Below are 57,671 nucleotides of genomic sequence, written 5' to 3'. Positions count from 1 at the left end.
TTTATCGCCAGCGCACGATAAATGATCCATTGATGACCTTGCGCGAGAGCGATCCCTTTCCTTCGCAGGACTATTCCTAGACAATTCCTGGGCCTTGCGCCTGTCTCTTTCGATGGCTAGCCTGCGGTTCGTCACTCCTCATGGGTGACCGGACGTGCAAGTCCGAATCGAGTAAGGAACTTGGATTATCACCGCCAAATAACCTAATTTTATGGCGGCTGTACGTGGGAGGTCTTCGGGCCTGCCGGAAATAAGTGCCTCTCGACCGGTCTTGCACACCCGCGTACAGCTGCCACCCTCTTTGTGTGCAAGCAAATGGTGAAAGCTCTTATTTAATGAGAGGAAATAAACCATGACTCACACACACGATCACGAACAAACCCTCGAACACACCGAAGAGCTGCTGCGTTGCGCCATTGCCACGGCCTATGCGTCGGCAGATAACCTGCAAGGCCTCAACCGCGATGTGGCGCTGGCAGTGGTGCATCTGATTCATCAGGTCAAAGCGTCTGTGGATAAGTTGATGGCCCGCTAGGCACGACCTGAATGTGGATTTGCTCGCGGACAAGCCCGGGCCTGAACACAGTTCTCTGTGGGAGCGGGCTTGCTCGCGATTGGATCGATACGGTTTGCCTGAAAAGCCGCAGTGCCTGAATCGAGGGCAAGCCCTAAACCCTGGCCACCGTTTTACGGGTCAGTAAATCCGCGAACGCATTTGCCATCGGTGAGTTATTACCCTTGCGCTGCACCAGCCACACCGCCGTATTGGCATCCGGATCAAGCAGCGGCCGATAGACCACGCCCTTGATGCGCATGTGCTGGAACGACGCCGGCAACACCGACACCCCCAGCCCCGCCGATACCAGCCCGATGATGGTCATGGCTTCACCCGCTTCCTGTGAAAAGTGCGGGCTGAAACCCGCCTGGCGCGCCAGGCTCAATAACTGCGCATATAAACCGCTGCCATAACTGCGCGGGAAGAACACAAAAGGCTCATCCGCCAACGCCGCCAACTGCAAGCCATGCTCACTGCCTTCAGCCAAGGGGTGATCGGCGCGGATGACCGCCACCAGCGGCTCACGAAACAACTCCACGGCGCTTAACGACTCAGGCAACGCCAGCGGACGCATGATGCCGACTTCAATGGTCTCATCCACCAACCCCTCGGCCACCTCGCGACTGCTCATTTCCTTGAGGTTCAGGTGCACCGCCGGGAACGCTTGGCGGAACGCAAAAATGGCCTGGGGGATGCTGGAATTGAACGGTGCCGAGGAGGTAAAGCCGATCTTCAATTCGCCCAGTTCACCCAACTGCGCACGCCGGGCCACATCGGCTGCCTTGTCGACCTGGGCCAGCACCAGTCGCGCCTCTTCCAGAAACAATCGCCCGGCTTCACTGAGCTCAACCCGACGGTTGGTGCGATCAAACAAACGCGCGCCCAGTTCCTGCTCCAGTGCCTGAATTTGCTGGCTTAGGGGCGGTTGCGAGATACCCAGCAACTGCGCTGCACGGCCGAAGTGCAGCTCTTCGGCGACGGCGATGAAGTAGCGCAAATGGCGCAATTCCATACAAGCTCCATTGAGTCGTAAAACCTATCAAACAGGTCGAACAATATATTGGAAAGAATCGTTAGCGGCCTATATTCTTTTGTCATTGCCGCTCGGCTTTACCGCAACTTGAGGTCCCCGTGAAAACTGCTGTTGCACCGCTCGCCCACGAAATCCCGCCATCCGCGCTGGATGATGTTGTCTCTCAACTCAATGATGTGTTTATCGAGAAAGGCACGCCGATGTTTATGCGCACGGTGCTGGCGCTGTTCTCGGGGGGCTTTGCGACCTTTGCGCTGCTGTATTGTGTGCAACCGATGATGCCGGTGCTGTCCCATGAATACGGGATCAACGCGGCACAAAGCAGTCTGATCCTGTCGGTCGCCACGGCGATGCTGGCCATTGGTCTGCTGATCACCGGACCGATTTCCGATGCTTTTGGGCGCAAGCCCGTCATGGTGTTTGCGCTGTTTTCCGCGGCGGCCTTTACCTTGCTCAGCGCGATGATGCCGACCTGGGAAGGCGTCCTGATTACTCGCGCCCTGGTGGGCTTGTCGCTGAGCGGTCTGGCCGCAGTAGCGATGACGTACTTGAGTGAAGAAATTCATCCCCAGCACATCGGCTTGGCCATGGGTTTGTACATCGGTGGTAACGCCATTGGCGGTATGAGCGGGCGTTTGATCAGCGGCGTATTGATCGACTTTGTAAGCTGGCACACGGCAATGCTGGTGATCGGAGGCCTGGCGCTGGCCGCCGCGATGGTGTTTGTGAAAATCCTGCCCGAATCGCGCAACTTCCGCCCCCGTGCCATGAACCCCCGCAGCCTGCTGGAAGGCTTCACCCTGCACTTTCGCGATGCCGGGCTGCCGTGGCTGTTCCTCGAAGCCTTCCTGCTGATGGGCAGCTTTGTGACGCTGTTCAACTACATCGGCTATCGCCTGCTGGCTGACCCTTACAACATGAATCAGGCGCTGGTAGGTTTGTTGTCCATTGTCTATCTCTCGGGCATCTACAGCTCCGCGCAGATTGGCGCGCTGGCCGACAAGCTGGGCCGTCGCCGTGTGCTGTGGGCCGTGATTGTGCTGATGCTGGCCGGGATCGCGCTGACCATGCTCGAGCCCATAACGTTTGTGATTATCGGCATGCTGATGTTCACGTTCGGCTTCTTCGGCGCGCACTCGGTGGCCAGCAGTTGGATCGGCCGCCGGGCCATCAAGGCCAAGGGGCAGGCGTCGTCGCTATACCTGTTCAGCTACTACGCCGGGTCGAGCGTCGCAGGTACTCTGGGTGGCGTGTTCTGGCATCTGGCAGGCTGGAACGGTATCGGTTCGTTTATCGTCGGCATGCTGCTGATTGCTTTGCTGGTATCGCTGCATCTGGCCAGGTTGCCGGTGCTGCCGGGGAATGCGAAAAGCGCATAACCCCCGAAACACAGCATAAAAAAAGCCCGGGACTCAATCGAGACCCGGGCTTTTTTGTGCGCGTTACTTACTGGTGATACTGGCCCGAGAACTCGTGCACCGCGCTGATAAAAGCACCTGCGTGTTCCGGCTTCACTTCCGGGGTGATGCCGTGACCCAGGTTGAATACATGGCCCGAACCGGTGCCGTAGCTGGCCAGGATGCGCTTGACCTCGGTGCGGATCGCCTCCGGGTTGGCGTACAGCACGGTCGGGTCCATGTTGCCTTGCAGCGCAACCTTGTTGCCCACACGCTTACGGGCTTCGCCCAAGTCGCACGTCCAGTCCAGACCCAGGGCGTCAGCGCCTGCATCGGCAATGCTTTCAAGCCACAGACCGCCGTTCTTGGTGAACAGGATGACCGGCACTTTGCGGCCTTCGTGCTCGCGGATCAGGCCGCTGACGATTTTGCGCATATAGGCCAAAGAGAACTCCTGGTATGCCGCAGACGACAGGTTGCCGCCCCAGGTGTCGAAGATCTGGACCGCTTGGGCACCGGCCATGATCTGGCCATTGAGGTAGGAGGTCACCGACTGCGCCAGCTTGTCGAGCAGCAAGTGCATGGCCTGCGGGGTGTCATAGAGCATGGCCTTGGTTTTGCGGAAGTCCTTGGAGGAGCCACCTTCAACCATGTAGGTGGCCAGGGTCCACGGGCTGCCAGAGAAGCCGATCAGGGGCACGCGACCATTCAGCTCTTTGCGAATGGTGCTGACGGCGTTCATCACGTAGCCGAGATCTTTTTGCGGGTCGGGAATCGGCAGTGCTTCGATGTCGGCCAGGGTGCTGACAACTTTTTTGAAGCGCGGACCTTCGCCGGTTTCGAAGTACAGGCCTTGGCCCATGGCATCGGGGATGGTCAGGATGTCGGAGAACAAGATGGCCGCATCCAGCTGCGGGAAGCGGTCCAGAGGCTGCATGGTGACTTCACATGCGAATTCGGCGTTCTTGCACAGGCTCATGAAATCGCCGGCCTTGGCGCGGCTGGCACGGTACTCCGGCAGGTAGCGACCGGCCTGACGCATCATCCAGACAGGCGTTACGTCTACGGGTTGCTTGAGCAAAGCGCGAAGGAAACGGTCATTCTTGAGAACAGTCATGTCAGCATCCGGAAAAAAAGTGGGGGCATTTTCTCAGAGACGGACGCAAAAGGCACGGCAAGTGCCGTGCCTTTTATCTATCGGGGCGATTTGACGCGGTGTAACACCGTATTTGGCAACACGGTGAAACAACTGTGGGAGCGGGCTTGCTCGCGATGCAGACAACTCGATTGATCAGCAGACCGGGTTGATCCCATCGCGGGCAAGCCCGCTCCCACAGGGGGATTGGGCTACACGCCCAGGTAATCCATGATCCCTTCAGCCGCAGTACGGCCTTCGAAAATCGCGGTCACAACCAGGTCCGAGCCGCGCACCATGTCGCCACCGGCAAAAATCTTCGGGTGGCTGGTCTGGTGCTTGAACTTCGACTGCTCGGGAGCAATCACGCGGCCCTGGCTGTCGGTCTGGATCTCGAACTGCTCGAACCATGACGCCGGGCTCGGGCGGAAACCAAAGGCGATGATCACGGCGTCTGCCGGGATGATCTCTTCAGAACCCGGAATCGGCTCAGGGCTGCGTCGGCCACGGGCATCCGGCTCGCCGAGACGGGTCTCGACCACCTTCACGCCTTCAACCTTGCCTTCACCGACAATGGCAATCGGCTGACGGTTGTAAAGGAACTTCACGCCCTCTTCCTTGGCGTTCTTCACTTCTTTACGGGAGCCGGGCATGTTGGCTTCGTCACGACGATAGGCACAAGTCACCGATTTGGCGCCCTGGCGAATCGAAGTACGGTTGCAGTCCATGGCCGTGTCGCCGCCACCGAGCACCACAATCTTTTTGCCTTTCATGTCGACGAAGTCTTCCGGCGATTTTTCAAAGCCCAGGTTGCGGTTGACGTTGGCGATCAGAAAATCCAGTGCATCGTGCACGCCTGGCAGGTCTTCACCGGCAAAACCACCTTTCATATAGGTGTAGGTGCCCATGCCCATAAAGACGGCGTCGTACTCGGCCAGCAGCTCTTCCATGCTGATGTCTTTGCCGATTTCGGTATTGAGACGGAACTCGATACCCATGCCGGTGAACACTTCGCGACGGTGGCTCAGGACGGTTTTTTCAAGTTTGAACTCCGGGATACCGAAGGTCAGCAGACCGCCGATTTCCGGGTTCTTGTCGAAGACCACCGGTGTCACACCGCCACGCACCAGTACGTCGGCACAGCCCAGGCCCGCAGGGCCCGCGCCGATGATGGCCACACGCTTGCCGGTTGGTACAACCTTGGACATGTCCGGGCGCCAGCCCATGGCGAACGCGGTGTCGGTGATGTACTTCTCCACCGAACCGATGGTCACCGCGCCGAAACCGTCGTTAAGGGTGCAGGCACCCTCGCACAGGCGGTCTTGCGGACACACCCGGCCACAGACTTCGGGCAAGGTGTTGGTCTGGTGCGACAGTTCGGCGGCGGCGAGGATGTTGCCCTCGGCCACCAGCTTGAGCCAGTTTGGAATGAAGTTATGCACAGGGCATTTCCATTCACAGTACGGGTTACCGCAACCCAGGCAGCGGTGGGCCTGCTCGGCCGACTGCTGGGGTTTGAAGGGTTCGTAGATTTCCACGAACTCTTTTTTGCGTTGACGTAACAGTTTCTTCTTCGGATCTTTGCGCCCGACATCGATGAACTGGAAGTCGTTACTCAGACGTTCAGCCATTGTTAAAACCTCATCAAACTCTTCAGGCGCATATCACTGCGGGTTGGCACGGATGCTGGAAAGCAACGACTTCAAGCTGGCAGCCTTGGGCTTGACCATCCAGAAACGACGCAGGTAATCATCAAGGTTTTCCGAGAGGTTGCGACCCCACTCGCTATTGGTTTCCTCGACGTATTCGTCCAGCACGTGTTGCAGATGGTTGCGATATGCCTCCATCGCTTCGCCGCTGATCCGCTGGATTTCCACCAATTCGTGGTTAACCCGGTCGACGAAGGTGTTGTCCTGATCCAGCACGTAGGCGAAACCGCCTGTCATGCCCGAGCCGAAGTTGTAACCGGTTTTGCCCAGTACGCAGACGAAACCGCCCGTCATGTATTCGCAGCAGTGATCGCCTGTACCTTCAACCACGGTGTGAGCACCGGAGTTACGCACGGCGAAACGCTCGCCCGCCGTACCGGCCGCGAACAACTTGCCGCCGGTTGCCCCGTACAGGCAGGTGTTGCCGACAATGGCGCTGTCCTGAGTTTTGTAGATGCTGCCTACAGGCGGGACTATCACCAGCTTACCGCCGGTCATGCCTTTGCCCACGTAGTCGTTGGCATCGCCTTTCAGGTACATGTTCAAACCACCGGCGTTCCACACGCCAAAGCTCTGACCTGCAGTGCCTTTGAAGCGGAAGGTGATTGGTGCTTTGGCCATGCCCTGGTTGCCGTGGGCACGGGCAATTTCACCCGAGATACGCGCACCAATCGAACGGTCGCAGTTGCAGATGTCGAGGTCGAACTCGGCACCGCTCATGTCGTTGATGGCAGACGTGGCCAAGTCGACCATCTTCTCAGCCAGCAGGCCTTTGTCGAACGGCGGGTTGCGCTCTACCTGGCAGAACTGTGGTTTGTCCGCCGGGATGTGATCACTGCCCAACAGGGGCGTAAGGTCCAGGTTGTGCTGTTTGGCGGTCTCGCCCTGCAGGATGTCCAGCAGGTCGGTACGGCCGATCAGCTCTTCGAGGGTGCGCACGCCCAGTTTCGCCAGCCACTCGCGGGTTTCTTCAGCCACGTAGGTGAAGAAGTTGACGACCATGTCGACAGTGCCGATGTAGTGGTTTTTACGCAGCGATTCGTTTTGGGTCGCGACACCGGTTGCGCAGTTGTTGAGGTGGCAAATACGCAGGTATTTGCAGCCCAGAGCGATCATCGGTGCAGTACCGAAGCCAAAGCTTTCAGCGCCCAGAATCGCAGCCTTGATCACGTCGAGGCCGGTTTTCAGGCCACCGTCGGTTTGTACCCGCACTTTGCCGCGCAGGTCGTTACCGCGCAGGGTCTGGTGGGTTTCAGCCAGGCCCAGCTCCCATGGAGCGCCCGCGTACTTGATGGACGTCAGCGGTGATGCACCGGTGCCGCCGTCATAGCCGGAGATGGTGATCAGGTCGGCATAGGCCTTGGCCACGCCTGCGGCGATGGTGCCTACGCCCGCTTCAGCTACCAGCTTCACCGAGACCAGCGCTTTGGGATTGACTTGTTTCAAGTCAAAGATCAGTTGCGACAAGTCTTCGATGGAATAGATGTCATGGTGTGGCGGTGGCGAAATCAGGGTGACGCCGGGTACGGCATATCGCAGTTTGGCGATCAGGCCATTAACCTTGCCGCCCGGCAGTTGCCCGCCCTCACCCGGCTTGGCGCCTTGGGCAACCTTGATTTGCAGCACTTCGGCGTTGACCAGGTATTCCGGGGTCACACCAAAACGGCCAGTGGCCACTTGCTTGATTTTTGAACTTTTGATCGTGCCGTAACGCGCCGGGTCTTCGCCGCCTTCACCGGAGTTGGAGCGTGCGCCCAAACGGTTCATGGCTTCAGCCAGGGCTTCGTGGGCCTCTGGCGACAAGGCACCCAGCGAGATGCCGGCCGAGTCGAAACGCTTAAGGATCGAGTCCAGCGGTTCGATTTCGTCGATGGACAGTGGCGTGTCGAGGGTTTTTACCTGGAACAGGTCGCGGATCATCGACACTGGACGCTTGTCGACCAGGGCGGTGTATTCCTTGAACTTGCTGTAGTCGCCCTGTTGCACAGCGGCTTGCAGGGTGGCCACCACGTCCGGGTTATAGGCGTGGTATTCGCCGCCGTGCACGTACTTGAGCAGGCCCCCTTGCTGGATCGGCTTGCGCGCGCTCCAGGCTTCGGCCGCCAGCAGCTTTTGCTCGGTTTCAAGGTCAATGAAACGGGCGCCCTTGATGCGGCTTGGAACGCCACGGAAGCTCAGGTCGCAGATTTCTTCAGACAGGCCGATGGCCTCGAACAGCTGCGCACCACGGTACGAAGCAATGGTCGAGATGCCCATTTTCGACAAGATTTTGAGCAAGCCCTTGGTGATGCCTTTGCGGTAGTTCTTGAATACCTCATAGAGGTCGCCAAGGACTTCACCGGTACGGATCAAGTCACCCAAAACTTCGTAAGCCAGGAACGGATAGACCGCCGAGGCGCCGAAGCCGATCAGCACCGCAAAGTGATGCGGGTCACGGGCAGTAGCGGTTTCAACCAGGATGTTGCTGTCGCAGCGCAGGCCTTTTTCGGTCAAGCGGTGATGCACGGCACCCACAGCCAACGAGGCGTGAACCGGCAACTTGCCCGGTGCGATGTGACGGTCACTCAGAACGATCTGAGTACGGCCTGCACGTGCGGCTTCTTCGGCCTGATCGGCGATATTGCGTACAGCGGCTTCAAGGCCAACGCTCTCGTCGTAGTTGAGGTCGATGATCTGACGCTCAAAGCCCGGCAGGTCGAGGTTCATCAGCGAGCGCCATTTGGCAGGCGAGATCACGGGCGAACTGAGGATGACGCGCGAAGCGTGCTCCGGGGATTCCTGGAAGATGTTGCGCTCGGCACCGAGGCAGATTTCCAGGGACATGACGATGGCTTCACGCAGCGGATCGATCGGCGGGTTGGTAACCTGCGCGAACTGCTGCCGGAAGTAGTCGTATGGCGTGCGAACACGTTGGGACAGCACGGCCATTGGCGTGTCGTCACCCATCGAACCTACGGCTTCGTAGCCTTGTTCGCCCAATGGACGCAGCACCTGATCGCGCTCTTCGAACGTGACCTGATACATCTTCATGTATTGCTTGAGCTGATCAACGTCGTAAAACGCCGAACCGTGGTCATGGTCGTCGATGGTGGCCTGAATGCGCAGGGCATTCTTGCGCAGCCACTGTTTGTACGGGTGACGCGACTTCAAACGGTTGTCGATGGAGTCGGTGTCCAGTACCTGGCCGGTTTCGGTGTCCACGGCCAGGATCTGGCCAGGACCTACACGGCCTTTGGCGATCACGTCTTCAGGCTTGTAGTCCCACACGCCAATTTCAGAGGCGATGGTGATGTAGCCGTTGGTGGTGGTAACCCAGCGTGCCGGGCGCAGACCGTTACGGTCGAGCAGGCAGACCGCGTAGCGACCGTCAGTCATTACAACGCCAGCCGGGCCGTCCCACGGTTCCATGTGCATGGAGTTGTACTCATAGAACGCCCGCAGGTCGGGGTCCATGGTTTCAACGTTCTGCCACGCCGGTGGAATCAGCATGCGCACGCCACGGAACAGGTCGATGCCGCCGGTGACCATCAGTTCCAGCATGTTGTCCATGCTCGAGGAGTCAGAACCCACGCGGTTAACCAGTGGGCCGAGCTCATCGAGGTCGCCGATCAGGTCGTTGGCAAACTTGGTGCGACGGGCCTGGGCCCAGTTGCGGTTACCGGTGATGGTGTTGATCTCGCCGTTGTGGGCGAGAAAGCGGAATGGCTGAGCCAGCGGCCATTTCGGCAGGGTATTGGTGGAGAAACGCTGGTGAAACACGCAGATTGCGGTTTGCAGGCGCTCGTCGCTCAGGTCCGGATAAAAGGCGGTGAGATCCGCCGGCATCATCAGGCCTTTATAAATGATGGTCTTGTGGGAAAAGCTGCAGATGTAGTGGTCAGTGTCAGCTGCGTTGCTCACCGATGAGCGGCGACGGGCGCTGAACAGTTTGATCGCCATGTCCTGATCGCTCAGGTTGTCGCCTGCGATAAACACTTGCTCGATCTGCGGCAAACGTTCCAGTGCCAGGCGGCCCAGAACGCTGGTATCGATTGGCACCTTGCGCCAGCCCACCAATTGCAGACCCGCCGCGAGAATTTCGCGGTTCATGTTGTTGCGGGCCGCTTCGGCCTTGATCGGGTCCTGGTTGAAAAACACCATGCCGACGGCGTATTGCTTGGGCAAATCTGCGCCGAACTGTTCCTTGGCGGTTGCACGCAAGAACAGGTCAGGCTTTTGAATCAGCAGGCCACAACCGTCACCGGTCTTGCCGTCTGCGTTGATCCCACCGCGGTGGGTCATGCAGGTCAGGGCTTCAATGGCGGTTTGTAGAAGGGTATGACTAGGTTCGCCCTGCATATGGGCAATCAGGCCGAAACCACAGTTATCCTTGAATTCATCGGGGTGGTACAGACCTGCTTTCATAGACACTTTCTCACCAGGCTGCCCCAAAAAGGGGCAAATTTCTTTTAATTCAACCACTGCTCCCCGCGCTGAACGTACGCCAGCTTGGCAGGGGCAAAAGGGTGGTCATTCTACACACCGTCACAAAGACCCACAAATTTAGCGGCGATTAACCGTAAGTTCGTGTCGCATTTATGAAAGGTTTAAAGCGATTGCTCGTGCTAGTCAAAACATTTTTGATGTCGACTGCTGCGCGGCGCAGACACCACAAGGCATGCGGCTTGGAAAGCCCGCATGCACAAGCAGGAATTTGATGTGCTAGAACGGCGACCTGGGTAAGGTCGCCGGATCATCAGCGAGCTGTAGCCAGCTCTTTTTGGACGCTGGCGACAGTGCGAGGCCAAGGTTTACCAGCCTGTGTCTTCGCTGGCAAGTTCTTGATTGCCGCAGTGGCTGCGGCATGGCTTGGGAAATTGCCATAGGTGACGACGTACAGCGGCTTGCCGTTCAAGGACTTCTTGAAATAACGGGCATCGCCGCCCAGTTCTTTAGCGACATTTTGCGCAGACGCTTCAGAGCTAGTGCCGACGATCTGCACCACATAGTTGTTGGCTGGCTGGCTGGAATACCAGCTGCCGCCCGGTGCAGCCTTCGCCACAGTGACAGGCTTCTCGGCCGGCTTGACCACTGGCTTGGCTGCCGGGGCCGGAGCAGGCTTGGCGACAGGAGCTGGTGCTGGCTTGGCCGTTGCCACGGTCGGTGCCGGTGTCGCCACTGGCGCCGGGCCTGAAGGCACGCCAACCGGTGGTGCAGTGGTGGTGACGGTGGGTGGCGAGGCAACACCACCGTCGACCGCAGGAACACCTCCATCGTCACCCTCAGAGATACCCCCGGCCTCTTCAGCCAACGGGCCGCGCATGACCGGCTGCGACTGGCCCACCAGCGGCAACGGCATAGGCTGCGAAGAGCCTGCGAAATCAACCGACGGCTGGGCACCGCCATTGGGAGCGGCCTGCCCCAGTTGTGTCTGTTCGGCACCCGGCGCGACAGGCGCCTTGCCACGACCCGGTATCAATACAGCAGCAGCTACAGCTACTACCACTACTGCACCAATGGCCAATACGTGTTTCTTCGGCATCTTGAACCCCATACTTGGACGCTTGACCGCTGAACGGCTGGCAATCATGGCTTCGATCATTGCATCGCGGGCGACCTGGTTAATCGTGCCAGGCCAGCCCTCGGAGCTCTCGTGTATATCTGAGATCTGCTGAGCGCTAAAGAGTTCGATTCCTGCCCCTGCACCTTCCAGGCGTTGGGCCAGATACTCACGGGTTTCATCGAGGGTATAGGGCTGCAACTCGATGACATGAAAACGTTCTTCATCACCGCTCAACTGTTCCAGCCCGGCGATCATCGACGGCTCACCGAACAGGAACACATGCGGACGGCCTTCGGGCGCTCCCGCGGCCAGCGCCAGCAATGCTTCCATTGCCGACTCGTCCAGCTGCTCGGCGTCATCGACCAACAAGTAGACTTCTTGCCCGGTCAGTGCCAATTGCACGACTTGCCCCAGAATGGAGCCCACATCGGGGCGTGCAACATTCAGGGTCTGTGCCACCTGGTGCAAAATGCCAGCTGCATCGCCAACACCCCGCGCCGACACCACGACACTCTGCACAGACTGCTTATTGGTGCTCGCGACCAGTGCCTGACGCAGCAAGGTCTTGCCGCTGCCTTCAGGCCCGGTGACCACCAGCAACAACTGGCTGTAACGGGCAAGGTGATGCAACTGCCCCAGCACCGGCTTGCGCTGGGCAGGGAAAAACTTGAAGCCCGGTACCCGCGGCGCAAAAGGGTCGTGGTTGAGCTGGAAGTGACCGAGGAACGCCTCGTCGGCATGCAAACTAGTCATCGGGATCTTATTAACCTTTAAGCTGAGCCAGTGCGCGGTAATCCGCACCCAGCGTGGCTTGGAGAACCTCTTGTGGGTAATCGTCAGTCACTGTCGCTTCGCCCAGGCGACGCAACAGCACCAGCCGCATGCGGCCGTCGATCACTTTTTTATCAACAGCCATGTGTTGCATGAAGTCGGCCGGTGTCATTTCGCTGGGCGGTACTACTGGCAAACCGGCACGCTGGAAAATTCGAATACCGCGGTCACGTTCTGCATCGCTGATCCAGCCCAAGCGGGCGGACATTTCCAGCGCCATCACGGTGCCTGCTGCTACCGCCTCGCCATGCAACCATACGCCGTAACCCATATGGGTTTCGATAGCATGACCAAAGGTATGACCGAGGTTAAGGGTGGCGCGTACGCCTGTTTCGCGCTCATCGGCCCCCACCACTTCAGCCTTGGCGGCGCACGAACGCTGAATTGCGGCGGTCAGGGCGACCTGATCCAGTGCACGCAAAGCGTCCATGTTGTCTTCGAGCCAGGTCAGGAACGGCTCATCGCAAATCAGTCCGTACTTGATGACTTCAGCCAGCCCCGCAGACAATTCACGGGCCGGGAGCGTATTGAGGGTCTGGGTATCGATCAGCACCAGGTTGGGCTGATAAAAAGCACCGATCATGTTCTTGCCCAGCGGGTGGTTGATACCGGTTTTGCCGCCCACCGACGAATCGACCTGAGACAGCAAGGTGGTCGGCACCTGGATGAAATCAACACCGCGCTGGTAGCAGGCTGCCGCAAAGCCTGCCATGTCACCCACCACGCCGCCGCCCAAAGCGATCACCGTGGTACGCCGATCGTGGCGAGCAGTGAGCAGGCCGCTGAAGATCAGTTGCAGGGTTTCCCAGTTTTTGAACGACTCGCCGTCGGGCAGGATAATCGGCACGACCGAGAACTGCGCAAGGCTGCGTGTCAGGCGCTCAAGATAGAGTGGCGCGACCGTTGCATTGGTCACAATGGCCACTTGGCGGCCGGCGATATGGGGGGCCAGCAACTGCGGCTGATCCAACAAACCTTCGCCAATATGAATCGGGTAGCTACGCTCGCCTAGATCAACCTTCAGTGTCTGCATGAATCCCCGCGTTGAAACAGGTCACCGACGACCTGCTTCGCAATTATCAAGTGATGGCCGCCCCTGTTCTGACGCGACCCAATAGCCTTTGCTGGCGCCGAGGATAGCGCATTTCGTACCGCACTTTAATGGTCTGGCACAGCGGCCCTACCGAGGAGCAAGCTGCGCCAGTCGCTCGAGAATATCCAGAACCACCATGCGAGGTGGCCGCTCATCGGTTTCGACCACCAGATCAGCAATTTCTCGATAAAGCGGATCGCGGATGGCCAGCAAGTCGCGCAGGATTTTTTCCGGGTTTGCATTGCGCAACAGAGGTCGATTGCGGTCACGTGAAGTACGAGCAACCTGCTGTTCGATAGAGGCATGCAAGTACACCACTCGCCCGCCATTGCGCAACGCCAGCCGGTTTTCGGGGCGCATGACGGCACCCCCACCGGTCGCCAGCACAATGCCATTTTCATGGCACAGCTCAACAATCATGGCTGTTTCACGATCGCGGAAGCCTGGTTCACCTTCTTTGTCGAAGATCCACGGGATATTGGCACCCGAGCGCACTTCAATTTCCTTATCGGAATCCTTGAACGGCAGGTGCAACTCTTTGGCCAGCAAACGTCCGATGGTGCTTTTTCCAGCCCCCATTGGCCCAACAAGAATCAAATTTCTCACAGAATCAATGACTCACAGCAATCGCCTGGTTGTTCATGATACGCGGAGTCAGGAACACCAGCAGTTCGGATTTTTTTTCCAGGACAACGTCTCTACGGAAAAGTCGGCCAACATACGGCAGATCTCCTAAAAATGGCACTTTATCTACTACTTTGCTTTGAGTATTTGAGAACACTCCCCCAATCACGATGGTTTCACCGTCCCTGACCAGCACCTTGGCCCTGACCTCATTCTTCTTGATGGGTGGCACATCCTGAACCCTGTTCATGTAGTCGGGCTCATCCTTGGTAACGACGACCTCCATAATGACGCTGTTGTCCGGGGTTATTTGCGGCGTCACTTCCAGGGACAACGAGGCCTCCTTGAACGATACCGATGTGGCCCCGCTTGAACTGGACTCTTGATAGGGAATTTCAGTGCCTTTGAGGATTTTGGCGGTTTCCTTGTCGGAGGTAACTACTTTGGGCTGAGAAATGATTTCGCCATTGCCGGTTTTTTCCATGGCCGTCAGTTCCAGGTCCAACAACACATTGTTGGTGATAAAGGCGATACCCAGCCCGGAGGTATTGCCTGAAACGCCGAGGTCCACAAAGGGCGCACCCAGATTTCCGGGCGCGACCTCTGACCCGCCCGAGCGGGTAATGCCGCCCGCACTCCAGCGGCCTTCGTTGCGCAGTGTTCCACCCCAACGAACCCCCAGGCTTTTCTCGAAGTCCACGCCCGCCTCAACAATCCGGGCCTCGATCATGACCTGACGTACCGGAACATCCAGTTGAGCCACGAGGCGTCGCAACTCATCCAGCCGCTCTCCAGACTCAAAGGCGATGATGTTATTGGTGCGTTCGTCCACCGTGACAGTGCCCTGCCCGTCATTACCAGGTTGAGCGCCGGTCACCGACTGGAACAATTTGGCAATATCTGCTGCCTTGGCGTAATTGACCTGCACCAATTCTCTGCGCAAAGGCGCAAGTCGGGCCAGTTGATTGCGGGCCTCAAGCTCTTGCCGCTCACCCGCTGCGATGTCGTCAGAGGGGGCGATCATCAGCACATTGCCCTCAAGGCGCTTGCCCAGACCCTTGCTCTTTAGCACCAGATCCAGCGCCTGATCCCAGGGTACGTCCTGCAGGTTGAGGGTAATGCTGCCTTGAACAGCGTCGCTGACCACCAGATTGAACCCCGTAAAATCTGCCAGTAGCTGAAGCACTGTGCGCACTTCAACCTCCTGAAAGTTAAGGGACATTGTGTCGCCGACATACGAGGGGTGGGTGTCTGCAGGCGTAGCAATCGCCAGCGTTGCCTGCGAATTCAGCGCACTCCATAGCGCCAGTACGCAGACCGGTGAAATCCTTTTCATGGTGTTTATCCGTTAAGACTGTTGCTTTAGAGGGATCGTCAGGGACCTTTCCAGCCAACCGCCCCGACCATCGGAAATCACTTCAAACACTTCAACCTGAGCCGTGCCTACAGAGACAATCTGGCCATTGTTGCGCCCCAGGTAATCACCTACTTTCAAGCGGTGAATGACGCCATTGGCCCGGAGCAAGACGTTGGTTTCCAGATCATTGGACAGCGTCCCGACCATCTCGAATTGCTCAAGGTCGAAGCCTTCCAGGAACTGCCGCACCCGGTCACCGTCAAGTTCATCACCGACAAGGCTGGCCTGCCAACCACCAGCCCCGCGCCCGGATACGGCTTGAAAAGGATTGCGCAACGTCAACGCGTCATACGTAAACACATGTGCAGCACTCATCTCGGGAAGCGGCTCAATGGCAGTGCCCGGGTGCGCCTGCGTGGCCTGCAAATACCGTTGCAGCTCCCCGGTGCTCTGCGGGTTATCGCACCCCGCCAGGCTCGCCAGCAATCCAGCACCAAACAGTCGATAACAAACACTCATGGGATCAGTCCTTGATCATGGGTGCGGTAGGTTCTGGCCAGCAGCGTCATGCGCAACTGACCGTCGCCTGTGCCGTTGAGCGGCGCAAGTGCGAAATCATGAAGAGTGACGATGCGTGGCAGGCTCGCCATGGCGCTGACGAAGAGCCCCAACTCGTGGTACCCACCCGCAAGGGTCATCTGCAAGGGCAATTCGGCATAGAACGGCTGGAGGACTTCGGGTAACCAGTGAATCTGCTCGATCGCCAGGCCATTGAGGTGGCCCAGTCGCGAAATTTCATCGAGCAAACCAGGCACTTGCGCCTGAGCAGGGAGTTGTTTGAGCAACACACTAAAGGCAGCTTCCAGCCCTTGCATTTGCTTCAAGTAGGCATCCAGGTTCGCAACCTGGGCAACCCGAGCTTCAAACTCGGTTTTTAGTTTGGTTTGAGCTTCATGCTGCTGTTGCAACCGGACAACCGAGGGCTGCAGCAGCAGCGGATACCCCAGTACAAACATCACCCCCAGCCACGCCAAAGCCACGGAGGTTTTGCGTTTTGGCGACCAGGTTCCCGGACTTCCGAAGTCCAGCTCCCGCAGGTCAAAGCTGCGCAGGCTCTGCAGCCATAGCGCAGCATTCATAACTGCCCCCCGGCAGGTGCATGCCGAGCTTCGCGCACCGTCATCTGAAATTGACGCTCTTGCCCCCCGGCATGGGCGGGATCTGCCTTGACGTCATTAAGTTCAGGCGTTTCCAGCCAGTGTGAAGCATCCAGATTTCGCATCAGCTGCGCGACGAGGTTATTGGACTGGGCAACCCCCGTGATGACGATGGTGCCCTCGGTCATTTTCACGTCGGTGAAATGTACGCCTTCGGGCAAACTGCGCGCCAACTGCTCCAAAATAATCCCGCTGCTCGATCGGCTGCTCTGCAGTGCCCCGATTGTTTGCATGCGCTCGAGCAATTGCTCGCGGCGCACTTTCAACTGATCGATTTGCTCCGCGCGACCGTCCAGCTGGAACGTGGCACTGCGGATCAAGTCATTGCGCTCCAGCTGCTGCTCGACCAGGTTGTCGATAAATTGGTCAGCAGCAAACAAACCCGCCGCCGTCCCCACCGACAGTACAGCCAGCACCATCAAAAACCGTTTGCCCCGCTTTTCACGCAATAACGCGCGCCAGGGCAAAAAATTGATTTTCGCCATCAATCAAACCCCCTCAAGGCCAGACCGCAGGCAGTCAATAATACTGGAGCATCGCAGAGCAAGGCTTCAGGTGCGAGCGCGGGCTCAAGGCTCATGGTCGAAAAGGGATTGGCGGTACGTGTCGGCGTACCGAGCCGGGTCTCAATACACTGCCTCAACCCAGGGGTCGTTGCCGCCTCGCCAGCCAGTATGATCATGGCGATAGTCTCTTCAATGCCGGACTGGGCAAACAGCTCTAACTCGCGCTCCAAATGCCCGGATATCGTATTTTCGAACCCATGTTGCTCTGCAGCTTCCGGCTCAAGGCGCAACTCGCGGGAATAAATCACCTGCCCATGGCACACCACGCTCAAAAAAATTGCACGGGGTGCAAGGTCAAGCACCGCTACTGCATCTTGCAACGCAACGTTTGGGGCCATGGCCTCAACGCCACGTGCTAGGGCATGGGCCTGGACTGTGACCACTCGTGGAGTCAAACCGGCACTGGTCAAAACGCAACGATGCCACTCAAGTGCTTCTTGGCGACACGCCGCCACCTGTACGTTGATCCGTCCCGGATGGCTCGATGAAAAACCTTGAACTTCGAAATCCAGCGCCACGTCTTCAAGCGCATAAGGAATATGTTGCTCCGCCTCCAGCCGTACATGAAGTTCAAGCTCGATTTCATTCAAGCCCGCCTCGACCTCAAGGGTTTTGCAGATAACTTGCCCGTCGGGGATTCCGACAATGGCATTACTGGTCACAACGGCAGCTTTTTCCAGCGCTCTCTGGAGTGCTTGAACGACACTTTTGGACTCAGCGCCGGTCTGATGCCCCGTAAGCCCGGCTGGCAACGGTTCTATGGCATAGCCTTGAAGCATGAACTTGCCCCGGGAACGGCTCAGTTCGACGACTTTGATCGCTTGCTGGCTGATATCGACACCGATGAAACGATGGCGTGTTGTAGGAAGAAATCCGGGCACTTTTGTTTTCCCTAATGCAATCCGTCACTTACGGAGGGTAAAAAATGAGATCCGTTCAAAACCTGTTCTGACATGCGGCTCATGACGCCCATGAGCGAAAAATGCTTATAATGCCGGGCGTTTTTTTCCGTATCGTCGACCCGGCGCAGCTGCGCACTACCCTGACGTGCAAACCCATTTCTTAATCTGGAAATCCAAAAGCCTTGATTCGTCTGCTGAAGTTTTTCGGGTGGTCTTTCGTTGCTGTGTTCTGCGGGCTGTTGCTCGTGTTGAGCGGCGCGTTTCTCTATCTTAGTCCTGGCTTGCCGTCCGTAGAGTCGTTGAGAAGCATCCAGTTGCAGATTCCTTTACGGGTCTATACCAGCGACGGAAAGTTGATCGCAGAGTTTGGCGAAATGCGCCGCTCACCGATCAAGTTCGCCGACATTCCGCCCAATTTCATCAATGCCCTGCTTTCTGCAGAAGATGACAACTTCGCCAATCATTACGGGGTCGATCCCAGTAGCCTGATGCGTGCCGCTACCCAGCTGGTAAAAAGCGGACACATACAATCAGGTGGTAGCACCATCACGATGCAGGTGGCGAAGAACTATTTCCTGTCCAGCGAGCGGAGCTTTTCACGCAAAACCAACGAAATTCTGTTGGCGCTGGAAATCGAACGCGAGCTGACCAAGGATGAAATCCTTGAGCTGTATGTGAACAAGATTTACCTGGGCAACCGTGCTTACGGCATTGAAGCCGCTGCGCAGGTCTACTACGGCAAGTCGATCCGCGACCTGAGCCTGGCGCAGATGGCTATGATTGCAGGCCTGCCCAAAGCCCCTTCGCGCTTTAACCCGCTGGCCAACTCGGTACGCAGCAAAGAACGCCGCGACTGGATCCTGGGCCGCATGTACAAGCTGGGCAAGATTGATCAGGCCAGCTACGAAGCCGCCATCGCAGAGCCCGTCAACGCCAGCTACCACGTGCCAACCCCGGAAGTCAGCGCGCCTTACATCGCTGAAATGGCTCGGGCCGAAATGGTCGGGCGCTACGGCAGCGAGGCTTACACTGAAGGTTTTCGCGTAACAACAACGGTACCCAGCGACCTTCAGGAGCTCGCCAATACTGCGGTTCACGAAGGCCTGATCGCTTATGACCAGCGCCACGGCTATCGCGGCCCCGAGTCGCGCCTTCCGGGCAAGACCCTGGCCGTCTGGACTCAGGAACTGGCCAAGCAACGGGCGATTAGCGGCCTGGAACCTGCGATCGTGACTCAGGTCGACAAGGACGGCCTGCAAGTGCTGACCCGCACCGGCGAAGTTCACGTTTCGTGGAACACCATGAAATGGGCGCGCAAGTTCCTTAATACCAACAGCATGGGCCCAATGCCCAAGCAGCCCTCGGATGTCGCACAGGTCGGCGACCTCATTCGCGTACAGCCGCAAACTGATGGCAGCTACAAGTTCAGCCAGGTCCCTACCGTGCAAGGTGCACTGGTATCCCTAGACCCGAACAACGGCGCTATCCGCTCACTGGTGGGAGGCTTTGCCTTCGAGCAGAGCAACTACAACCGTGCGATGCAAGCCAAACGCCAGCCCGGTTCGAGCTTCAAGCCTTTCATTTACAGTGCCGCGCTGGATAACGGCTACACCGCCGCCACTCTGGTGAACGACGCACCGATCGTGTTTGTCGATGAATACCTGGACAAGGTCTGGCGTCCGAAGAACGACACCAACACCTTCCTCGGCCCGATTCGCGTGCGAGAGGCGCTGTACAAATCTCGCAACCTGGTCTCGATTCGCCTGCTGCAAAGCCTGGGTGTCGACCGCACCATCGACTACATCAGCAAGTTTGGTTTCAACAAGCAGGACCTGCCGCGCAACCTGTCGCTGGCCTTGGGCACTGCAACCTTGACACCCATGGAGATCGCCACGGGCTGGAGCACGTTCGCCAACGGCGGTTACAAAATCACGCCCTATCTGATCGACAAGATCGAAAGCCGCAACGCCGAGACCCTGTTCGTGGCCAACCCGCCCAGCGTGCCCAAAGCCGCCGGCAAAGACGTACCGCCAGAAGCTGAAGCGCTGACCATCGACACCATCAACGCCGCACCCGGCCTGCCGACTGTCGAGACGCAAGCCGTGGCCGAACGTATTGTCGACGGCCGCACCACCTACATTCTCACCAGCATGTTGCAGGACGTGATCAAGCTCGGTACCGGCCGCCGCGCCCTGGCGCTGGGTCGCACCGATCTTTCGGGTAAAACCGGTACAACCAACGAGTCCAAGGATGCATGGTTCTCAGGCTACAACGCCGACTACGTGACCACGGTATGGACCGGCTTTGACCAACCCGAAAGCCTCGGTCGTCGCGAATATGGCGGCACCGTAGCCCTGCCGATCTGGATGACTTATATGGGTGGCGCGCTCAAAGGCAAGCCTGCTCATACGCAGCCTGAACCGGAAGGCATCCTCAGCTTGCGAATTGACCCTTTAAGTGGCCGTATTGCCTCTCCAGGAACGCCTGGCGCCTACTTCGAGCTGTTCAAGAGCGAAGACACACCGCCGACCAACAGCGAGCTGGGCAACGGCGTAGCGCCGGGCAGTCCGCTGCCGGCTGATGACGGGGCTCCAATCGATCTCTTCTGACGAAGTCAGCAGCAAGCAGCAAGTAGGCACTTGCCGCTTGCTGCTGCCTCACGGCACTCAGGCGAGCATGTACTGCAAGGGCTCAGTCCCGTCGAACATTTCTTCAACCGGCGCCATGGCCAACTGATCGATACGGGTGCTCTCGCCGTGAGCCTCCCAGCGCGCCAGGCTTTCAGACAGGACATCGCAGTGCTGCGCAAGCCCGCCATACACCTCCCCCCGGCTGGGCACCTTGAACCTCAACTGGTATAGCCGCTCACGGGTTTTGTGGACATTGTCCATCTCGCGCATCAACAGATTCATGACCCGTACCTGCTCTTCAAATACGCTGTCCACACGGGTCATTTCCTCGCGGTATTTAACTCGCAGCTGTTGTGCGATGTGTTCAAACGCCTGATCCACAAACAGCACTTCTCGCTCCGTTACCAGCGAACAACGGGCTTTCAATGCTTGCTGGTTTCGGCGCAAAACGGCCCAGCAACTCGGGATGTAACTGTCCACCATGAACTGCTGGCCAACGTCGACCAGTTGCTTGAGCAACCCGTCTGATACTGGCACGGCACTTTTTTGCTCAAGCACCGCTTGGCTCACAGCATGCTGGCTGACGGTATCGCTCAATGGTTCCCACATCAGATGCGACACTTGTCCCTGCCCAAACTCTACCGGCATGAAGTGACGCAAGGTTCCATGATGCTGGTAAGGCTCACCAAGCAATTGGTTCAGGCCCGCCACAAACACCCCAAAACCTGCAGGAACATTCGTGAAGCTGAGCACAGATCCCGCGCGATATGCTGACAACGGGCTGTTCATCCAGCTGCCAGGTACACTGGGAATCGGGTCTTGATGATTGACCATGCGCTGATGCACCAGCCCCTTGGCCGCATTGACGAAGGCCGCATCCGCTGCGCGAGGGGCACCATACGTGTAGAGCTGCACCTCGCATGCCCTTCGCAAACGCAGCATTTGCGAAAGAATCAAACCAATTGCCCCACCCTGGCTGTGACCGCAGACCAATACTTTTTGCCCTGCGTAGAACTTGTCCAGGTAAGCATCAGCAAGCTCAAAAACCTGCCTGGCAGCCTCGTAAAAACCGCCATGCACTTTGCCCTCACCGTCCTCAAACGGCACTTGAAGCACATCAGCATCCTGCAAGAGGTCAGCCCACGAACTGGTACCTCGAACAGCAATCAAGATGACTTTTTCGTTATGAGTCACATACGCTTGTGCGTTTGTACCTTTTGCACCAAAACGAATGTCGCCGCGAAAATGAACATCGGCAGGGGTCTGCTGATCTGCCCCGCAAACAGGGTCATTGACCGGGTACAGCACAGGATCGAATGGCACCGTTTCCAATCGCCTGGAGTACGCAACGTCCTCATACAAGGGGTAATAGGACTTGGATTGCTCCGGGCTGACCTCCCAGTCCCCCATGTTCAACTCCGCACAGGGCGTGGTCACTCGGGACTTGCCTGCGGGGTGTTCAAAAGGACAATTGCTCAACGTGGCCATCAATGCCAATTGGTAGAGATTAAGCGCGCAAAACTGTGGATCGGTAGACAGCAGCGGGCACAGGGCGCGCAAGGGGCGAACTTCCAGCAAGGTATGACGACCGTCAGCCAGGGATACGCCGAGCGTGCCGCCCTGATGGGGATAGTGGCAATCAACCACGGGTGGCAAGTGCGAAACATGCTCGACAAGATGTCGAACTTCGACCTGTAAGTAATCGGTACAGGTGTCGATACAGAGCGGTTTTTGCTGAGTGCGAGCGCCGTTTTCATTGAGAAATCGGGTGTGCTCGGCCCTGACCTGAAGCTCGGTGATTTTGAGGGGGTAATGTGTGCGATCCATTAGCCGCACATACATTTCACTGCGACCGCTATATAACTGCCTGAACATGACGGTAACAGGCCCTACAAGATGATTACCAACTTCACCGGCTCCAGCGGCATCCAGATGGCCGCCGTACTTCCTTCCTTCCTGATCTACAACTTCATAGGCCAACCCTGCATAGGGTTCGCCTGCACCTCGCTCGTCAATTAATTGAAAACGGGTCCTGCTTTTACTTTTCTGGCGCGAGGGAGTGAGCATCCGTGGTTCCTATAGACACAGAAGGCACACTTCAGAACAAAGCACCCTTCAGAACAAAGGAGTGACGCTAACGGATGGCAGCAGGGTTTTATGTAAGATAATTCCTATTTAGTGTACGGATTTATCCCGTTTTCCTACGCTCTCATTGCAAGATCTTGCGCTGCAGAAACCAAAAAGCCCCGGTGCTTTACAGCGCCGGGGCTTAAGTTGTGACGCTAAACGGGCTTAGCCGTTGAAGACGTCATCTACGCTTTTGAGCGGGTAGTTCTTCGGGTATGGCAGAGTTGCTACACCGGTCTCGATGGCAGCTTTAGCCACAGCATCGGAGATCAGGGTGATCAGGCGAACGTCCATTGGTTTCGGAATGATGTACTCACGACCGAATTCCAGCTTGATACCGCCGTAGGCGTCACACACTTCTTGTGGCACTGGCAGTTTGGCCAGTTCACGAAGAGCATTGGCCGCTGCGATTTTCATTTCTTCGTTGATGCGCTTGGCGCGAACGTCCAGGGCACCACGGAAGATGAACGGGAAGCCCAGTACGTTGTTGACCTGGTTCGGATAGTCCGAACGGCCAGTCGCCATGATCACGTCGTCACGGGTGGCGTGAGCCAGTTCCGGCGAGATTTCCGGATCAGGGTTCGAGCATGCGAACACGATCGGGTTAGGCGCCATGCGCAGCAGGTCTTCAGCGCTCAGCAAGTTGGGGCCCGACAAGCCAACGAACACGTCTGCGCCGTTCATGGCGTCAGCCAGAGTGCGCTTCTCGGTTGCGTGGGCGAAGACTGCCTTGTACTGGTTCAGATCGTCACGACCGGAGTGGATCACGCCGGTGCGGTCGATCATGTAGATGTTTTCGATGGTTGCACCCATGCTCACCAGCAACTTCATGCAGGAGATGGCTGCTGCACCGGCGCCCAGGCAAACGATCTTGGCGTCAGACAGGGTCTTGCCCGCGATTTCCAGGGCGTTGATCATGCCGGCCGCGGTCACGATAGCGGTGCCGTGCTGGTCATCGTGGAATACAGGAATATCGCACTGCTCGATCAGAGCACGTTCGATCTCAAAGCACTCAGGTGCCTTGATGTCTTCGAGGTTGATGCCGCCGAAGGTGATGGAGATGCGTTTTACGGTGTCGATGAAAGCCTGTGGGCTTTCGGAGTCAACTTCGATGTCGAATACATCGATACCGGCAAAGCGCTTGAACAACACGCCCTTGCCTTCCATAACAGGCTTGGAGGCCAATGGGCCGAGGTTACCCAAGCCCAGAATAGCGGTGCCATCGGAAATCACGGCTACCAGGTTGCCTTTGCCAGTGTATTTGTAGGCAAGTTCAGGGTCGCGGGCGATTTCGCGGACTGGTTCGGCAACACCCGGGCTGTAAGCCAGCGCTAGATCGCGGGCTGTAGCGGTAGGTTTGGTGAGCTCGACACTCAGTTTCCCTGGACGGGGCTGGGCATGGTATTCGAGAGCGGCGGTTTTCAAATCAGACATGTGGGCATTCCGCTTTTTTTGCTGTTGGACAGACGAATCGCCGAGCATACGCGTGTCGCAAAGTCCCGACAAGACTGACCAGTCAGCAGTGTCAAGGGCTTTGCCTTACGACTTTGGCCCAAGAGCCGCGCCCCACAAGGGCTAGAGTGTTCACAATCCGCATTAAAAATTGTCTACAATTTTTAATGCGCCGCTACTTTCAACATCCCCGGATGAGTCAACGACAACATCCAGCGTGCCTGGCCTGATTTAAGCCCTCCCCGCCGTGAGCGATCCAGCACCCAGCCCCGGGCCTCAACCTGCGCACCTTGCAGGCTGGCAAGGCTGTCCTGGTCGAAATTGGCCAGTTGATTGGGTGCAATGTGCACTACCAAACCGCCTTGCAGATCGATCCAAAGGCCACCGCGATTTCGCTGCACCTGACTGACCTTGCCGCCCACCAGGGCAAAACCCGAACGGGTGATTTGCTGCGGCGCCAGCACCGGCGATTGTCGCCAGAGGCCCAGACCTGCTGCCCGCGCACTGCTTTCGGCCTCTTGCTGACAATCAAGCAGCGCGACATTGGGCGCTATCGCGACCTGATACCCCAAGCCATCTGCAAGCAATTGGGCTTCAAGATTACTGCCATCGGCACCAAACACATGGGCCAGAGTGCGCCCATAACGGTCTTGAGCCTGCTTGCCTGTCAGTAGCCCGACGCGACCATCACTCTTCGCCACCAGCGTTTGCAGCCGCTTGCGTGCAGCGTCAGAAAAGGGTTCGGCGGACTGGCCTTTTTTACCCGTCTCAGGCGCATTGAGACCGATCATACGCACGCTGCGTCCGTCCTCGAGGCGCAGCGTATCGCCATCGGACACACGATCCACCAACGCGTACGAAACCGCACCCGGTGCCGGGCAAAGCGGCGCGGCCGAAGCGCTTGCCAACCAAATCGCAGGCACAAAAAAGGCGCCCGCAAGGGACGCCTTTTTCAATAACCTGACCAGACCAAAAAGGCTGCTCAAGGTCATCAGCCTTACTCGGCTGCTTTTTCTGCTTCTGCTGCTGGAGCTGCTGCTTTAGCGCCGAAAGCACCAAAACGAGTCTTGAAGCGATCAACACGACCGCCAATGTCCAGAGTCTTCTGCTTACCGGTGTAGAACGGGTGGCACTCGTTGCATACGTCAGTGCCCAGTGGCTTGCACAGGTTCGAACGAGTTTCGAACTTGTTGCCGCAGCTGCAAGTTACCAGGATTGTTTCGTACGCTGGATGGATATCGGCTTTCATGGGGTATTCCTCGGGCTAGCGTGCCGCCACTCAACACCATTGTTGAATACCGCACGTAAATTTAGGGCGCCGATAATACCAGACCTTTGCATTGACGCAAGCGGCCAAGCATGCTCCACCAAAAATCATTCATCTTTCAGTGCCCCGCGTTTTAGTCCCGCAGGGCTTTGTCTGCTAGGCTCCGGGCCATCTTTGCCGTTCATCACTTGAGAGCCCCGCGTGCCCAACGCCATTTTGCGCCTTGCCCTGCCTTCCCCCTTGCGCCGCCTGTTTGATTACCGGGCGCCTGCTGGCGTGCTGCGCAGTCAATTACAACCGGGCATGCGCTTGCGGGTACCGTTTGGGCGACGCGAGATGATCGGCATTCTGGTCGAAGTGGTCGATCACAGCGAAGTACCGGCCGACAAGCTTAAACCGGCCATTGCCCTGCTCGACGCTGTGCCACCGCTTCCGGCTTCCTTATTCAAGCTGTGCGTGTGGACCTCTCAGTATTATCAACACAGCCTGGGCGACACCTTGAGTTGGGCACTGCCGGTACTGCTGCGCCAGGGCGAACTGGCTGAAACCCGCCAGGAGCGGTTCTGGCAGATCGCCCCCGGGGCCAAAATGGACGACCCGCGCATCGCTCGCGCACCGCGCCAGCGTGAAGCCCTGGCCACCCTCGCCCAGCACCCTCACGGCGTGGCACATCAGCTGTTAAGCAAATTAATGCTGAGCAAGGACAGTCTCGACCTGCTGCTGGCAAAAGAGCTGGTCACCGTTGAAACTCGACGTCACGCGCCCAGCGAGCGCCACGAACATTGGCTGGCCCAACCCGAACTGCCGCTCAACAACGAACAACGTGCTGCCTACGAAGCCATTCGTGCAGGTTTCGATCACTTTCACGCCTTTTTGCTGGCCGGGGTGACCGGTAGCGGCAAGACCGAAGTGTATTTGCAATTGATCCGCGAAACCCTGCAGGCGGGCAAGCAGGCGCTGGTGTTGATCCCTGAAATCAACCTTGGTCCGCAAACCCTGGCCCGTTTCGAGCAGCGCTTCAATGCGCGCATCGCCCTGGTGCATTCGGCGGTCAACGACCGTGAGCGACTCGAAAGCTGGCTGGCCGCACGGGATGGCGAGGCCGACATTATTATTGGTACCCGCTCTGCACTGTTCACACCGATGAAAAACCCAGGGTTGATCATCATCGATGAAGAACACGACGGCTCTTATAAACAGCAAGAAGGTTTGCGCTATCACGCCCGAGACTTGGCACTGGTCCGAGCCCGACAGGAAAACATCCCGATCGTACTGGGCTCCGCGACACCTTCCCTCGAAAGCCTGCATAACGCCTACACCGGCCGTTACGGCCTGCTGCGCCTGAACGAGCGCGCTGGCGGAGCCAAACAACCGCGCTTCCTGCGCCTGGATGTTAAAAGCCGACCATTGGACAGCGGGATATCCGGCCCGATGCAACAAGCTATCGGTCAGACCCTCGCTGCTGGCCAACAAGTGTTGGTGTTTCTGAACCGTCGCGGCTTTGCCCCCACGCTGTTGTGCCACGACTGCGGCTGGATGTCTGAGTGCCAACGTTGCGATGCGCGCATGACCGTTCATCAGCGTTCTGGTGAGCTGCGCTGCCATCACTGCGGCTATGTCGAGCGCGTGCCACGCAACTGCCCGCAATGCAGCAAGGTTGATTTACGCCCGGTAGGCGCTGGGACTGAACGTGCCGAAGAGCGGTTGGGGATCTTGTTTCCCGACTACCCCGTGTTGCGGGTCGACCGCGACAGCACCTCGCGCAAAGACGCGATGAACCAACTATTTGCCACGATTCAAAAGGGCCAGCCGTGCATTCTGATCGGCACGCAAATGCTTGCCAAAGGCCACCATTTCCCCCGGGTGACGCTGGTCTCGATTCTGGATGCCGATGGCGGCCTGTTCTCCGGTGATTTCCGCGCCAGCGAGCGCATGGCTCAGTTGATCGTTCAGGTTGCAGGCCGTGCCGGCCGCGCCGAAGAACCCGGCAAGGTGATTATCCAGACCCATCTGGCCGACCATCCCCTGCTGATCCAATTGACCGAGCAGGGTTACTTCGCCTTCGCCGAACAGGCCTTGAGCGAGCGCCGGGCTGCGGGGTTGCCACCTTTCGCACATTTGGCGCTACTGCGTGCCGAAGCCCATAAGCCCGGGCAAGCGGAAGGTTTTCTGGATGAGGCCTGCACCGAGGCTGAGCGCCTGCTGGCCGAGTTGAACCTGAGCGGCATCGAACTGCTTGGCCCGGTGCCCGCACCGATGGAGCGCCGCGCCGGACGCTACCGCGCCCAGTTGCTACTGCAAGCCAACGCCCGGGGACCGCTGCATCGACTGCTCAGCCAATGGCTGCTGGCCCTTGAACAAATGCCCAGCGGTCGCCAGGTTCGCTGGTCGCTCGACGTTGACCCGGTAGACCTTTACTAAGGCACCCAATATCCCCTGTGGGAGCTGGCTTGCTCGCGATGCAGACGACGCGCTGTCTCTGGAAGACCGCGATGATGCTATCGCGAGCAAGCCCGCTCCCACAGATTTGGAGAATATTAGGGAATAACCGTACACCACATATCCATAACCCGGCTGCCAAGGTTGGCAAGGGCGGTCTGGCAACGGATAATACCCAGTTTTTCCACCTGCGCACTGAAGCGCTACCGCGCTTGCGGTCGAAAGAGAAGACCATGAAAGACACCATTCGCCAGCTGATTCAACAAGCCCTAGCTCAACTCGTCACAGAAGGTGTGTTGCCTGAAGGCCTGACGCCAGCGATTCAGGTGGAAAACGCCCGTGACAAAACCCACGGCGACTTCGCCAGTAACATCGCCATGATGCTGGCCAAGCCTGCGGGCATGAAGCCCCGCGACCTGGCTGAGAAAATCATCGCGGCATTGCCGGCCGATGAGCAAATCAGCAAGACCGAGATCGCAGGCCCCGGTTTCCTGAACTTCTTCCAGAACACCCAGGCCCTGGCTTCGCGCCTGGACGCCGCCCTGGCCGACCCGAAAATCGGCGTGCGCAAAGCGACCCCGGCCATGCGTACCGTGGTCGACATGTCGGCACCCAACCTGGCCAAAGAGATGCACGTGGGCCACTTGCGCTCCACCATCATTGGCGACGGCGTGGCCCGAGTGCTGGAGTTCCTGGGCGATGACGTGATTCGTCAAAACCACGTGGGCGACTGGGGCACCCAGTTCGGCATGCTGATGGCCTACCTGGAAGAGAACCCGATCACCAGCGAAGAGCTGTCTGACCTCGAGAACTTCTACCGCGCCGCCAAACAGCGTTTCGACGAGTCCCCGGAGTTTGCCGATCGCGCCCGCGGCCTGGTGGTCAAGCTGCAAGCTGGCGACCCGGACTGCCTGGCGCTGTGGACCAAGTTCAAGGACATCTCGCTGTCGCACTGCCAGAAAATCTACGAGCAGTTGAACGTGAAATTGACCATGGCCGACGTGATGGGCGAAAGCGCCTACAACGACGACCTGATCAACGTGGTCAACGACCTCAAGGCCAAAGGCATGCTGGTTGAGAGCAATGGCGCCCAGTGCGTATTCCTCGACGAGTTCAAAAATGCCGACGGCGAGCCGCTGCCAGTCATCATCGTTAAGGCAGACGGTGGTTATCTCTACGCGACGACCGACCTGGCAGCCATCCGCTACCGCAGCGGCGTATTGAAAGCTGATCGCGCCCTGTACTTCGTCGACCAGCGTCAGGCCCTGCACTTCCAGCAAGTGTTTGCCGTTGCCCGCAAGGCCGGTTTCATCACCCACCCGATGGAAATGGAACACATGGGCTTCGGCACCATGAACGGCGCCGATGGCCGCCCCTTCAAGACCCGTGATGGCGGCACGGTAAAACTGGTCGACCTGCTCAACGAAGCCAAAGAGCGTGCCTACACGCTGGTCAAAGAGAAAAACCCGGAGCTGGCGGAAGACGAACTGCGTGCCATCGCCAAAGTCGTCGGCATTGGCGCGGTGAAATACGCAGACCTGTCCAAGCACCGCACCAGCGACTACAGCTTCAACTTCGACCTGATGTTGAACTTTGAAGGCAATACCGCACCTTACCTGCTGTATGCCTACACCCGTGTCGCGGGTGTGTTCCGCAAACTGGGCAAACGCTTCGAAGAAGTGCAGGGCCAGATCGTGCTTGAGGCGGCGCAAGAGCATGAGTTGGCGGCCAAGCTGGCACAGTTCGGTGAAGTGCTGAACAACGTTGCTGAAAAAGGCACCCCGCACACCCTTTGCACCTACCTGTACGAAGTGGCCGGCCTGTTCTCCAGCTTCTACGAGAACTGCCCGATCCTGAGCGCTGAAAACGAAGCTCAAAAACAAAGCCGCTTGCGCCTGGCTGCTCTGGCGGGCCGTACCCTAAAGCAAGGCCTGGAACTGCTGGGCCTGGAAACTCTGGAGCGCATGTAAGTTGGCCGCCAAGAAAAAACCTGCACCCAAGCGCGGCGCCAGTCGATATCAGGCACCCGCTAAAAAGCCGATTCCGGGCTGGCTATGGATGGCCATCGGCCTGACCGTGGGCGCATTTATCGTGTTTTTGATGAAGCTTGAGCCTGGCCAGGGCGACGACGTCAAACGGGTCAAGCAAGAGCAGCTAAAAGCCACGAAAGCCGCTGAAGCCAACAAAACAGCGCCCAGCCCGACTCAGCCGGCCAAGCCCAAGTACGACTTCTATACCTTGCTGCCCGAATCTGAAGTGATCGTGCCGCCAGAAGCCGTACCCGAGAAAACCCTGCCAACGCCGCAAACCGCGCCGCTGGCACCGGTCACGCCTGCTGAAGCTGCAAAAATCGACACCGCACGTGCCCAGGCAGCCCTGAGCGGTATCACACCGCCTCCTGCGCCGCCTGTCGCCAAGGCGGCGCCGGTCACCAAGTTCTTCCTGCAAGCGGGCTCGTTCCGCAAACAGGCCGATGCTGAAAAGGTGCGGGCGCAAATCATCCTGCTGGGCCAGACCGCTACGGTTGAAGCCGGCACGGTAAAAGACGAAACCTGGTACCGGGTGCTGGTCGGCCCGTTCAGCAACCGCGACCAGTTGACGGTGGCCCAAAAACAATTGGCCAGTGGCGGATTCAACAACCTGCTGCTGCAACAGCGACGCTGATTCGAGATCGCTCCCACAGGTTTTTGAACCCTGTGGGAGCGAGCCTGCTCGCGATGCCGACACTGCGGTTTTCCTGCTGAATCGCGCTGGTGTCATCGCGAGCAGGCTCGCTCCCACAATACCTTCGTCAAATCCTGCCCCCCATTCATCCCCATTCCCTCCCCGCTGTTGAAAAATCCGCTACAACCCCCATATGTATTTCCATCAGGCATTTTCGCCCCGCTGCGTGGAGACTCTCCCTTGACCACCATCGTTTCAGTACGCCGCCACGGCAAAGTCGTTATGGCTGGCGACGGCCAGGTTTCTCTTGGCAATACCGTGATGAAAGGCAACGCGAAAAAAGTCCGCCGCCTCTATCACGGCCAGGTAATCGCCGGTTTCGCCGGAGCTACCGCTGATGCATTTACTCTGTTCGAACGTTTTGAAGGCCAACTTGAAAAACATCAAGGCCATCTGGTTCGCGCCGCTGTCGAGTTGGCCAAAGAATGGCGTACCGACCGCTCGCTGAGCCGACTGGAAGCCATGCTGGCAGTTGCCAACAAAGACGCTTCGTTGATCATCACCGGCAACGGTGACGTGGTTGAGCCCGAAGATGGCTTGATCGCAATGGGTTCGGGCGGTGCATTTGCCCAGGCCGCGGCCCGTGCCCTGCTGATGAAAACCGATCTGTCAGCCCGCGAAATCGCGGAAACAGCGCTCGGTATAGCTGGCGACATCTGCGTGTTCACCAACCACAACATCACTATTGAGGAGCAGGACCTCGCTGAATAAGACGTCTGCCGGGCTGGTATCCCAGCCCGTTTGTGAACCTTACTTTAGCTAGAGGAACGCCAACTACCATGTCCATGACTCCCCGCGAAATTGTCCACGAACTCAATCGCCACATCATCGGCCAGGACGACGCCAAACGCGCCGTCGCCATTGCGCTGCGTAACCGCTGGCGCCGGATGCAACTGCCCGAAGAGCTGCGCGTTGAAGTGACGCCAAAAAACATTTTGATGATCGGCCCGACAGGTGTCGGTAAAACCGAGATCGCCCGTCGCCTGGCCAAACTGGCCAACGCACCGTTCATCAAGGTTGAAGCCACCAAGTTCACCGAAGTCGGCTATGTAGGCCGTGACGTCGAGTCGATCATCCGTGATCTGGCTGACGCTGCGATCAAGCTGCTGCGCGAACAGGAAATCGTAAAGGTTCGCCACCGCGCTGAAGATGCCGCCGAAGAACGCATCCTCGACGCTCTGTTGCCGCCTGCCCGTACGTTCGGCGAAGAAGCCGCCGTACCGCAGGACTCCAACACCCGCCAGCTGTTCCGCAAGCGTCTGCGTGAAGGTCAGCTGGACGACAAAGAGATCGAAATCGAAGTTGCCGACATTGCCGGCGTCGATATTTCCGCGCCGCCAGGCATGGAAGAAATGACCAACCAGCTGCAAAGCCTGTTTGCCAACATGGGCAAAGGCAAGCGCAAGAATCGCAAGCTGAAAGTCAAAGAAGCACTGAAAATGGTGCGTGACGAAGAAGCCGGCCGTCTGGTCAATGACGAAGAACTCAAGGCCAAGGCGCTCGAAGCTGTCGAGCAGCACGGCATTGTGTTTATCGACGAGATCGACAAGGTTGCCAAACGCGGCAATGTCGGCGGCGCCGATGTATCCCGCGAAGGTGTTCAGCGAGACCTGCTGCCACTGATCGAAGGTTGCACCGTCAATACCAAGCTGGGCATGGTCAAAACCGACCACATCCTGTTTATCGCTTCTGGTGCATTCCACCTGAGCAAGCCAAGCGATCTGGTACCTGAGTTACAAGGCCGCCTGCCGATTCGTGTCGAGCTCAAGGCCCTGACCCCTGGCGACTTCGAGCGCATTCTCAGCGAGCCACACGCTTCGTTGACCGAGCAGTACCGCGAGTTGCTGAAAACCGAAGGCCTGAACATCGAGTTCTTGCCGGAAGGCATCAAGCGCCTGGCGGAAATTGCCTGGCAAGTGAACGAAAAAACCGAAAATATCGGTGCTCGTCGTCTGCACACGCTGCTTGAGCGCTTGCTCGAAGAGGTGTCTTTCAGTGCCGGTGATATCGCCAGCGCGCAGAAAGACGAGCCTATTCGCATCGACGCTGAATACGTGAACAGCCATCTGGGCGAACTGGCCGAGAACGAAGACCTCTCGCGCTACATCTTGTAAGTCGAACACCTGTAGCCGCTGCTGCAGGCTGCGATAAGGCGAAAGCCCTCAACGATCTCCGGATCTTGCGCCAACTCTAATGGCGATCGCCGCCTGCAGCAGCGGCTACTGCGTGTGTGCAATGACAGAAGGTTATGACCATGCTCCCCAGTGCCATCAACCTGCACAAAGCCTCCAAAACCCTCACGCTCAAATACCCGTCCGGCGAAGAGCACCACCTGCCTGCCGAATTTTTGCGCGTGCACTCCCCGTCCGCCGAGGTACAGGGTCACGGCAATCCGATTCTGCAGTTTGGCAAAATCAATGTTGGCTTGACCAAAATCGAGCCCGCAGGCCAATACGCGCTAAAACTGACCTTCGATGACGGACACGACAGCGGGCTCTTTACCTGGGAATACCTCTATCAGCTCGGTGTACGTCAGCAAGACCTATGGGCGGATTACCTGCAAGAACTGGAAAAAGCCGGCAAGTCCCGCGATCCGGCGGTATCGGTGGTCAAACTGATGCTGTAAACGCTGCAGTGGATGCCCTGTTACCAGCCCCCGTGGGAGCGAGCCTGCTGGCGAATGATCTTCGCGAGCAGGCTCGCTCCCACGGTTGAAGTTTCGCGCGGCTCGTCAGCGGCTACAGAATCAAGCAGACGTTGTGGGTGTAGTTGCCGCCGTCTCAACCGCAGGGGTTTTAGCAGCCGCTGCGGGCTTTTTGGCAGCAGGCTTTTTGGCGACGGGCTTGGCCGCTGCCGGCTTGGCGGTTGCAGCTTTGGCAGGTGCCGGTTTGCTAGCCGCCGCAGGTGCCTTGGCAGCAGGCTTGGCGACAGCTTTTGCAGCGGGCTTGGCGGTTGGCTTGGCAGCCACTTTTACAGCAGGTTTTGCCGCAGGTTTTGCCGTTGATTTCGCAACCGCTGGTTTTACCGCAGCCTTTACCACAGGTTTTGCCGGAGCAGGTTTGCTCGCAGCCGCAGCCTTGGTGGCCGTGACTTTGACCGCTGCCGCAGTCAGCTTCTCAATATGTTTGGTCAGGGTCTCAACCTTGGCATGCAGGGCTTTGACCTCTTCACGGCTGGGCACACCCAAACGGGTGATGGCACTATTAAGACGCTTATCAAAAGCCTCTTCAAACTCGCTCCATTTCTCCAAAGCCAAGTCCTTAACATCTTCAACCCGGGAGCGGGCGGATGACGTCGACGCCTTTACACCCTCGGCGACTTTGTGGCCGGCGTCCTTGGCCAGCTTTTCAGCTTTTTCGCCATCCTTGACCAGGGTGTCAAACAACTTGCTGCCATCGGTATCTATCTTCGAATACACACCCAAACCTGCCAGCCAGATTTTGCGTGAGTACTCTTCAACCTTGCCTACCCATGAGTGGTTTTCTTTGGTCGTCGGTTTTTTAGCAGCCATCGTGTTCCCCTTAATGTTTAGTCGCGACGTCAGTGAGCAGGATCGTCGAATCATCAAGATGAACAAAGGTGCTCACCTGCATCAGGTTTAGACGTTAAACCGGCTTGTTTCAAGGTGAGCACCACCGTTTAGCGCCCTACTAACCGAGTTTAATTGCACCCGGTAGCCCTTCGAATAAATCGAATTTAAGCAGGGCTTCATCGATATCAGGAAACTCTATGTCTTTCACTGCTCTAAAGGGCTTTAACAGCGTTCCCGGAATCTGCTCCGAGTCGTTGAACTCCCCGTTCATCAACGCTGCCATTTCAGCCTCTACGGCATGGGCTTCAGCGAGCACTTCTTGCGCACCAAACACATACACAAAGAACTGAACCAAGCCTGGGCTGACGGTCACAAACCCCGTTCGTTGCGAACACGCCGTTTGCAGTACATAGCGTTCACCCTCAGAGCCGGCGACAACTTCATAGCCTCGCGAAGATGCAAAAGACTGTGCAACACGCTTGACCCTTTCCGCCATTACGGCATCCGGTAGCGTTGTTTTATAAGAGATGGAACACACGTGATACGTCATGCTGGAATACCTTATTGTTTATGTTAATAAAAACAACAATAGGTAAAAGCCTGTATAAATCCAAAACAGCAAAAGCAACTCAGCACATAAAAAAATCTTCTATATCAACCACAAAAAAAATTCGCTTAAACTTCGCAAACTAATACCGGGCAGCATTTAGAACATTCTTACACTAAAAATTCTTGTGCCTGCGGACTCCAGCACCCACCCGCCGGAGCACATCACGACGGGGAGGCGGTGACGATCACGACAGGGCTTTGTCCAGCGACCGTTCGATTTCTGACTGGATCATGCCGCTCATCGCCGACATCAGCAGCCCCAACTCCACATCAACCTTGACGTTGCTTTCACTGATTTGCAGGGTACCGTTCACTCCAGAGCGCTTGAGCTTTACGGTGTCTCCCACCCATGTCGGTGTCAGGCCGTACTGACTGGCCAGCTTCTCGACCAGTGGCTGAGCTTTTTCACGTGCGGCCTCAAGGCCCAGGCTATGGGTACGTTCAACGCTGATACGCGCCATGGCGTCGCTCCTGATAAATAAAGCCGCCACTATACATTCACCCTCGCCAAGACAAAGCCGGCCACCGGGATTAGAATGGCCAGCATTCTCTTTTGGTGACAGCGATATGACTGATCAGCGCAAAGGCAGCGATGCCGAACCCACCACTCACTTCGGCTTCAAAAACGTACCGGAAAGCCAAAAGGCCGAGAAAGTCGCCGAGGTTTTCCACTCTGTAGCCGGCAAATATGACCTGATGAACGACGTTCTGTCGGGCGGCATGCACCGTCTGTGGAAGCGCTTCACTATCGAGTTGTCCGGCGTTCGCCCTGGTAACAAGGTTTTGGACATTGCCGGCGGTACCGGTGACCTGGCTCGCAAGTTTTCCCACCTGGTAGGTCCGACCGGCCAAGTGGTGCTGGCCGACATCAACGCTTCCATGCTCAAGGTTGGCCGTGACCGCCTGCTGGACAAGGGCGTGGCCGGCAATATTGAGTTCGTTCAGGCCGACGCTGAAAAGCTGCCGTTCCCGGACAACTACTTCGATTGCGTGACCATCGCCTTCGGCCTGCGCAACGTGACCCATAAAGAAGACGCCCTGCGCTCCATGCTGCGCGTGCTTAAGCCAGGCGGCCGCCTGTTGGTGCTGGAGTTCTCCAAGCCGACCAACGCGCTGATGTCCAAGGTCTACGACGCTTACTCGTTTGCCTTCATGCCGATGGTAGGCAAGTTGATCCTCAACGACCCGGAAAGCTATCGCTACCTGGCAGAGTCGATCCGCATGCACCCTAACCAGGAGACGCTGAAGTCGATGATGGTCGAGGCCGGTTTTGACCGCGTGACCTATCACAACATGACCTCCGGCATCGTCGCACTGCACCGCGGCATCAAGCCCTGATGTTGCTGCGCGGCCTTCTCGCAGGCGTCGAAAGCGGCATTAACCGCGTTTTGCGGCTGGACAGCACGGCCATGGCGCGTTTGCGGCCCTTGACCGGCAAATTGATTGCCGTCGATTGCCCAAACCCATCGCTGCGGCTGTTTATTCTGCCCAGCGATGAAGGCCTGCTGCTGGCTACCCAATGGGCGGCCGAACCCGACTGCACCTTGCGAGCACCAGCCACAAGCTTGCTGCGCCTTGCCTTGAGCAAGGACAAAAGCACCATCTTGCACAGCCCTGAAGTCGAGCTTGAAGGCGACAGCGCGGTGCTCATGGAGCTGGCGGCAGTGCTGCAAGACCTGGAACTCGATTGGGAGTACGAACTCTCGAACTGGATAGGGCCGGTTGCCACAGCGTTGATCAGTGGTCACCTGCGCAGCCGCGCCAACTGGTATCAGCAAGGATTCGCCAGCCTGAATCAGAATCTGGCCGAATACCTGAGCGAAGAAGCCCGTACCTTGGTCGGCGAACGTGAAGCGCAAGCCCGCTTTGACGAACTCGACCAAATCAAACTCGACCTGGATCGGCTGGAGGCACGTTGTGAGCGCCTTTCCCGATCCCTCAATTCCAGCGATAACGCATGAAGCTGCTAGCCATACGCCGTTTGTTTCGTATCCAGCGCGTCGTCATTCGCTACCGGCTGGATGACCTGCTGTTCGCCCTGCCCTTGCCGTGGTGGATGCTGTCCCTGCGCTACGCGCTGCCGTGGCGCTGGTTCCCGCGCAAAAAACTGGAGCTCAGCCGTGGTGCGGCCCTGCGCCTGGCGCTGCAGGATTTGGGACCGATTTTCATCAAGTTCGGCCAGATCCTTTCTACCCGTCGCGACCTGCTGCCCGCCGACATCGCCGATGAGCTGATGCTGCTGCAAGACCGCGTACCGCCATTTGACCCGCAACTGGCAGTCAAACTGATCGAAGAACAGCTGGGCGCCAAGATCAGCGAAGTGTTCAGCCGTTTCGACATCCAGCCGCTGGCTTCGGCCTCAGTGGCCCAGGTTCACTCGGCCAAGCTCAAGACCGGCGAAGAAGTGGTGGTCAAGGTCGTGCGTCCAGGCCTCAAGCCGATCATCGGCTCTGACCTGGCCTGGCTGTTTATTCTGGCCCGCACCGCCGAGCGCCTGAGCGCTGATGCCCGGCTGCTGCACCCGGTGGACGTGGTTACGGACTACGAAAAAACTATTTACGACGAACTCGACCTGTTACGCGAGGCGGCGAACGCCAGTCAGCTCAAGCGCAACTTCGAAGGCTCGCCCCTGATGTACGTCCCGCAAATCTACTGGGACTGGTGCCGCCCCAAAGTGCTGGTGATGGAGCGTATCTACGGGATTCAAGTCACCGACTTGCAAGCGCTTGCAGATCAACGCACCGACATGAAGATGCTGGCCGAGCGCGGGGTCGAAATTTTCTTCACCCAGGTGTTCCGTGACAGTTTCTTCCACGCGGACATGCACCCCGGCAACATCTTCGTCAGCACCGTCAACCCGTGGGCCCCGCAATACATCGCCATCGACTGCGGGATCGTCGGTAGCCTGACCCCCGAGGACCAGGACTACCTGGCGCGCAACCTGTTTGCTTTTTTCAAGCGTGATTACCGTCGCGTGGCGCAGTTGCACATCGATTCTGGCTGGGTGCCGGCCCACACCAAACTCAACGAGTTTGAAGCGGCCATTCGTACCGTGTGCGAGCCGATCTTCGAAAAACCGCTCAAGGAAATATCTTTTGGACAGGTACTGATGCGCCTGTTCCAGACGGCTCGACGCTTCAATATGGAAGTTCAGCCGCAGTTAGTGTTGCTGCAAAAAACCCTGCTCAATATCGAAGGCCTGGGGCGTCAACTGTACCCCGACCTCGATCTGTGGAGCACCGCCCAGCCGTTCCTTGAGCGCTGGATGCGTGAGCGCGTGAGCCCCAAGACCCTGCTGCGTAACCTGCACAGTCAGGTCGAGCAGATCCCGCATCTGGCCGGCATGACCCGCGACCTGCTGGAGCGCATGTCGCAACCCCACGCCAACAACCAGCCATTGATCGTTCGCGAATCCCGCGACGGCTGGTTCCTGCGCCTGATTGGCGCCGGACATTTGGCCGCAGGCGCCTTGCTCGCCAGTATCGGACCGCTGCACACTGCGGGCTATTGGCCAGCCGGAATCATGATCGCCGTGGGCTTGTATCTGATCGTGCGCCGATAGCCAGCTCTCGGTGAGGCTGGCAAACTGTGAAATCACCAGGCCTCAGCCACAGGGTTGAGGCAGGTTGTCGGAGTCGAACATGAAAGACTGGCTGGACGAGATCAAATGGGACAGCGACGGCCTGGTGCCGGCGATTGCCCAAGACCACAAAACCGGGCGCGTATTGATGATGGCCTGGATGAACCGCGAGGCCCTGAGCCTGACGGCGCAAGAGAACCGTGCCATTTACTGGTCACGTTCCCGTGGCAAGCTGTGGCGCAAGGGCGAAGAGTCCGGCCACGTGCAAAAACTGCATGAGATGCGCCTGGACTGTGATGCCGATGTGATCATCCTGATGGTTGAGCAAATCGGTGGCATCGCCTGCCATACCGGCCGCCAGAGCTGCTTCTACCGCGTATACGAAAATGCCGAGTGGAAGACCGTCGACCCGGTGCTCAAAGATCCCCACGCCATTTACCACGCAGGGCACTCCCATGACTGACACCTTGAGCCGCGTAGCCCAAGTGCTCGAAGCGCGCAAAGGCGCAACCCCCGACAGCTCCTATGTCGCCAGCCTGTACCACAAGGGTCTGAACAAGATCCTGGAAAAAGTCGGCGAAGAGTCGATCGAAACCATCATCGCCGCCAAAGACGCCGCCATCAGCGGTGATTGCAGCGATGTGATCTACGAAACAGCCGATCTCTGGTTCCACAGCATGATCATGCTGGCCCAGTTAGGGCAGCACCCTCAGGCCGTACTGGATGAACTGGAGCGTCGTATCGGAACCTCTGGCCACGTGGAAAAAGCCTCACGGCCGTCCGCCTAAATCACTTTGTTAAGGATCACATCATGGGCATTTTTGACTGGAAACACTGGATCGTCATTCTGGTAGTCGTAGTCCTCGTCTTCGGCACCAAAAAACTGAAAAACCTGGGCACCGATGTCGGCGAATCGATCAAGGGCTTTCGCAAAGCCATGAACGACGACGAAAAACCAGCCGAGCCTGTGGTTCCGCCTGCGCAACCAACCGCCGCGCCGCAGCCACACACCACTTCGACCCTGAACGAGCCGCACACCATCGACGTGCAGGCGCAGAAAGTCGAAGAGCCGACCCGCAAAGACGTGTGAGCCAAAACTAATGTTCGGTATCAGCTTCAGTGAACTGCTGCTCGTTGGCCTGGTGGCCCTGCTGGTGCTCGGCCCCGAGCGCTTGCCGGGTGCCGCGCGAACGGCGGGCCTGTGGGTCGGGCGCTTGAAACGTAGTTTTAACGCGATCAAACAGGAAGTTGAACGTGAAATCGGCGCTGACGAAATTCGTCGGCAGCTTCACAACGAACATATCCTGTCGATGGAAGAGCAAGCCAAGAAGATTCTGGCTCCGCTGCAGGACGCCGTTAAGCCGTCAACGCCGACCGCACCGCCTGCCACCACAGCGACCGTCGAGCCGGCGACCCCCGCGCCCGTGAGCCTGAGCAAAACCGCGTCCGACCCTGCGCCTCAACCGGCAGCGCCACACGACCCCACTCTGCCACCGCGAGCCCCTTAAGCGCATGAGCGATAAGCCTGAACACGACCAGCCAATGCCGCTGGTTTCGCATCTCACCGAGCTGCGCACCCGCCTGTTGCGCTGCATCGCGGCGATTTTCATCATCTTTGCCGGGTTGTTCGCCTTTACCCAGCAGATCTACACCCTGGTCTCCACGCCGCTGCGTGAATACCTGCCGGCAGGCGCGACGATGATCGCCACCGACGTGGCCTCACCGTTCCTCACCCCGCTCAAGCTGACCATGATGGTGTCGCTGTTTATTGCGATTCCGGTGATCCTGCACCAGATCTGGGGCTTTATCGCACCCGGTCTGTACAAGCACGAAAAGCGCATTGCCGTGCCATTGCTGGTCTCCAGCATCTTTCTGTTTTACGCCGGCATGGCCTTCGCCTACTTTCTGGTGTTCCCGCTGGTGTTCAAGTTCTTCGCTGCAGCCACTCCGCAAGGCGTCGCGATGATGACCGATATCAGCAGCTACCTTGATTTCGTCATGACCCTGTTTTTTGCCTTTGGCGTAGCCTTTGAAATCCCGGTGGCCGTGGTGCTGCTGGTGTGGATCGGCATCGTCGACGTGCAATATCTGCGCAAAATCCGCCCGTACGTGATCATCGGCTGCTTCGTGGTCGGCATGATCCTGACCCCGCCCGACATCTTCTCGCAAACCCTGCTGGCGATCCCGATGTGGATGCTGTTTGAAATCGGCATTCTGTTTGGCAGCCTGGTCAGCAAGAACAAGCGCGGCGAAGACCCGGACGAGCCATCGGCTGACAGCGACGCCCAACCGCCAGCGCCGCAAGCGTGAACCTGCTGCTCCTCGAAGAGGCTGATTTCATTGCCGCCGACCGCGTGATCCTGCGCGATCGACGCCTGACTCATATGCAGGAAGTTCACCGTGCCACTGTCGGCGACAGCCTGCGAGTCGGCCGTATCGGCGGGCTGATGGGCAACGCCGAACTGGTTCGCCTGGAGGCCAAAGAAGCCGAACTGGTGATCCACAGCCTTGACCAGCCGCCCCCGGCCAAACTGCCCCTGACTCTGTTGCTGGCCCTGCCGCGCCCGAAAATGCTGCGCCGGGTGCTGCAAACCGTGGCCTCGATGGGTGTGCCCAAGGTCATTCTGATCAACAGTTACCGGGTAGAAAAAAGCTTCTGGCAGACACCGTTTCTGGAGCCGGAGGCGATTCGTGAGCAGTTGATCCTGGGGCTGGAACAATCACGGGACAGCGTCTTGCCCGAAGTCATTATCGAAAAACGCTTCAAGCCGTTTGTTGAAGACCGCTTGCCGTCATTGGTCGAAGGCACGCTGGGCCTGGTTGGTCATCCGGGGGATTACCCGGCCTGCCCGCGCGGGCTGGATGAAGCGGTCACCCTGGGCATCGGCCCGGAAGGTGGATGGATCCCTTACGAAATCGACTTGCTGGCCAAGGCAGGCCTGCAACCGGTGCAACTGGGTGCGCGCATCCTGCGGGTCGAAACCGCCGTCACCGCCCTGCTCGCCCGGTTGTTCTAACGGCCAAACTTGTGGGAGCGGGCTTGCTCGCGATGGCATCAACGGGGTAGCTCAGACATACCGCGTCGTTTGCATCGCGAGCAAGCCCGCTCCCACAGGGGTAGCACCTGCGACGTTCGTCACACATTCAACCTCTGCCCTTCAGTTCTCCCCCGGCGCGCCGATGCCCTGATAACCCATAACGACCAGTACACAACTCGGTCAGCAAAGGAGTATCACCATGTACCGTTGGCTGGCCCAATTGCTCGGCAATATAAGCGTCAAACGCAAACTCAGCCTGGGCTTCGGGCTGGTACTGGTGCTGACCTTGCTGATTGCCGCAACGGGCTGGAATGGCCTGGTCTCGGTGATAGACCGGGGTGACAAGCTGGCCAATATCTCGAAGATCATCGGGCTGACCAAGGACCTGCGTATTGCTCGTCTTGAATACGAGCGTCACCCCGAGGAAAAAACCCTGGCCGAGGTCACCCGACAACTGACCGAACTGGATAACGCTCTGGAGTTGTCGCACCAACAGTTGGTATCCCCCGAAGACCTGACCCTGGTCGAGCAGCAACTCAACGCCGTGGCCGAGTACAAACGTGCCTTCGCCGACCTGATTCAAGGCTCCCAGGGTGCAGATCAAGCGGTAGAGCGCATGCACCAGCAGGGGGATGCTCTGATCGAGCAGAGCCAAAAGCTCTCGGGTCTGCAAACGGTCAAGCGCAACAACGAAAGCCGCCAGGCCACCACCCTGCTGATCAGTTGCGCACTGCTGGCACTGGTGCTGGGAATGATCGCCGCCTGGGTTATTACCCGCCAGATCGTGATCCCGCTGCAACGCACGCTCAAGACCGTTGAGCGGATCGCGGCAGGCGACCTGACCCACGACCACCCAACCGAGCGCCGCGACGAACTGGGCCAGCTACAGCAAGCCATACAGCGAATGACTGCGGGCCTGCGCGAGTTGATTGGCGGGATCAGCGATGGCGTGACACAAATAGCCAGCGCTGCCGAAGAACTCTCGGCGGTCACCGAGCAAACCAGCGCAGGGGTTAACAGCCAGAAAGTCGAAACCGATCAGGTCGCCACCGCCATGCACGAAATGGCCGCGACCGTCCAAGAGGTGGCGCGCAATGCTGAAGAAGCCTCTGAAGCCGCAGTCGCTGCTGACCAGCAGGCCCGCGAGGGCGACAACGTGGTCGCGCAAGCCATCGCCCAGATCGAGAAGCTGGCCATTGAAGTCGGTCACTCCACCGATGCGATGGGCCATCTGAAGCGCGAAAGCGACAAGATTGGCAGCGTGCTGGACGTGATCAAGTCCGTCGCGCAGCAGACCAACCTGCTGGCCCTCAACGCCGCCATCGAAGCGGCACGAGCCGGTGAGGCAGGTCGTGGTTTTGCGGTCGTGGCTGACGAGGTGCGAAGCCTGGCGCAGCGCACACAAAAATCCACAGAAGAAATCGAAGAGTTGATTGCCGGTCTGCAAAGCGGCACCCAGCAAGTGTCCAGCAGCATGGACAATAGCCGTGCCCTGACGGACAACAGTGTTGAGCTGACCCGCCGTGCAGGCGAGTCACTGGGCAACATCACCCGCACGGTGTCTACGATTCAGGGCATGAACCAGCAAATTGCGGCCGCGGCCGAGCAGCAAAGCGCGGTGGCCGATGAGATTAACCGCAGCGTATTGAATGTGCGTGACGTGTCAGAGCAGACCGCTGCCGCGAGCGAAGAGACAGCAGCGTCCAGCGTTGAACTGGCGCGGCTGGGCACACATCTACAGGCATTGGTTGGGCGGTTCAAGGTTTAACAGCCTCGCAACCCTGTGTGGGAGCGGGCTTGTTGTGGGAGCGGGCTTGCTCGCGATTGAGTCGCTGCCATCGCGAACAAGCCCGCTCCCACACTTTCGGAACTACAGCACCTGACGCAAAAACGCCTGGGCGCGCAGGTCTTTAGGCGAGTTGAAGAAGTCTTCCGGGGCGGAGTCTTCCAGCAGCTTGCCATGGTCGAAGAACAACACGCGGTTCGCCACTTCTCGGGCAAAGCCCATTTCGTGGGTCACGCAGACCATGGTCATGCCTTCGCGGGCCAGGGTCTTCATCACGTCCAGCACTTCGCCGACCATTTCCGGGTCAAGCGCCGAGGTGGGTTCGTCAAACAACATCACCTTGGGCTCCATCGCCAACGCACGGGCAATCGCCACCCGCTGTTGCTGGCCGCCCGAGAGGCGCGACGGGTACTCGTTGGCCTTCTGCCCGATACCCACCTTGTCCAGCAGTGCACGGGCCTTGGCTTCACGCTCGGCCTTGCCACGCTTGCGTACAACCTTTTGCGCCAGGCACAGGTTTTCCAGCACGGTCATGTGCGGGAACAGGTTGAAATGCTGGAACACCATGCCGACTTCACGCCGATAGGCATTCACATCGGTTTTAGGGTTGGCCAGGTCCAGACCGTCAATGCTGACGGAGCCGGAGTCAAAATCTTCCAGGCCGTTGAGGCAACGCAGAAAGGTCGACTTGCCAGAGCCCGACGGGCCGATCACCACCAGGACTTCGCCCTGGGCAACAGTGGTGCTGACGTTGTCCACAGCGCGAACGATGTGGCCGCGGGTGTCGAAGACTTTTACCAGTTCATGAACTTCAATCACTTTGCGCGAGCCTCCGCTCAAGCCGGCTGGCGAAATGCGACAGCGGCAGGTTGATCAACAGGTACAGACCCGCTACGCAGAACAGGATTTCGAACGGCGAAAACGAGGTGGTGATGACCTCACGGCCACTTTTGAGCAACTCGGTAATGGCAATCACCGACACCAGCGAGGTGTCCTTGACCAGGCTGATAAATTGCCCGGCCAACGGCGGCAACACCCGCTTGAACGCTTGCGGCAACACTACATAGCGCATCGACTGGCTGCCGTTAAGGCCCAGCGAGCGGGCCGCTTCGTTTTGCCCCCGGGCGATGGACTGCACGCCCGAGCGAATGATTTCGGCCACGTACGCACCGGTGAACAACGACAGCGCGGCAATACCGGCAAATTCGCGGGACAGGTTAAGTACAGTGCCAATAAAGAAGTAGAAGATGAAAATCTGTACCAGCAGCGGTGTGCCCCGTACCAGTTCGACGTACAACGTCGAAAGGTCGCGCAGGGTCGGGTTATTCGACAGTCGGCACAGGCCTGTGGCCAGCCCGATGATCAAACCCAATACGCCAGACACCAGCGACAGCCAAACGGTGGTCCACAAGCCCCACAGCAGCGGTCCTGCGGCCCAATGACGGTTAACGCCAATGACATCGCCTTCATCGACCTCGTCGCCTTCGACCCATTGCAGGCTGTTGTCAGCAACGCTGACCCGTTGTTCTTTGCCATCCTCGCCCCGCAGCACGACTTCGGCAGTGTCGCCTTTGCGCACCAGCTCGATGATGGTCGAGTGCTCAGCCGCCCGCTGGGCTTCTTCCGCTTGATAGGCGAAGTACTGCGGCACGCGGTTCCAGCGCCATTCGTAGGACATCAGAGAGGTGGCGTAATACAACGCGCCCGCCAGACCGATGAGCACCAGCACGGTCAATACGTGCCAGGGCCACTGGACTTTTTTTTGTTTGATCACTTTCAGGTTCCGTCAGGAGAAAAGCCAGGCCCGTAGCAGTTGCCGAAGGCTACGTCCGGGCGCGAAGCGCTCGTAAATCGAACGCCTCCGTTTTTCATCTGAACCGCATTCAGCTTCTTTACGGCTGCTGTGCAACCGGACGCAGCCTTCGGCAGCTGCTACAAAAGTAGCGGAATGCGATCAGCGCTTATTCCATGTCTTTGAGCCAGGCGGTGTCTTTGAACCACTTGTCATGGATGCGATCGTAAGTGCCGTCTTCGTGGATCTGGTGCAGGAAGTTGTTGATGAAGTTAATGCTGTCGTAGTCGCCTTTCTTCAGACCAAAGGCCAGCGGCTCGTAGGTGAACGGCTTATCGAGGAACACCAGCTTGCCGTTACCGAACTTGTTAACCGCCACAACGTTGTAAGGGGCGTCGTAGATAAAGGCATCAGCCTTGCCGTTAACAACGTCCAGAACACCCTCAGGCTCGTTGTCGTAGCCGTGGTACTGGGCTTTTGACATCAGTTTGCGGGCAACGATTTCACCCGTGGTGCCAATCTTGGAGGTCAGGCGATATTGCGGGTCGTTGAGGTCTTTGTACGATTTGACCTTGTCTTCCAGCTCTTTACGAATGAGCACGGTCTGGCCCACAACGATAAAGGGTTCGCTGAAGTTCAGGCGCAGATTGCGCTCCTGGGTCAGGGTCATGCCGCTGCCGATCATGTCGAACTTGTTGGTCATCAACGCCGGGATGATGCCGTCATAACCGGTGGAAACCAGTTCAAGCTTCACACCCATGGCCTTGGCCATCGCTTTGAGCAGGTCAACTTCGAAGCCGATGATCTGGCCGCGCTTGTTGGTCATTTCAAATGGCATGTAGGTTGGGTCCATGCCCACCTTCAACGTGCCACGCTTGACCGCATCGTCAATTGCGCCTGCATGGGCTGCGCTGACCGCCAGTAGTGCAGTGATACCGAACAGCAGTTTCGACACAAACTTCTTCATCATCAACTCCCCCTCACCTACTCAATTAAGGTGTTGGCCAACGGCAGGCTCGATTCAAAAAGCCAATACAGCCGGGCACTCACCCATTCGAAAACGGATGCTAACTCACTGGGGGTTGTGACACGAGTTTTGCGAGAGAAAAGCAGGATGGGTGTGAGCGATGGATCCGCTACCGAGAAACCTCAACTGTGGGAGCGAGCCTCCCATAAAGCACAAACCCCACCGAAGTGGGGTTTGTTTTGACATCAAGCCGCGGGCTGTAACGGCAACAACGGCGCGTGAGGGTCAGCGGCAACCGACTCTCGCCAGGCGTTCAGCCAGCCTTCGTGACCTTCGTTCCACACCAGCGCGTGCAAGCGTGCCAGAGCAACAGGGTCGCTCAAGAGCTCCATGCGCTCTTTGTCGCTGACACCCTGAGGCCCCACCTTGAGTGCGTGACGCACACGCTCGGTACGCAGCCATTCGATCGGCTCGGCCTCACGGTGACGCGACGTCGCAAGGGCGCAAGCCAGTGCGTTCTGCTGCGGATCAACCACGGCCCGCACAAAACCGTCATGCAGTGCGTGGTAGCGATTTTCGTGGGTATATTCGGCAGTGGCCGACAATTCACGGGGCGGAGCATATTCCTCAGGAATCAGGAACAGGCTTTCATCGCGCGTCTTGAGGCCCAGCTTGACCCGGCTGGAGATCACCGATACCGGGATCGACAACATCAGCGAACCGACAATTGGCACCAGCCACCACAAAAAGCTCGGGTTCAACCACAGCACCAACGCTGCCCAAGCCGCACCCAACAGGGTTTGCGGACCATGACGGCGTACTGCTTCACTCCACGGCGTGGAGTCGTCGTCACGCTGTGGCGAGTTCCAGGTCGCAGCCCAGCCCAGGAACGCAGCCAGAACAAAGCGGGTATGGAAGATCATGCGCACAGGTGCCAACAGCATCGAGAACAGCATCTCCAGCAGCATCGACAGCGTGACTTTGAACTTGCCACCGAACTCTTTCGCGCCCTTGGCCCAGATCAGGATGATGCTCAGCAGTTTAGGCAGGAACAACAGCACTATAGTGGTCGAGAACAGCGCAACGGCTTTATCCGGATGCCATTGTGGCCACAGCGGGTACAACTGACGCGGCTCCATGAAGTACTGCGGCTCCATCAACGTGTTGACTGCCAGCAGGGCGGTCGACAGCAACAGAAAGAAGAACCACAACGGCGCTGACAGGTAAGACATCACGCCCGTGAGGAACACCGCACGGTGTACCGGGTGCATGCCTTTGACCAGGAACAGGCGGAAGTTCATCAGGTTGCCGTGGCACCAACGACGGTCACGCTTGAGTTCGTCCAGCAGGTTGGGCGGCAATTCTTCGTAGCTGCCCGGTAAGTCGTAGGCAATCCACACGCCCCAACCGGCACGGCGCATCAACGCGGCTTCAACAAAGTCGTGTGACAGAATCGCGCCCGCAAAAGCACCTTTACCCGGCAACGGCGCCAAGGCGCAGTGCTCGATAAACGGCTTCATGCGGATGATTGCGTTATGGCCCCAGTAGTGGGATTCACCCAACTGCCAGAAGTGCAAACCGGCAGTGAAGAGTGGTCCGTATACCCGCGTCGCAAATTGCTGCATGCGCGCATACAAGGTGTCCATGCCCGATGCTCGCGGCGCGGTCTGGATGATGCCGGCGTCTGGCGTGGCTTCCATCAAGCGCACCAGACTGGTCAGGCACTCACCGCTCATCACGCTGTCGGCGTCGAGTACCACCATGTACTTGTAATCGCCGCCCCAGCGACGGCAGAAGTCATCGAGGTTGCCGCTCTTGCGCTTCACACGACGACGGCGACGACGATAGAAAATTCGCCCAAAGCCTTCTGTTTCGCGGCACACATCCAGCCAGGCCTGTTGTTCTGCGACACAGATATCAGGGTCGTTACTGTCGCTGAGGATAAAGAAGTCGAAGCGATCCAGATCGCCCGTGGCCGCCACCGATTCGTAGGTCGCCCGCAAGCCCGCAAATACACGGGTTACGTCTTCGTTACAGATCGGCATTACCAGCGCAGTACGTGCTTGCTCAGGGATTGCCTCATTCCCGGCGCTTTTGCCGGAAATACGGTATTTGTCGTGGCCGGTCAGCAGCTCCAGAAAGCCCATCAAGGCAGTCCAGAAACCCGCCGACACCCAGCAAAACAGAATCCCGAACAGAATCAGGATGCTGGTCTGCAAGGCATACGGCAGCACTTGTTGCGCCGTTTGCGTCAACGGCTGGTGCAACACTTCTTCAAGGTCGACAAACGACCAGCCCTGGTACGGCATGATGCCTTTCATGTACCAGCCAGCAACAATGGTCTGGCCCAGCATCAAGACCAGCAGGATGTAACGGCGGATCGAACCCACCGTACGCCAGCGGGCCTTGGGCAATACGCGCTCGTCAATTTTCGGCGCAGGCGGATTGCTGCGCCCGGTCAGGCGCCGCCATCCACGAACCAGGATGTTGGTACGCCACGGCTCCGGCACCACCTTGGTGCGACGAATCGGCGGCGTGGCCTTGAGCATCACCCGGCCGCTGGCGTCGAGGGCGAGCATTTCTGCTTCCTCAAGCTCATCGGCCGAATTCAGGTTCAGACGCGTGCCCACCGAGGCCTGAGCGGCCTCAGCAGCATCGACATCAGTTTTCGCCGACAGGCGCGCATGCAACTCGGCGAACGAGGTGCAGCTCGCCAGTTCCGCGCGCTGCTCATCGCTCAGTGGCAAATGCGCCAGGTACTCGCTGAGCGAGGCCGGTTGGGGCTGAGCATTACTCATCGGCTGGCAACTGGTAGCTCCAGGTCTCGGTCAACACTTTTTCAGTCTTCACCGGTTCTGGAGTGGCTACAGGAGCGTCAGCCGCCGGGGCCTTGGCGTCCTTGGCCGCGTGGTCTTTCTTCTCTTGTGCCTTGGCCGCCGCTTTTTCAGCTTTAGTCACAGGCGCTGCAGGCTTGGCCGCAGGCGCTGCAGGCTTGGCCGCAGGTGCTTGCTCGATGTCCTGAACCAGCGCTGCACGCATCTCCGTAGACTTGCTCGGATCCTTGATTTTCATCCGCAGGGTCAAGCGCCAGCCCTTGGTTTCAGGGTTGTAACGCACGTTGTTCTCAACCAGTTCCGCGTTGTCACCCACACTCACCTGGCTGCGTACTGCGGCATTTTCTGGCAGGGCCTTGAGCGACGGGCCTTCGAAGTCCACCAGATACGCGACGCTGCCGTCTGGCTGGCGGATCAGGTTCGATTGCTTAACGTCGCCGGTCGAACGCAGGGTTTGCTTAACCCAGGCGCTATCCGTTGGATGCAGGGCAGCTTCGTCCAGGGTCCAGTGCATGCGGTAAGCGAAATCAAACGGCTTGAGTGGCTCTGGCAGTGTTTCCGGGCTCCAGAACGCAACGATGTTGTCGTTGGTTTCGTCAGCGGTCGGAATTTCTACCAGGTCAACGGAGCCTTTGCCCCAATCACCCTGCGGTTCGATCCAGGCGCTTGGGCGCTTGTCGTAGTTGTCGTCCAGATCTTCGTAGTGGCTGAAGTCACGGCCACGTTGCAGCAAGCCGAAGCCGCGCGGGTTTTCGACCGAGAAGTTGCTGACCGACAAGTGTTTCGGGTTGTTCAGCGGACGCCAGATCCACTCGCCGTTGCCGGCATGAATGGCCAGACCAGACGAGTCATGCAACTCGCGGCGGTAGTTGAGGACTTTGGACGGCTGGTTGGCGCCGAACAGGAACATGCTGGTCAGCGGAGCGATGCCCAGCTTGCCAACCTTGTCACGCAGGAACATTTGCGCTTTGACATCCACTACCGTGTCTACGCCGGGGCGCAGGGTAAAGCGGTAAGCGCCGGTCGCCCGTGGCGAGTCCAGCAAAGCGAAGATCACCAGATGTTTATCGTTGGGCTTGGGTTTTTCGATCCAGAACTCAGTAAAGCGCGGGAACTCTTCACCCGACGGCAATGCGGTGTCGATCGCCATACCACGGGCCGACAGGCCATAGATTTGATCCTTGCCCACAACGCGGAAGTAACTCGCGCCGAGCATGGTCATGATTTCGTCCTGCTTATCCGCCTTATTGATCGGATACAGCACGCGGAAACCCGCCCAACCGAGGTTCTCGGTAGCTTTTGGATCAAACTTGACGTCACCGAAATCGAAACGACTGGAGTCGTACTTGATCTCTTCGACCTTGGTGGCTGTCACTTCGTTGATTTTCACCGGCGTGTCGAAATGCATGCCCTGGTGATAGAAGGACAGTTTGAACGGGGTTTTATCACCCGCCCACTGGGCCTTGTCGCGGTTGAATTGAATCTTCTGGTAGTCCGCGAACTTCATGTCGCGGAACTCTTTTGGCAAATTGCTGCGTGGCGCTTGGTATTTCTGTTCGGCGAGGGTTTTAGCCTCAGCCGCCACGTCATCCAGACTGAATGCCCACAGTTGACCCGCACCGAACAAGCAAAAGAGCGCAGAGCCCGTCACCAGTGCGTTGCGTAACCGCTTGGCAGACATTTTTGGTGCATTAAATAATGGACTAACAATCACGAGCAAACCTCGCCGAAAACAGATGATGAAACCAACGGCCAGCGATCTAAATGCCAGGTTGGCGAGCACTGTTCCGACCATCAAAGGAATGAATGATTCCCCAGATGCGTCGGATTAGTCTCTGTGTAGCGCAGGATTATCTAGTAGCCCGCGTTACAACGCATCCACTGTCAGCAAGTATTTCTCGCTAAAACCCCCTGTTTTCAGACGAAAACACGGTTTTTAAGGGTTTTAGATTTGTAACAGAAATGTCACAGGGCCATCATTGACCAAATGCACCTGCATATCTGCCCCAAAACGGCCAGATTCGACTCTCGGATGAAGGCGCTTGGCCTCCCCCAGCAGGTGATTGAATAAGGCCTCGGCCAATGCAGGAGGTGCCGCCGTTGAGAAACCGGGGCGCAGGCCGCTTTTGGTGTCAGCCGCCAGGGTAAATTGCGATACCAGCAGCAACCCCCCGCCAATATCGGCCAGGGAAAGGTTCATTTTGCCTTCGGCATCGCTGAACACACGGTAGTTGAGCAGCTTGTGCAACAACTTGGCGGCGCTCGCCTCGGTATCACCGGGTTCGACGGCGACCAGCACCAGCAAACCCTGGTCGATTGATCCGATAATCTCCCCCGCGACCTCAACCCGCGCCCCACTGACACGCTGCAACAACCCCCTCATGCTTCGTCCGGTTGCAAGTTGAGCAGGCTGCGGGCCATTTGCTCAGTGGCGCGCACCAATGCATCGGTGATCCCGGGTTCGGAAGCTACGTGCCCGGCTTCGCGGATTATCTGCAGTTCGCTGCCCGGCCAGGCCTGATGCAGCTCCCAGGCGTTATCCAGCGGGCAAATCATGTCGTAGCGACCATGCACGATGACCGCCGGCAGATGGGCAATCTTGTACATGTCACGCAGCAGCTGATTGGGCTCCAGGAACGCATTGTTCATAAAGTAGTGGCATTCGATGCGGGCAATGGACAATGCCCGGTGAGGGTCACAGAAACGCTCGACCACTTGCGGGTTGGGCCGCAGGGTGGCCGCACGGCCCTCCCAGGTCGACCAGGCCTTGGCCACGTGCATCTGGGCAATCTGGTCATTGCCTGTCAGGCGCTTGTGAAAGGCACTCATCAGGTCGTGACGCTCTTCCGGCGGGATGGGCGCTATATAGTCCTGCCAGTAGTCCGGGAAGATCCGGCTGGCGCCTGCCTGATAGAACCATTCGATTTCTTGAGGGCGAGCCAGAAAGATCCCGCGCAGGATCAGTCCATGCACCTTGTCCGGATGGCTTTGCGCGTACGCCAGTGACAGGGTCGAGCCCCACGAGCCACCAAACAGCACCCACTTGTCGATGCCCAGGAACAGGCGGATCCGTTCCATGTCGGCAACCAGGTCCCACGTCGTGTTGCTATCCAGACTGGCGTGGGGGGTTGAACGCCCGCAACCGCGCTGATCAAAAGTAATGATGCGGTACAGGCCCGGATCGAAGTAGCAGCGGCTGTTGGCATCGCAACCCGAACCCGGCCCGCCATGCACAAACACCACAGGCAGGCCGTCTGGCGAACCGCTCTCGTCTACGTAAAGAACATGCGGCCCATCAACCGCCAGTTCATGACGGGCGTAAGGTTTGATCTGCGGGAACAAGGTCTGCATTACGCACTCCGGGAGGTCGGGATAATGTTGCCTCTGGCATCATAAACCCGATTGGGCGCAATGAGCATGCCCTTAAAAACACTGTGGTTGAATAACTGGCTGTTGCTTAAACCCTGTAGGAGCGGGCTTGCTCGCGATGGCATCAATGCAACCTCACTGACAGACCGCGGCGCTGGCATCGCGAGCAAGCCCGCTCCCACACCACCCGACTCAGCCCTTGGAGTATCGCTGCTGACCCCACTCAATAATCCGCGCCAGCAACTGCTTGAGCACCACCTGGGTCGGTGCCGCAAGGTCTTCGCGATAGTTGAACGGCTCAAACTCCTCCATATAAGTGCACTGGGCCAGTTCCAGCTGCACGGCATGGATGTTGTCCGCCGGACTGCCGTAGTGGCGAGTGATATGACCGCCCTTGAAGCGTCCATTCAGGATGTGGCTGTAGGCCGGATGCTCGGCACAAATGGCTTCAAGGTCGCGGGCCAGGGTCGGATCGCAACTGGCGCCATTGAAGGTCCCCAGGTTGAAGTCCGGCAACCGCCCCTCAAACAGGTGCGGCACGCAAGAACGAATGGAGTGCGCATCAAACAGCAGCGCATAGCCAAATTCATCCTTGAGGCGCTTCAGTTCCTGCTCCAGGGTCTGGTGGTAAGGTTGCCAGATCTGCTCAAGATACGTTGCACGCTCTGCGGCAGAAGGCACCTGCCCTTCACGAAACAGTGGCACACCATCAAACAGCGTGGCCGGGAACAGCCCGGTGGTCGCTCCTACATACATCGGCGCATCGTCCTGCGGGCGATTGAGGTCGATCACAAAGCGCGAATACTCCGCTGCCAGGGTGCTGGCACCCAGCTCGGTGGCAAAATCATAAAGCTGTGGGATATGCCAGTCGGTGTCCGGCAGGCTTTGCGCTTCGGGGATCAGCCCGGCCTTGACCGCAGGTGTCAGCTTCAAGCCTGCGTGGGGCATGCTGATCAGCAATGGCACACGGCCTTGTTTGAATGTCAGAACCTTATCCACAACCTTTTCTCCTAAAGCGTTACGTCAACGCCGCTGCGCACGACGCGTTTGTCCAGATCACCGCCCAGCCAATAGGCCAGGTCTGCCGGGCGATCAATGTTCCAGGCCACAAAGTCGGCCACTTTGCCGGGCTCAAGCGAACCATGGGTCTCGCCCATACCCAATGCCGTCGCCGCATGTTGGGTGACGCCGGCCAGGGCTTCTTCGGGGGTCATGCGGAACAGGGTGCAAGCCATGTTCAGCATCAGGCGCAACGACAAGCCAGGGGACGTACCGGGGTTGAGGTCGCTGGCGATGGCGATTTTCACCCCGTGCTTGCGCAGGGCGTCCATCGGCGGCAACTGGGTTTCACGCAAGAAGTAAAACGCACCGGGCAAGAGCACGGCCACGGTGCCGGAGGCGGCCATGGCAATGGCGTCTTCTTCGGTCATGAATTCCAGATGGTCCGCCGACAACGCCTGATAACGTGCCGCCAGGCTTGAGCCGTGTAACGAGGACAGTTGCTCGGCGTGCAATTTGACCGGCAGGCCCAATTGCTGCGCCACCTTGAATACCCGCTCAACTTGAGTGGGCGAAAACGCCAGGTATTCGCAGAACGCATCCACGGCGTCAACCAGCCCTTCGGCCGCCAGCGCGGGGAGCATCTCGTTGCAAATATGCTCGATATAGTCGTCGGCCCGGTCCTTGTACTCCGGCGGCAAGGCATGGGCCGCCAGACAGGTGCTACGCACTGTGACCGGCAACTCGGTGCCCAGGCGACGGATCACACGCAGAATTTTGCGTTCGCTCTCAAGGCTCAGGCCATAACCCGACTTGATCTCGACGCTGGTAACGCCATCGCGCAGCAAACACAGCAAACGCTGACGGGCACTGGCAAATAATTCCTCTTCGCTGGCAGCACGAGTCGCACGCACGGTGCTGGCAATACCGCCACCGGCAGCGGCGATTTCTGCATAGCTCACGCCTTGCAAACGCTGCTCGAATTCGCCGCTGCGATTGCCGCCAAACACCGTGTGCGTATGGCAATCGATCAGCCCCGGCGTCACCCATGCCCCTTCCAGGCCATGGGTTTGTCCATACTCGCCCGTCGGCAACTGCTGACGCGGACCAATCCACTCAATGTAGCCATCACGGGTGACAATGGCGGCATCCTCGATGATCGAGTACGTGCCATTGGCCATGGTTGCGACATTGCAGTGTTGCCAAAGGGTTTTCATTGCGTCACTCCGTCAATGATCAAAAACTCAGGAAAGCTCGGGCGCCACTTCAACTGCCCGACCCGCTGCCGGCTTTACCCACAATAGATAGGCCACAACCAGGAAGACAATCCAGACCGCGCCTACCATCAGTGCCGCCTGCGTCTCAGGGAAGTAACCCAGTACCCCGAAAATAAACACCATGAATGCAATAGCAGCCATTGGCGCATACGGCCAGAACGGCACAGGGAACTTGAGTTCGGCCACTTGCTCACGGGTCATGGAGCGGCGCATGGCCACTTGGGTCACCAGGATCATCAACCACACCCACACCGTGGCGAAGGTGGCAATCGAGGCGATCACCAGAAAGATGTTTTCCGGAATCAGGTAGTTGAGCACCACACCGCCCAACAACGTAGCGCCCATCACCAGTACGGTCATCCACGGCACGCCATGGCGGGAGATTTTGGCAAAGCCTTTAGGCGCCTGCCCTTGCTGTGCCAGGCCGTACATCATGCGGCCTGCACCAAAGATGTCACTGTTGATGGCCGACACCGCCGCCGAGATCACCACGATATTAAGAATGGTGGCCGCCGAGCTGATGCCCAGGCTGTCAAAGATCTGCACGAACGGGCTGCCCTGGCTACCGATCTGGTTCCAAGGGTAAATAGCCATCAACACAAACAGGGTCAGCACATAGAACAACAGGATGCGCAGCGGTACCGCGTTGATCGCCTTAGGGATCACACGCTGCGGGTCTTTGGCTTCGCCGGCAGTGATGCCGATGATTTCAATGCCGCCAAAGGCAAACATCACCACGGCAAACGAAGCGATCAAACCGCCCACGCCATTAGGCATGAAGCCGCCGAAGGACCACAGGTTGCTGATGCCTGTGGCCACAGCATCCGAGCTGCCAGAGGTACCGATCCCGAACAGCATGATGCCGAAGCCGGCCAGGATCATGGCTACGATGGCGGCAACTTTAAGCAGCGACAGCCAGAATTCCATTTCGCCAAAGACTTTGACGCTGCACAGGTTCAAGCCGCCGATCAGCAGCACGATGCCCAGCACCCAGATCCAGCGCGCGACTTCCGGGAACCAGAAGCCCATATAAATGCCGAAGGCGGTGACATCGGCCAGACACACGATGATCATCTCGAAGGCATAGGTCCAGCCCAGGATAAAGCCGGACATGGGGCCCAGGTAGGTGCTTGCATACTGGCCAAACGAGCCGGACACCGGGTTATGCACGGCCATTTCGCCCAGTGCTCGCATCACCATGAACACGGCGGCGCCACCAATCAGGTACGCCAGCAGCACAGCAGGTCCAGCCATTTGGATGGCAGCGGCTGAACCATAAAAAAGACCCGTTCCGATCGCTGAACCCAGCGCCATAAAACGGATGTGGCGAGCGGATAGCCCGCGTTTCAAACCTTGAGTCTGGTTTTGCATTTCGCGTCCTTGATTATTTTTGTCGGCGAAAACAGAGACGCAGAGGGTCCATAAGACCCTCTGCGTTTTTTTGGGGTTACAGGCTTGGCAGAACGTGAGCAGGCAGCAGATCGTTCAGGCAACGAGTAGCCAGCAGTTTCATGGCGACTTCGATATCCGGCGCGAAGAAACGGTCTTTCTCATAGTGAGCGACCTTGCTGCGCAGGGTCGTGCGAGCGACTTCAAGCTTGGCCGAGGTTTTCAGGCCATCACGCAGATCCAGACCCTGGCACGCGGCCAGCCACTCGATGGCCAGCACGCCACGGACGTTTTCAGCCATTTCCCACAGACGCTTGCCAGCAGAAGGAGCCATCGATACGTGGTCTTCCTGGTTGGCCGAGGTCGGAATGCTGTCGACACTGTGCGGGTGGGACAACGCCTTGTTCTCGCTGGCCAAGGCCGCAGCCGTAACCTGAGCGATCATGAAGCCGGAGTTCACGCCACCATTGGCCACCAGGAACGGCGGCAATTGCGACATGTGCTTGTCCATCATCAACGAGATGCGACGCTCACTCAGCGAACCGATTTCAGCAATCGCCAACGCCATGTTGTCTGCCGCCATCGCAACCGGTTCGGCGTGGAAGTTGCCACCGGAAATCACGTCGCCCTGCTCGGCGAATACCAGCGGGTTATCCGACACCGCGTTGGCTTCAATGCCCAGCACTTCGGCGGCCTGACGGAACTGGGTCAGGCAGGCGCCCATTACTTGTGGCTGGCAACGCAGGGAGTACGGGTCTTGTACCTTGTCGCAGTTCTTGTGCGACTCGGACACTTCGCTGCTCGTGCCCAGCAGGTCGCGGTAAATCGCAGCGGCGTCGATTTGCCCGCGTTGACCGCGTGCAGCATGAATGCGTGGATCGAACGGCGAACGCGAACCCAGTACCGCTTCAACTGTCAGGCCGCCGCACGCCATCGCGGCAGCAAACAGGTCTTCGCCTTCAAACAGACCGCGCAGGGCGTAGGCCGTCGACACTTGAGTGCCGTTGAGCAAGGCCAGGCCTTCTTTTGCCGCCAGGGTCAGAGGCTCAAGACCGGCTTGCTTCAAGGCAGTCACTGCATCCAGCCACTCGCCTTTGTAACGGGCCTTGCCTTCGCCCAGCAGTACCAGCGACATATGCGCCAATGGCGCCAGGTCGCCCGATGCACCTACCGAACCTTTGAGCGGGATATGCGGATAAACCTCGGCATTGATCAGAGCGATCAAGGCATCAATTACCACGCGGCGAATTCCGGAGAAACCACGGCTCAGGCTGTTGACCTTGAGCACCATGATCAGGCGTACCAGATCATCGCTGATCGGCTCGCCGATACCGGCTGCATGGGACAGCACCAGAGAACGCTGGAGGTTTTCCAGGTCTTCGCTGGCGATTTTGGTCGACGCCAACAAACCGAAACCGGTGTTGATGCCGTAGGTGGTGCGGTTCTCGGCAAGGATCTGCTCAACGCACGCCACGCTGGCATCGATCTGCACCGACGCACTTTCGTCCAGGCTCAGGGTGACCGGCTGCTGATAGATGTCACGCAGTTGGGCAAGGCTCAGTTGGCCGGGGATCAGGTTTAACTCAAGCACGTTAATACTCCTTCACGCGTGTAACCAAAATTATAGAAATCTTTAGCAACCTTGTGGGAGCGAGCCTGCTCGCGAAGGTCGTTCGCGAGCAGGCTCGCTCCCACAGAAGACCAATGTCAGCCGTTAATCATCGGCAGGTTCAGGCCCTGCTCGTTCGCACAGTCGATGGCGATGTCATAACCCGCATCCGCGTGGCGCATCACGCCGGTTGCCGGATCGTTGTGCAGGACACGGGCGATGCGCTCAGCCGCTTCGTCGGTACCGTCACACACGATCACCATCCCCGAATGCTGCGAGAAGCCCATGC

General features: G+C 58.2%; 48 protein-coding genes and 2 pseudogenes. 19 read left to right on the top strand and 31 right to left on the bottom strand.

All coding sequences use genetic code 11. The annotated features are described in order from the left end of the window. The first annotated feature begins 352 nt into the window (after window positions 1-352). Window positions 353-535, top strand: a complete 183-nt coding sequence (locus TU76_RS19595) for a DUF6124 family protein (protein WP_019825294.1) — start codon at window positions 353-355, stop codon at window positions 533-535. Between the two features lie 133 nt (window positions 536-668). Here the strand turns inward: TU76_RS19595 and TU76_RS19590 are convergent, their stop codons facing one another. Next, window positions 669-1,568 carry a LysR family transcriptional regulator gene (locus TU76_RS19590; RefSeq protein ID WP_048352355.1) on the bottom strand — a complete coding sequence of 300 codons (900 nt, stop codon included), beginning with the start codon at window positions 1,566-1,568 and terminating at the stop codon, window positions 669-671. Between the two features lie 152 nt (window positions 1,569-1,720). On the opposite strand from TU76_RS19590, the gene TU76_RS19585 reads away from it, so the two are divergent. Continuing rightward, complete coding sequence (locus TU76_RS19585) at window positions 1,721-2,968, top strand: MFS transporter (RefSeq protein ID WP_413697929.1); 1,248 nt, start codon at window positions 1,721-1,723, stop codon at window positions 2,966-2,968. 67 nt (window positions 2,969-3,035) lie between these two features. Here the strand turns inward: TU76_RS19585 and hemE are convergent, their stop codons facing one another. The 11 genes from hemE to pilM all read right to left on the bottom strand — a co-directional run bounded on the left by hemE (window position 3,036) and on the right by pilM (window position 17,941). Next, entirely contained in the window at window positions 3,036-4,103 is a 1,068-nt protein-coding gene (hemE, locus tag TU76_RS19580) for a uroporphyrinogen decarboxylase (RefSeq protein ID WP_019825290.1), read from the bottom strand. 230 nt (window positions 4,104-4,333) lie between these two features. Beyond that, the gene (locus TU76_RS19575) at window positions 4,334-5,752 is read right to left on the bottom strand and encodes an FAD-dependent oxidoreductase (RefSeq protein ID WP_019825289.1); all 1,419 of its coding nucleotides are present in this window, start codon (window positions 5,750-5,752) and stop codon (window positions 4,334-4,336) included. 33 nt (window positions 5,753-5,785) lie between these two features. Continuing rightward, complete coding sequence (gltB, locus tag TU76_RS19570; protein WP_048352354.1) at window positions 5,786-10,234, bottom strand: glutamate synthase large subunit; 4,449 nt, start codon at window positions 10,232-10,234, stop codon at window positions 5,786-5,788. 331 nt (window positions 10,235-10,565) lie between these two features. Continuing rightward, window positions 10,566-12,125 (bottom strand): AAA family ATPase, encoded by a 1,560-nt coding sequence (locus TU76_RS19565; protein ID WP_019825286.1) that lies wholly within the window; start codon window positions 12,123-12,125, stop codon window positions 10,566-10,568. Between the two features lie 10 nt (window positions 12,126-12,135). Then, window positions 12,136-13,236 carry a 3-dehydroquinate synthase gene (gene aroB, locus TU76_RS19560; RefSeq protein ID WP_046809123.1) on the bottom strand — a complete coding sequence of 367 codons (1,101 nt, stop codon included), beginning with the start codon at window positions 13,234-13,236 and terminating at the stop codon, window positions 12,136-12,138. A gap of 147 nt (window positions 13,237-13,383) precedes the next feature. Next, the gene (gene aroK / locus TU76_RS19555; protein WP_037032209.1) at window positions 13,384-13,902 is read right to left on the bottom strand and encodes a shikimate kinase AroK; all 519 of its coding nucleotides are present in this window, start codon (window positions 13,900-13,902) and stop codon (window positions 13,384-13,386) included. A gap of 4 nt (window positions 13,903-13,906) precedes the next feature. Continuing rightward, on the bottom strand, window positions 13,907-15,256 hold the full coding sequence (locus TU76_RS19550; RefSeq protein WP_046809122.1) for a type IV pilus secretin PilQ: 1,350 nt from the start codon (window positions 15,254-15,256) through the stop codon (window positions 13,907-13,909). Between the two features lie 12 nt (window positions 15,257-15,268). After that, on the bottom strand, window positions 15,269-15,796 hold the full coding sequence (locus TU76_RS19545) for a pilus assembly protein PilP (RefSeq protein WP_019825279.1): 528 nt from the start codon (window positions 15,794-15,796) through the stop codon (window positions 15,269-15,271). After that, complete coding sequence (locus tag TU76_RS19540) at window positions 15,793-16,416, bottom strand: type IV pilus inner membrane component PilO (protein ID WP_048352353.1); 624 nt, start codon at window positions 16,414-16,416, stop codon at window positions 15,793-15,795. Before TU76_RS19540 ends, TU76_RS19545 begins: the two co-directional genes overlap by 4 nt. Continuing rightward, a complete protein-coding gene (locus tag TU76_RS19535) occupies window positions 16,413-16,979 on the bottom strand; it encodes a PilN domain-containing protein (RefSeq protein WP_019825276.1) in 567 nt (188 codons plus the stop codon). Before TU76_RS19535 ends, TU76_RS19540 begins: the two co-directional genes overlap by 4 nt. Further along, a complete protein-coding gene (gene pilM, locus TU76_RS19530; protein WP_048352352.1) occupies window positions 16,979-17,941 on the bottom strand; it encodes a type IV pilus biogenesis protein PilM in 963 nt (320 codons plus the stop codon). The genes TU76_RS19535 and pilM overlap by 1 nt, the downstream gene beginning before the upstream one ends. A 206-nt stretch (window positions 17,942-18,147) precedes the next feature. Here pilM and TU76_RS19525 point away from each other — a divergent pair, with 206 nt between their 5' ends. After that, window positions 18,148-20,571 (top strand): penicillin-binding protein 1A, encoded by a 2,424-nt coding sequence (locus TU76_RS19525; RefSeq protein WP_401015705.1) that lies wholly within the window; start codon window positions 18,148-18,150, stop codon window positions 20,569-20,571. Window positions 20,572-20,628: 57 nt separating this feature from the next. On the opposite strand, the gene TU76_RS19520 is transcribed toward TU76_RS19525, so the two are convergent. The 4 genes from TU76_RS19520 to rpmE form a co-directional block, all read right to left on the bottom strand. Then, window positions 20,629-22,659 (bottom strand): lipase family protein, encoded by a 2,031-nt coding sequence (locus TU76_RS19520; protein ID WP_048352351.1) that lies wholly within the window; start codon window positions 22,657-22,659, stop codon window positions 20,629-20,631. A gap of 225 nt (window positions 22,660-22,884) precedes the next feature. After that, entirely contained in the window at window positions 22,885-24,153 is a 1,269-nt protein-coding gene (locus TU76_RS19515; protein WP_019825268.1) for a malic enzyme-like NAD(P)-binding protein, read from the bottom strand. Between the two features lie 182 nt (window positions 24,154-24,335). Next, the gene (locus tag TU76_RS19510) at window positions 24,336-25,163 is read right to left on the bottom strand and encodes a thermonuclease family protein (protein ID WP_046809118.1); all 828 of its coding nucleotides are present in this window, start codon (window positions 25,161-25,163) and stop codon (window positions 24,336-24,338) included. Between the two features lie 5 nt (window positions 25,164-25,168). Beyond that, entirely contained in the window at window positions 25,169-25,420 is a 252-nt protein-coding gene (gene rpmE, locus TU76_RS19505) for a 50S ribosomal protein L31 (protein ID WP_019825265.1), read from the bottom strand. A 219-nt stretch (window positions 25,421-25,639) separates the two neighbouring features. Between rpmE and TU76_RS19500 the strand changes: the two genes are divergently transcribed. The 6 genes from TU76_RS19500 to TU76_RS19475 all read left to right on the top strand — a co-directional run bounded on the left by TU76_RS19500 (window position 25,640) and on the right by TU76_RS19475 (window position 33,227). After that, entirely contained in the window at window positions 25,640-27,859 is a 2,220-nt protein-coding gene (locus tag TU76_RS19500) for a primosomal protein N' (RefSeq protein ID WP_048352350.1), read from the top strand. A 251-nt stretch (window positions 27,860-28,110) separates the two neighbouring features. Further along, window positions 28,111-29,847: an arginine--tRNA ligase gene (argS, locus tag TU76_RS19495; protein WP_048352349.1), complete on the top strand. Its 1,737-nt coding sequence runs from the start codon at window positions 28,111-28,113 to the stop codon at window positions 29,845-29,847. 1 nt (window position 29,848) lies between these two features. Continuing rightward, complete coding sequence (locus tag TU76_RS19490) at window positions 29,849-30,541, top strand: SPOR domain-containing protein (RefSeq protein ID WP_019825261.1); 693 nt, start codon at window positions 29,849-29,851, stop codon at window positions 30,539-30,541. A gap of 240 nt (window positions 30,542-30,781) precedes the next feature. Continuing rightward, a complete protein-coding gene (gene hslV / locus TU76_RS19485; protein WP_003438754.1) occupies window positions 30,782-31,312 on the top strand; it encodes an ATP-dependent protease subunit HslV in 531 nt (176 codons plus the stop codon). Window positions 31,313-31,380: 68 nt separating this feature from the next. Continuing rightward, a complete protein-coding gene (gene hslU / locus TU76_RS19480; protein ID WP_019825257.1) occupies window positions 31,381-32,715 on the top strand; it encodes an ATP-dependent protease ATPase subunit HslU in 1,335 nt (444 codons plus the stop codon). Window positions 32,716-32,849: 134 nt separating this feature from the next. After that, window positions 32,850-33,227, top strand: coding sequence for a gamma-butyrobetaine hydroxylase family protein (locus TU76_RS19475; RefSeq protein ID WP_019825255.1), 378 nt, complete (start codon window positions 32,850-32,852; stop codon window positions 33,225-33,227). Between the two features lie 120 nt (window positions 33,228-33,347). Here the strand turns inward: TU76_RS19475 and TU76_RS19470 are convergent, their stop codons facing one another. The 3 genes from TU76_RS19470 to TU76_RS19460 all read right to left on the bottom strand — a co-directional run bounded on the left by TU76_RS19470 (window position 33,348) and on the right by TU76_RS19460 (window position 35,203). Then, entirely contained in the window at window positions 33,348-34,112 is a 765-nt protein-coding gene (locus tag TU76_RS19470; protein WP_048352348.1) for a phasin family protein, read from the bottom strand. Between the two features lie 139 nt (window positions 34,113-34,251). Next, complete coding sequence (locus TU76_RS19465) at window positions 34,252-34,683, bottom strand: hypothetical protein (protein ID WP_019825253.1); 432 nt, start codon at window positions 34,681-34,683, stop codon at window positions 34,252-34,254. A gap of 244 nt (window positions 34,684-34,927) precedes the next feature. Continuing rightward, window positions 34,928-35,203, bottom strand: coding sequence for a polyhydroxyalkanoic acid system family protein (locus TU76_RS19460; RefSeq protein WP_019825251.1), 276 nt, complete (start codon window positions 35,201-35,203; stop codon window positions 34,928-34,930). A gap of 106 nt (window positions 35,204-35,309) precedes the next feature. Here TU76_RS19460 and ubiE point away from each other — a divergent pair, with 106 nt between their 5' ends. From ubiE to TU76_RS19410, 10 genes and pseudogenes are all read left to right on the top strand, one after another. Then, the gene (gene ubiE / locus TU76_RS19455; RefSeq protein WP_019825250.1) at window positions 35,310-36,080 is read left to right on the top strand and encodes a bifunctional demethylmenaquinone methyltransferase/2-methoxy-6-polyprenyl-1,4-benzoquinol methylase UbiE; all 771 of its coding nucleotides are present in this window, start codon (window positions 35,310-35,312) and stop codon (window positions 36,078-36,080) included. After that, window positions 36,080-36,703: a ubiquinone biosynthesis accessory factor UbiJ gene (locus TU76_RS19450; RefSeq protein ID WP_019825249.1), complete on the top strand. Its 624-nt coding sequence runs from the start codon at window positions 36,080-36,082 to the stop codon at window positions 36,701-36,703. The genes ubiE and TU76_RS19450 overlap by 1 nt, the downstream gene beginning before the upstream one ends. Next, window positions 36,700-38,304: a ubiquinone biosynthesis regulatory protein kinase UbiB gene (gene ubiB, locus TU76_RS19445; RefSeq protein ID WP_019825248.1), complete on the top strand. Its 1,605-nt coding sequence runs from the start codon at window positions 36,700-36,702 to the stop codon at window positions 38,302-38,304. Before TU76_RS19450 ends, ubiB begins: the two co-directional genes overlap by 4 nt. Window positions 38,305-38,383: 79 nt before the next feature. After that, entirely contained in the window at window positions 38,384-38,785 is a 402-nt protein-coding gene (hisI, locus tag TU76_RS19440; protein ID WP_019825247.1) for a phosphoribosyl-AMP cyclohydrolase, read from the top strand. Beyond that, a complete protein-coding gene (locus TU76_RS19435; RefSeq protein WP_016783168.1) occupies window positions 38,778-39,110 on the top strand; it encodes a phosphoribosyl-ATP diphosphatase in 333 nt (110 codons plus the stop codon). The genes hisI and TU76_RS19435 overlap by 8 nt, the downstream gene beginning before the upstream one ends. Before the next feature lie 23 nt (window positions 39,111-39,133). After that, window positions 39,134-39,412: a twin-arginine translocase TatA/TatE family subunit gene (locus TU76_RS19430; protein WP_019825245.1), complete on the top strand. Its 279-nt coding sequence runs from the start codon at window positions 39,134-39,136 to the stop codon at window positions 39,410-39,412. A gap of 10 nt (window positions 39,413-39,422) precedes the next feature. Beyond that, entirely contained in the window at window positions 39,423-39,830 is a 408-nt protein-coding gene (tatB, locus tag TU76_RS19425) for a Sec-independent protein translocase protein TatB (RefSeq protein WP_019825243.1), read from the top strand. A gap of 4 nt (window positions 39,831-39,834) precedes the next feature. Beyond that, window positions 39,835-40,632 (top strand): twin-arginine translocase subunit TatC, encoded by a 798-nt coding sequence (gene tatC / locus TU76_RS19420; RefSeq protein ID WP_019825241.1) that lies wholly within the window; start codon window positions 39,835-39,837, stop codon window positions 40,630-40,632. Next, complete coding sequence (locus TU76_RS19415; protein ID WP_048352347.1) at window positions 40,629-41,339, top strand: 16S rRNA (uracil(1498)-N(3))-methyltransferase; 711 nt, start codon at window positions 40,629-40,631, stop codon at window positions 41,337-41,339. The genes tatC and TU76_RS19415 overlap by 4 nt, the downstream gene beginning before the upstream one ends. Before the next feature lie 292 nt (window positions 41,340-41,631). Beyond that, a pseudogene (locus TU76_RS19410) lies at window positions 41,632-43,128 on the top strand (methyl-accepting chemotaxis protein); the annotation flags it as partial. 102 nt (window positions 43,129-43,230) lie between these two features. Here the strand turns inward: TU76_RS19410 and TU76_RS19405 are convergent. The 12 genes and pseudogenes from TU76_RS19405 to TU76_RS19350 all read right to left on the bottom strand — a co-directional run. Then, the gene (locus tag TU76_RS19405) at window positions 43,231-43,965 is read right to left on the bottom strand and encodes an amino acid ABC transporter ATP-binding protein (RefSeq protein ID WP_019825237.1); all 735 of its coding nucleotides are present in this window, start codon (window positions 43,963-43,965) and stop codon (window positions 43,231-43,233) included. Further along, window positions 43,958-44,917: an amino acid ABC transporter permease gene (locus TU76_RS19400; protein WP_401015707.1), complete on the bottom strand. Its 960-nt coding sequence runs from the start codon at window positions 44,915-44,917 to the stop codon at window positions 43,958-43,960. The genes TU76_RS19405 and TU76_RS19400 overlap by 8 nt, the downstream gene beginning before the upstream one ends. Before the next feature lie 190 nt (window positions 44,918-45,107). Continuing rightward, complete coding sequence (locus TU76_RS19395) at window positions 45,108-45,905, bottom strand: transporter substrate-binding domain-containing protein (protein WP_019825234.1); 798 nt, start codon at window positions 45,903-45,905, stop codon at window positions 45,108-45,110. 245 nt (window positions 45,906-46,150) lie between these two features. Further along, window positions 46,151-48,703, bottom strand: a complete 2,553-nt coding sequence (mdoH, locus tag TU76_RS19390) for a glucans biosynthesis glucosyltransferase MdoH (protein ID WP_048352346.1) — start codon at window positions 48,701-48,703, stop codon at window positions 46,151-46,153. Next, a complete protein-coding gene (locus TU76_RS19385) occupies window positions 48,696-50,453 on the bottom strand; it encodes a glucan biosynthesis protein G (protein ID WP_048352383.1) in 1,758 nt (585 codons plus the stop codon). Before TU76_RS19385 ends, mdoH begins: the two co-directional genes overlap by 8 nt. A 231-nt stretch (window positions 50,454-50,684) precedes the next feature. Continuing rightward, window positions 50,685-51,122 carry a D-aminoacyl-tRNA deacylase gene (gene dtd / locus TU76_RS19380; RefSeq protein ID WP_019825230.1) on the bottom strand — a complete coding sequence of 146 codons (438 nt, stop codon included), beginning with the start codon at window positions 51,120-51,122 and terminating at the stop codon, window positions 50,685-50,687. Further along, window positions 51,119-52,090, bottom strand: coding sequence for a prolyl aminopeptidase (gene pip, locus TU76_RS19375; RefSeq protein ID WP_019825228.1), 972 nt, complete (start codon window positions 52,088-52,090; stop codon window positions 51,119-51,121). The genes dtd and pip overlap by 4 nt, the downstream gene beginning before the upstream one ends. 210 nt (window positions 52,091-52,300) lie before the next feature. Then, window positions 52,301-53,107, bottom strand: coding sequence for an N-formylglutamate deformylase (hutG, locus tag TU76_RS19370; protein ID WP_019825226.1), 807 nt, complete (start codon window positions 53,105-53,107; stop codon window positions 52,301-52,303). A gap of 11 nt (window positions 53,108-53,118) precedes the next feature. After that, entirely contained in the window at window positions 53,119-54,324 is a 1,206-nt protein-coding gene (gene hutI, locus TU76_RS19365; protein WP_019825224.1) for an imidazolonepropionase, read from the bottom strand. Window positions 54,325-54,351: 27 nt separating this feature from the next. Beyond that, on the bottom strand, window positions 54,352-55,755 hold the full coding sequence (locus TU76_RS19360; RefSeq protein ID WP_019825222.1) for an amino acid permease: 1,404 nt from the start codon (window positions 55,753-55,755) through the stop codon (window positions 54,352-54,354). Window positions 55,756-55,831: 76 nt separating this feature from the next. Further along, entirely contained in the window at window positions 55,832-57,364 is a 1,533-nt protein-coding gene (gene hutH / locus TU76_RS19355; protein ID WP_048352345.1) for a histidine ammonia-lyase, read from the bottom strand. Between the two features lie 116 nt (window positions 57,365-57,480). Beyond that, a pseudogene (locus TU76_RS19350) lies at window positions 57,481-57,671 on the bottom strand (urocanate hydratase); the annotation flags it as partial.

This window comes from Pseudomonas psychrophila, from assembly GCF_001043005.1.
Taxonomy (GTDB): Bacteria; Pseudomonadota; Gammaproteobacteria; order Pseudomonadales; family Pseudomonadaceae; genus Aquipseudomonas; species Aquipseudomonas psychrophila.
This window is presented reverse-complemented; position numbering and strand designations above follow the sequence as displayed.

What these genes read in the sequence shown, in the direction of transcription:
- mdoH (WP_048352346.1), bottom strand. Translation starts at nt 48,703, where the DNA reads ATGAGTAATGCTCAGCCCCAACCGGCCTCGCTCAGCGAGTACCTGGCG.
- TU76_RS19565 (WP_019825286.1), bottom strand. Translation starts at nt 12,125, where the DNA reads ATGACTAGTTTGCATGCCGACGAGGCGTTCCTCGGTCACTTCCAGCTC.
- tatC (WP_019825241.1), top strand. Translation starts at nt 39,835, where the DNA reads ATGAGCGATAAGCCTGAACACGACCAGCCAATGCCGCTGGTTTCGCAT.
- TU76_RS19515 (WP_019825268.1), bottom strand. Translation starts at nt 24,153, where the DNA reads ATGTCTGATTTGAAAACCGCCGCTCTCGAATACCATGCCCAGCCCCGT.
- TU76_RS19470 (WP_048352348.1), bottom strand. Translation starts at nt 34,112, where the DNA reads ATGGCTGCTAAAAAACCGACGACCAAAGAAAACCACTCATGGGTAGGC.
- TU76_RS19450 (WP_019825249.1), top strand. Translation starts at nt 36,080, where the DNA reads ATGTTGCTGCGCGGCCTTCTCGCAGGCGTCGAAAGCGGCATTAACCGC.
- gltB (WP_048352354.1), bottom strand. Translation starts at nt 10,234, where the DNA reads ATGAAAGCAGGTCTGTACCACCCCGATGAATTCAAGGATAACTGTGGT.
- dtd (WP_019825230.1), bottom strand. Translation starts at nt 51,122, where the DNA reads ATGAGGGGGTTGTTGCAGCGTGTCAGTGGGGCGCGGGTTGAGGTCGCG.
- TU76_RS19575 (WP_019825289.1), bottom strand. Translation starts at nt 5,752, where the DNA reads ATGGCTGAACGTCTGAGTAACGACTTCCAGTTCATCGATGTCGGGCGC.
- aroB (WP_046809123.1), bottom strand. Translation starts at nt 13,236, where the DNA reads ATGCAGACACTGAAGGTTGATCTAGGCGAGCGTAGCTACCCGATTCAT.
- TU76_RS19540 (WP_048352353.1), bottom strand. Translation starts at nt 16,416, where the DNA reads ATGAATGCTGCGCTATGGCTGCAGAGCCTGCGCAGCTTTGACCTGCGG.
- TU76_RS19465 (WP_019825253.1), bottom strand. Translation starts at nt 34,683, where the DNA reads ATGACGTATCACGTGTGTTCCATCTCTTATAAAACAACGCTACCGGAT.
- argS (WP_048352349.1), top strand. Translation starts at nt 28,111, where the DNA reads ATGAAAGACACCATTCGCCAGCTGATTCAACAAGCCCTAGCTCAACTC.
- TU76_RS19510 (WP_046809118.1), bottom strand. Translation starts at nt 25,163, where the DNA reads ATGACCTTGAGCAGCCTTTTTGGTCTGGTCAGGTTATTGAAAAAGGCG.
- hemE (WP_019825290.1), bottom strand. Translation starts at nt 4,103, where the DNA reads ATGACTGTTCTCAAGAATGACCGTTTCCTTCGCGCTTTGCTCAAGCAA.
- TU76_RS19395 (WP_019825234.1), bottom strand. Translation starts at nt 45,905, where the DNA reads ATGAAGAAGTTTGTGTCGAAACTGCTGTTCGGTATCACTGCACTACTG.
- TU76_RS19435 (WP_016783168.1), top strand. Translation starts at nt 38,778, where the DNA reads ATGACTGACACCTTGAGCCGCGTAGCCCAAGTGCTCGAAGCGCGCAAA.
- hisI (WP_019825247.1), top strand. Translation starts at nt 38,384, where the DNA reads ATGAAAGACTGGCTGGACGAGATCAAATGGGACAGCGACGGCCTGGTG.
- TU76_RS19430 (WP_019825245.1), top strand. Translation starts at nt 39,134, where the DNA reads ATGGGCATTTTTGACTGGAAACACTGGATCGTCATTCTGGTAGTCGTA.
- TU76_RS19520 (WP_048352351.1), bottom strand. Translation starts at nt 22,659, where the DNA reads ATGCTCACTCCCTCGCGCCAGAAAAGTAAAAGCAGGACCCGTTTTCAA.
- TU76_RS19535 (WP_019825276.1), bottom strand. Translation starts at nt 16,979, where the DNA reads ATGGCGAAAATCAATTTTTTGCCCTGGCGCGCGTTATTGCGTGAAAAG.
- ubiB (WP_019825248.1), top strand. Translation starts at nt 36,700, where the DNA reads ATGAAGCTGCTAGCCATACGCCGTTTGTTTCGTATCCAGCGCGTCGTC.
- hutI (WP_019825224.1), bottom strand. Translation starts at nt 54,324, where the DNA reads ATGAAAACCCTTTGGCAACACTGCAATGTCGCAACCATGGCCAATGGC.
- hslU (WP_019825257.1), top strand. Translation starts at nt 31,381, where the DNA reads ATGTCCATGACTCCCCGCGAAATTGTCCACGAACTCAATCGCCACATC.
- pip (WP_019825228.1), bottom strand. Translation starts at nt 52,090, where the DNA reads ATGCAGACCTTGTTCCCGCAGATCAAACCTTACGCCCGTCATGAACTG.
- TU76_RS19460 (WP_019825251.1), bottom strand. Translation starts at nt 35,203, where the DNA reads ATGGCGCGTATCAGCGTTGAACGTACCCATAGCCTGGGCCTTGAGGCC.
- TU76_RS19595 (WP_019825294.1), top strand. Translation starts at nt 353, where the DNA reads ATGACTCACACACACGATCACGAACAAACCCTCGAACACACCGAAGAG.
- TU76_RS19550 (WP_046809122.1), bottom strand. Translation starts at nt 15,256, where the DNA reads ATGAAAAGGATTTCACCGGTCTGCGTACTGGCGCTATGGAGTGCGCTG.
- TU76_RS19545 (WP_019825279.1), bottom strand. Translation starts at nt 15,796, where the DNA reads ATGAGTGTTTGTTATCGACTGTTTGGTGCTGGATTGCTGGCGAGCCTG.
- tatB (WP_019825243.1), top strand. Translation starts at nt 39,423, where the DNA reads ATGTTCGGTATCAGCTTCAGTGAACTGCTGCTCGTTGGCCTGGTGGCC.
- rpmE (WP_019825265.1), bottom strand. Translation starts at nt 25,420, where the DNA reads ATGAAAGCCGATATCCATCCAGCGTACGAAACAATCCTGGTAACTTGC.
- TU76_RS19475 (WP_019825255.1), top strand. Translation starts at nt 32,850, where the DNA reads ATGACCATGCTCCCCAGTGCCATCAACCTGCACAAAGCCTCCAAAACC.
- TU76_RS19360 (WP_019825222.1), bottom strand. Translation starts at nt 55,755, where the DNA reads ATGCAAAACCAGACTCAAGGTTTGAAACGCGGGCTATCCGCTCGCCAC.
- ubiE (WP_019825250.1), top strand. Translation starts at nt 35,310, where the DNA reads ATGACTGATCAGCGCAAAGGCAGCGATGCCGAACCCACCACTCACTTC.
- TU76_RS19590 (WP_048352355.1), bottom strand. Translation starts at nt 1,568, where the DNA reads ATGGAATTGCGCCATTTGCGCTACTTCATCGCCGTCGCCGAAGAGCTG.